Source organism: Pseudoalteromonas sp. CF6-2 (assembly GCF_021729425.1).
GTDB classification, from domain to species: Bacteria; Pseudomonadota; Gammaproteobacteria; order Enterobacterales; family Alteromonadaceae; genus Pseudoalteromonas; species Pseudoalteromonas arabiensis.
Genome location: NZ_CP091442.1, coordinates 1,673,015 through 1,730,685, shown reverse-complemented (window position 1 = coordinate 1,730,685; position 57,671 = coordinate 1,673,015). Strand labels below are relative to the sequence as shown.

General features: G+C 40.7%; 42 protein-coding genes (2 of these 42 running past the window's edge). 9 read left to right on the top strand and 33 right to left on the bottom strand.

Features of this window, described 5'->3' with window-relative positions; translation table 11 throughout:
* The 3 genes from nrdA to yfaE form a co-directional block, all read left to right on the top strand.
* Positions 1–1,349 carry the 3' portion of a class 1a ribonucleoside-diphosphate reductase subunit alpha gene (nrdA, locus tag L3Q70_RS07990; RefSeq protein WP_062569019.1) on the top strand. It extends 937 nt beyond the left edge of the window, so only the last 1,349 of its 2,286 coding nucleotides appear in the window; the start codon falls outside the window, past its left edge; the stop codon is at positions 1,347–1,349.
* A gap of 70 nt (positions 1,350–1,419) precedes the next feature.
* The gene (gene nrdB, locus L3Q70_RS07985; RefSeq protein ID WP_062569018.1) at positions 1,420–2,550 is read left to right on the top strand and encodes a class Ia ribonucleoside-diphosphate reductase subunit beta; all 1,131 of its coding nucleotides are present in this window, start codon (positions 1,420–1,422) and stop codon (positions 2,548–2,550) included.
* Positions 2,550–2,822: a class I ribonucleotide reductase maintenance protein YfaE gene (gene yfaE / locus L3Q70_RS07980; RefSeq protein ID WP_062569017.1), complete on the top strand. Its 273-nt coding sequence runs from the start codon at positions 2,550–2,552 to the stop codon at positions 2,820–2,822. The genes nrdB and yfaE overlap by 1 nt, the downstream gene beginning before the upstream one ends.
* Here yfaE and L3Q70_RS07975 read toward each other — a convergent pair.
* Positions 2,819–3,346: a YaeQ family protein gene (locus L3Q70_RS07975; RefSeq protein ID WP_237115199.1), complete on the bottom strand. Its 528-nt coding sequence runs from the start codon at positions 3,344–3,346 to the stop codon at positions 2,819–2,821. The genes yfaE and L3Q70_RS07975 overlap by 4 nt on opposite strands.
* A gap of 156 nt (positions 3,347–3,502) precedes the next feature.
* Here L3Q70_RS07975 and L3Q70_RS07970 point away from each other — a divergent pair, with 156 nt between their 5' ends.
* Complete coding sequence (locus L3Q70_RS07970; protein ID WP_237115198.1) at positions 3,503–5,908, top strand: TonB-dependent receptor; 2,406 nt, start codon at positions 3,503–3,505, stop codon at positions 5,906–5,908.
* Between the two features lie 98 nt (positions 5,909–6,006).
* Here L3Q70_RS07970 and glnS read toward each other — a convergent pair whose 3' ends face one another.
* Positions 6,007–7,674 carry a glutamine--tRNA ligase gene (gene glnS / locus L3Q70_RS07965; RefSeq protein ID WP_062569014.1) on the bottom strand — a complete coding sequence of 556 codons (1,668 nt, stop codon included), beginning with the start codon at positions 7,672–7,674 and terminating at the stop codon, positions 6,007–6,009.
* A 228-nt stretch (positions 7,675–7,902) separates the two neighbouring features.
* On the opposite strand from glnS, the gene L3Q70_RS07960 reads away from it, so the two are divergent.
* Positions 7,903–8,973 (top strand): DUF3083 family protein, encoded by a 1,071-nt coding sequence (locus tag L3Q70_RS07960; protein WP_062569013.1) that lies wholly within the window; start codon positions 7,903–7,905, stop codon positions 8,971–8,973.
* A 50-nt stretch (positions 8,974–9,023) separates the two neighbouring features.
* On the opposite strand, the gene argA is transcribed toward L3Q70_RS07960, so the two are convergent.
* The 9 genes from argA to sdhC form a co-directional block, all read right to left on the bottom strand.
* A complete protein-coding gene (gene argA / locus L3Q70_RS07955) occupies positions 9,024–10,364 on the bottom strand; it encodes an amino-acid N-acetyltransferase (protein ID WP_193988768.1) in 1,341 nt (446 codons plus the stop codon).
* 193 nt (positions 10,365–10,557) lie between these two features.
* Entirely contained in the window at positions 10,558–11,430 is an 873-nt protein-coding gene (gene sucD / locus L3Q70_RS07950) for a succinate--CoA ligase subunit alpha (protein WP_062569011.1), read from the bottom strand.
* The gene (gene sucC, locus L3Q70_RS07945) at positions 11,430–12,596 is read right to left on the bottom strand and encodes an ADP-forming succinate--CoA ligase subunit beta (RefSeq protein ID WP_062569010.1); all 1,167 of its coding nucleotides are present in this window, start codon (positions 12,594–12,596) and stop codon (positions 11,430–11,432) included. Before sucC ends, sucD begins: the two co-directional genes overlap by 1 nt.
* Positions 12,597–12,772: 176 nt before the next feature.
* A complete protein-coding gene (odhB, locus tag L3Q70_RS07940) occupies positions 12,773–14,293 on the bottom strand; it encodes a 2-oxoglutarate dehydrogenase complex dihydrolipoyllysine-residue succinyltransferase (RefSeq protein ID WP_237115197.1) in 1,521 nt (506 codons plus the stop codon).
* Positions 14,294–14,296: 3 nt separating this feature from the next.
* Positions 14,297–17,116, bottom strand: coding sequence for a 2-oxoglutarate dehydrogenase E1 component (locus L3Q70_RS07935; RefSeq protein WP_062569008.1), 2,820 nt, complete (start codon positions 17,114–17,116; stop codon positions 14,297–14,299).
* Positions 17,117–17,202: 86 nt separating this feature from the next.
* Positions 17,203–17,919: a succinate dehydrogenase iron-sulfur subunit gene (locus L3Q70_RS07930; protein ID WP_062569007.1), complete on the bottom strand. Its 717-nt coding sequence runs from the start codon at positions 17,917–17,919 to the stop codon at positions 17,203–17,205.
* Between the two features lie 10 nt (positions 17,920–17,929).
* Positions 17,930–19,702, bottom strand: a complete 1,773-nt coding sequence (sdhA, locus tag L3Q70_RS07925) for a succinate dehydrogenase flavoprotein subunit (RefSeq protein ID WP_062569006.1) — start codon at positions 19,700–19,702, stop codon at positions 17,930–17,932.
* Positions 19,703–20,050 (bottom strand): succinate dehydrogenase, hydrophobic membrane anchor protein, encoded by a 348-nt coding sequence (gene sdhD / locus L3Q70_RS07920; protein WP_062569005.1) that lies wholly within the window; start codon positions 20,048–20,050, stop codon positions 19,703–19,705.
* Positions 20,041–20,418 (bottom strand): succinate dehydrogenase, cytochrome b556 subunit, encoded by a 378-nt coding sequence (gene sdhC / locus L3Q70_RS07915; protein WP_082401567.1) that lies wholly within the window; start codon positions 20,416–20,418, stop codon positions 20,041–20,043. Before sdhC ends, sdhD begins: the two co-directional genes overlap by 10 nt.
* A gap of 408 nt (positions 20,419–20,826) precedes the next feature.
* On the opposite strand from sdhC, the gene L3Q70_RS07910 reads away from it, so the two are divergent.
* From L3Q70_RS07910 to L3Q70_RS07900, 3 genes are all read left to right on the top strand, one after another.
* The gene (locus L3Q70_RS07910; RefSeq protein WP_062569004.1) at positions 20,827–22,113 is read left to right on the top strand and encodes a citrate synthase; all 1,287 of its coding nucleotides are present in this window, start codon (positions 20,827–20,829) and stop codon (positions 22,111–22,113) included.
* A gap of 113 nt (positions 22,114–22,226) precedes the next feature.
* A complete protein-coding gene (locus L3Q70_RS07905) occupies positions 22,227–23,441 on the top strand; it encodes a SufS family cysteine desulfurase (RefSeq protein ID WP_237115196.1) in 1,215 nt (404 codons plus the stop codon).
* Positions 23,442–23,454: 13 nt separating this feature from the next.
* Complete coding sequence (locus tag L3Q70_RS07900) at positions 23,455–23,868, top strand: SufE family protein (RefSeq protein WP_237115195.1); 414 nt, start codon at positions 23,455–23,457, stop codon at positions 23,866–23,868.
* Between the two features lie 6 nt (positions 23,869–23,874).
* Here L3Q70_RS07900 and tcdA read toward each other — a convergent pair whose 3' ends face one another.
* Genes tcdA through L3Q70_RS07865 form a run of 7 tightly spaced genes read right to left on the bottom strand, consistent with a single transcriptional unit; the run spans position 23,875 to position 31,086 of the window.
* Positions 23,875–24,672 carry a tRNA cyclic N6-threonylcarbamoyladenosine(37) synthase TcdA gene (gene tcdA, locus L3Q70_RS07895; RefSeq protein WP_237115194.1) on the bottom strand — a complete coding sequence of 266 codons (798 nt, stop codon included), beginning with the start codon at positions 24,670–24,672 and terminating at the stop codon, positions 23,875–23,877.
* Entirely contained in the window at positions 24,673–25,347 is a 675-nt protein-coding gene (locus tag L3Q70_RS07890) for a TIGR01621 family pseudouridine synthase (RefSeq protein WP_237115193.1), read from the bottom strand.
* 5 nt (positions 25,348–25,352) lie between these two features.
* Positions 25,353–26,108: a 3-deoxy-manno-octulosonate cytidylyltransferase gene (gene kdsB, locus L3Q70_RS07885; protein WP_237115192.1), complete on the bottom strand. Its 756-nt coding sequence runs from the start codon at positions 26,106–26,108 to the stop codon at positions 25,353–25,355.
* On the bottom strand, positions 26,096–26,293 hold the full coding sequence (locus L3Q70_RS07880; protein WP_237115191.1) for a Trm112 family protein: 198 nt from the start codon (positions 26,291–26,293) through the stop codon (positions 26,096–26,098). Before L3Q70_RS07880 ends, kdsB begins: the two co-directional genes overlap by 13 nt.
* Positions 26,283–27,260 carry a tetraacyldisaccharide 4'-kinase gene (gene lpxK, locus L3Q70_RS07875; RefSeq protein WP_237115190.1) on the bottom strand — a complete coding sequence of 326 codons (978 nt, stop codon included), beginning with the start codon at positions 27,258–27,260 and terminating at the stop codon, positions 26,283–26,285. The genes L3Q70_RS07880 and lpxK overlap by 11 nt, the downstream gene beginning before the upstream one ends.
* Positions 27,260–29,002, bottom strand: coding sequence for a lipid A export permease/ATP-binding protein MsbA (msbA, locus tag L3Q70_RS07870; protein ID WP_062568997.1), 1,743 nt, complete (start codon positions 29,000–29,002; stop codon positions 27,260–27,262). The genes lpxK and msbA overlap by 1 nt, the downstream gene beginning before the upstream one ends.
* Before the next feature lie 59 nt (positions 29,003–29,061).
* Positions 29,062–31,086, bottom strand: coding sequence for a DNA internalization-related competence protein ComEC/Rec2 (locus L3Q70_RS07865; protein ID WP_237115189.1), 2,025 nt, complete (start codon positions 31,084–31,086; stop codon positions 29,062–29,064).
* Between the two features lie 225 nt (positions 31,087–31,311).
* Here L3Q70_RS07865 and L3Q70_RS07860 point away from each other — a divergent pair, with 225 nt between their 5' ends.
* Positions 31,312–31,818, top strand: a complete 507-nt coding sequence (locus tag L3Q70_RS07860) for a DUF2062 domain-containing protein (protein WP_062568995.1) — start codon at positions 31,312–31,314, stop codon at positions 31,816–31,818.
* 116 nt (positions 31,819–31,934) lie between these two features.
* Here the strand turns inward: L3Q70_RS07860 and L3Q70_RS07855 are convergent, their stop codons facing one another.
* From L3Q70_RS07855 to prc, 15 genes are all read right to left on the bottom strand, one after another.
* On the bottom strand, positions 31,935–33,674 hold the full coding sequence (locus L3Q70_RS07855; RefSeq protein ID WP_062568994.1) for a DUF3466 family protein: 1,740 nt from the start codon (positions 33,672–33,674) through the stop codon (positions 31,935–31,937).
* Positions 33,675–33,685: 11 nt separating this feature from the next.
* Entirely contained in the window at positions 33,686–35,605 is a 1,920-nt protein-coding gene (locus L3Q70_RS07850; RefSeq protein ID WP_237115188.1) for an ABC transporter ATP-binding protein, read from the bottom strand.
* A gap of 14 nt (positions 35,606–35,619) precedes the next feature.
* A complete protein-coding gene (locus tag L3Q70_RS07845; protein WP_062568992.1) occupies positions 35,620–35,853 on the bottom strand; it encodes a glutaredoxin family protein in 234 nt (77 codons plus the stop codon).
* Positions 35,846–37,963 (bottom strand): bifunctional 23S rRNA (guanine(2069)-N(7))-methyltransferase RlmK/23S rRNA (guanine(2445)-N(2))-methyltransferase RlmL, encoded by a 2,118-nt coding sequence (rlmKL, locus tag L3Q70_RS07840; RefSeq protein ID WP_237115187.1) that lies wholly within the window; start codon positions 37,961–37,963, stop codon positions 35,846–35,848. The genes L3Q70_RS07845 and rlmKL overlap by 8 nt, the downstream gene beginning before the upstream one ends.
* Before the next feature lie 78 nt (positions 37,964–38,041).
* Positions 38,042–38,572, bottom strand: a complete 531-nt coding sequence (locus L3Q70_RS07835; protein ID WP_062568990.1) for a cell division protein ZapC domain-containing protein — start codon at positions 38,570–38,572, stop codon at positions 38,042–38,044.
* Positions 38,573–38,693: 121 nt separating this feature from the next.
* Positions 38,694–39,704 carry a quinone-dependent dihydroorotate dehydrogenase gene (pyrD, locus tag L3Q70_RS07830; protein ID WP_237115186.1) on the bottom strand — a complete coding sequence of 337 codons (1,011 nt, stop codon included), beginning with the start codon at positions 39,702–39,704 and terminating at the stop codon, positions 38,694–38,696.
* A gap of 116 nt (positions 39,705–39,820) precedes the next feature.
* Positions 39,821–44,659, bottom strand: a complete 4,839-nt coding sequence (locus L3Q70_RS07825; protein ID WP_062568988.1) for an NAD-glutamate dehydrogenase — start codon at positions 44,657–44,659, stop codon at positions 39,821–39,823.
* Between the two features lie 212 nt (positions 44,660–44,871).
* Complete coding sequence (locus tag L3Q70_RS07820) at positions 44,872–47,196, bottom strand: MMPL family transporter (protein WP_237115185.1); 2,325 nt, start codon at positions 47,194–47,196, stop codon at positions 44,872–44,874.
* Positions 47,196–48,203, bottom strand: coding sequence for a YCF48-related protein (locus L3Q70_RS07815; protein WP_237115184.1), 1,008 nt, complete (start codon positions 48,201–48,203; stop codon positions 47,196–47,198). The genes L3Q70_RS07820 and L3Q70_RS07815 overlap by 1 nt, the downstream gene beginning before the upstream one ends.
* Positions 48,204–48,324: 121 nt before the next feature.
* Positions 48,325–49,689: a DUF1329 domain-containing protein gene (locus L3Q70_RS07810; protein ID WP_193988957.1), complete on the bottom strand. Its 1,365-nt coding sequence runs from the start codon at positions 49,687–49,689 to the stop codon at positions 48,325–48,327.
* A gap of 12 nt (positions 49,690–49,701) precedes the next feature.
* Positions 49,702–51,786: a DUF1302 domain-containing protein gene (locus L3Q70_RS07805; RefSeq protein WP_062568985.1), complete on the bottom strand. Its 2,085-nt coding sequence runs from the start codon at positions 51,784–51,786 to the stop codon at positions 49,702–49,704.
* 310 nt (positions 51,787–52,096) lie between these two features.
* Entirely contained in the window at positions 52,097–52,318 is a 222-nt protein-coding gene (locus L3Q70_RS07800; protein ID WP_062568984.1) for a DUF2835 domain-containing protein, read from the bottom strand.
* Positions 52,318–54,912 (bottom strand): aminopeptidase N, encoded by a 2,595-nt coding sequence (gene pepN / locus L3Q70_RS07795; protein ID WP_237115183.1) that lies wholly within the window; start codon positions 54,910–54,912, stop codon positions 52,318–52,320. The genes L3Q70_RS07800 and pepN overlap by 1 nt, the downstream gene beginning before the upstream one ends.
* 42 nt (positions 54,913–54,954) lie before the next feature.
* Positions 54,955–56,433: a Na+/H+ antiporter NhaC gene (gene nhaC / locus L3Q70_RS07790; protein ID WP_062568982.1), complete on the bottom strand. Its 1,479-nt coding sequence runs from the start codon at positions 56,431–56,433 to the stop codon at positions 54,955–54,957.
* A 169-nt stretch (positions 56,434–56,602) separates the two neighbouring features.
* Positions 56,603–57,671, bottom strand: partial view of a carboxy terminal-processing peptidase gene (prc, locus tag L3Q70_RS07785; RefSeq protein ID WP_062568981.1) — the 3' portion only. The gene runs 956 nt beyond the window's last position; only the last 1,069 of its 2,025 coding nucleotides appear in the window; its start codon lies beyond the right edge, outside the window — the gene reads right to left on this strand; the stop codon is at positions 56,603–56,605.

Sequence of the window (57,671 nt, the reverse complement as noted above, 5' to 3'; positions counted from 1 at the left end):
TTGAAAACTTATTAGTTCTTAAGAACAACCGTGGTGTTGACGATAACCGTGTTCGTCACCTTGACTACGGTGTACAGTTCAACAAATTAATGTACAGCCGTTTAATTAAAGATGATTACATCACTTTATTTAGCCCATCAGATGTACCTGGTCTATATGACGCCTTCTTCGAAGATCAAGCGAAGTTTGATGAGCTATATGTTAAGTACGAGCAAGACGAGTCAATTCGCAAAAAACGTATTAAAGCGATTGAGTTATTCTCAATGTTTGCACAAGAGCGTGCAAGCACAGGTCGTATCTACTTACAAAATGTTGACCACTGTAATACACACAGCCCGTTCATTTCGACTGTGGCACCAATTCGTCAATCTAACCTATGTTTAGAAATTGCATTACCAACTAAGCCACTTAGCAATGTAATGGATGAAGAAGGTGAAATTGCACTGTGTACTTTGTCTGCGTTTAACTTAGGTGCAATTGAATCACTTGATGAATTAGAAGAGCTTGCTGAACTTGCAGTTCGTGCGCTTGATAACTTACTTGATTTCCAAGACTACCCTGTTCCAGCAGCTAAAAACGCGACTATGGGTCGTCGTACGTTAGGTATTGGTGTAATTAACTTTGCTTACTACTTAGCGAAAAATGGCAAGCGTTACTCAGACGGCAGTGCAAATGCGCTGACTCACAAAACATTTGAAGCAATTCAATATTACCTAATGAAAGCGTCAAATGAGTTAGCGAAAGAACGTGGTGCATGTCCAAAATTTAACGAGACTACGTATTCTCAAGGCATTATGCCAACAGATACTTACAAGCGTGACCTTGATCAGTTCTGTGAAGAGCCACTTCACTTAGACTGGGATTCATTACGTGCCAGCATTAAAGAGCACGGTATGCGTAACTCGACGCTGTCTGCACTAATGCCTTCAGAGACATCATCGCAAATCTCTAATGCAACAAATGGTATTGAACCACCACGTGGTCATATCAGTGTTAAAGCAAGTAAAGATGGTATCTTAAAGCAAGTAGTACCAGAGTATGAAAATCTGAAAGATAACTACGAGCTACTGTGGGATATTCCTTCAAACGATGGTTACTTACAACTTGTTGGTATTATGCAAAAATTCGTTGACCAAACGATCTCTGCAAACACGAACTATGATCCATCTAAGTACGAAGGCGGTAAAGTACCTATGAAGGTGCTATTAAAAGATTTACTAACTGCGTATAAACTCGGTGTTAAAACCCTGTACTATCACAACACCCGTGACGGTGCATCTGACTCTCAAGATGAGTTAACACCTGAGGTTGAAGATGACAGTTGTGCAGGCGGCGCTTGTAAAATCTAATTAAATTAATAACATAACAAAGGCGGGCTCATTAGCCCGCTTTGTCCTGACTGTTTTTTGAGAAATCACTATGTCATATACAACTTTTAGTCGAAACCATAATAACCAATTACAAGAACCGATGTTTTTCGGCCAAACAGTAAACGTGTCACGTTACGATCAACAAAAGTACCCTATTTTCGAAAAGCTAATCGAAAAACAATTATCGTTTTTCTGGCGCCCTGAAGAGGTTGACGTAAGTAAAGATCGCTTAGATTTCCAAGCGCTTCCTGATCATGAAAAACACATTTTTTTGAGTAACCTAAAATATCAAACACTACTTGATAGTGTGCAAGGTCGCTCTCCAAATGTTGCCTTACTGCCGATTGTATCAATCCCTGAGCTTGAAACATGGATCGAAACATGGGCATTCAGCGAGACTATTCACAGCCGTTCTTATACGCATATTATTCGTAACGTAACGCAATCTCCTGAGCTTATCTTCGATGATATTGTAAGCAATGAAAAAATCAGTGAGCGCGCTGATGCGGTAACCAAATACTATGATGATTTAATCAACATGGTATCGCTATATAACTTATATGGTGAAGGTAAACATGTTATTAATGGTAAAGAAATCAAAGTAAGCTTATTTGATCTTAAAAAGCAGCTTTACCTTGCTATGATGTCGGTTAACATCCTAGAAGCCATTCGTTTTTACGTAAGTTTTGCGTGTTCATTTGCTTTCGCTGAGCGTGAATTAATGGAAGGTAATGCGAAAATCATCAAGTTAATTGCGCGTGATGAAGCACTGCACTTGTCTGGCACACAGCACATTCTAAACATTATGCAAGATGGTAAGGACGACCCAGAAATGGCGATCGTTGCTGCACAATGCCGCGAAGAAGCGATCCAAATGTTTGTCGAAGCTGCCGAGCAAGAAAAAGATTGGGCAGAATACTTATTCAAAGATGGTTCTATGATTGGTCTAAATAAAGATATCTTATGCCAATACGTTGAATACATCACTAATGCACGTATGACTGCGGTAGGCTTACCTGCTCAGTTTGAAAGTAAGAGCAATCCTATTCCTTGGATCAACTCTTGGTTGGTATCAGACAATGTACAAGTTGCCCCTCAAGAAGCTGAAATTAGCTCTTATCTAGTTGGTCAAATCGACTCTCAAGTTGATGCATCTGACTTTGGTGACTTCGACCTGTAATGAGCACTAACATCACTGCACAGGTTATCCTTGCAGGAACAGACAGCCAGAATGTAGAGTTTGATTCTGGCTGTTCATCTCTCCTTGAATGCCTAGAACAACAAAAAATAGATGTCCCCTACCAATGCCGAGAAGGTTACTGCGGTGCATGCCGTGCAAAATTAGTTGAAGGGAGCGTCAAGTATAATCAAGAGCCGCTTGCTTTTGTGCGAGAAGGCGAAGTTTTACTATGTTGCAGTAAGCCCAATGGTAAGATAACCATTGAGCTTTAATGCCAAACTAATTGCTTACTCTGATAAAAACCAAGCTTATCTGCAACACTGATTGAATGCTCATCAATAGTGACATTCCACTGTAGGTTTTTGGTTAGGTGTGACGCTAAATCATCGATAAATTGATGATCAAAGGCAATCAAATGTCCATTGCTGATCAGTTCAAGTGAATGCTGATATTCATTCAGCCAATCACCATCCAATGTTGTCACTACCCATAATTCATCCACCCTTTTCGCCATTTTACTGAGAGTGGGAAAATCGGGTTCATCAACGGCTAACCAAGTTATATAGTGCTCATCTAATGCTTTGATAGCAACATCAGGCTCTGAACGATCTGATTTTGCATTAAGCACAGCATCCTCATTATATGAAAATACACAATAACTTAATAATTTAAGAACAAAGTGCTGGTAGCTTTCTGAGCGCTCGCACGCAGTAGTAAATACCGTAGAATGATTACGGTGCTGGCGTAAATTAGCGATACTAAATTGTGCCTTGAATACCCTATTTTTATCAGACATAGCTGTTAACCTTTACACGAGTAAGGTGTCTTGAGTATAGCCGATGTATGGTAAATAGCGACAAAACAAAAGTTATACTATAACGTCATTGTTTTGCCATAAATGAGGTGTTATATTATATCAAGATTATTAATAATAAACTCAGAAGTAGGAACGATGAATAAACTTACAGTACTTTCAAGTGCCGTTGCAGCAGCTTTATTTTCACATTCAAGCTTTGCAGCTGTTATCTCAGGTCAAGTTCTAGACGATAAGCAACAACCCATTGCAAATGCCGAAATTCATGTTCACGGTAAATCACAAACAGTGGTGACGGACAAATCAGGTCAATTTAAAATTGATGTAGATAACAAAGGCCAACTCCACATAAGTAAAGACAACTACATTGATAAACGTATAGAAATTTCTGGTGACAGCCAATCTGTTGTCGTCAATCTAACACCGACGTCAGTTGAAACTGTTGTTGTTTATGCATCAGCCCTACATAAAAATAGTTTAGAAATGATCTCACCGGTTAATGTACTTGCTGGTGATAATTTAAAAAACAAAGCCAAGCCAACTTTAGGTGAAACACTAAAAGGCTTACCTGGTGTGAATGCCAGTTATTTTGGCCCAGTTTCATCAAGTCCAATTATTCGTGGCTTAGATGGTCCACGTGTAAAAATCACCCAAAATGGTCTTGATAGCAGCGATGCCTCACGTATAGGCCCAGATCACGCCACATCTAACGACAGCTTAGCTGCTGAACAAATCGAAGTACTTCGCGGCCCTGCTACCCTACTTTATGGCTCAGGTGCGATTGGTGGTGTAGTAAACGTCGTTGATAATCGCATCCCTACCGATAGCATCGATACGCTAACCGGCGCTGCACAATACACTCACGATACAGTGTCGGATACCAATACCTACGCCGCTAAGTTAGAAACGGGTAATAACGGATTTAATTTCCATTTTGACGGAACTAAGCGTAAAGGCCACGATTATGAAACCCCTACCTTCGAGCTTCCTGAAGAACACGAAGAACATGAAGGTGAAGAGCATGAAGAGCACGAAACAGCTAACAGCGTAGAAAACACATTTATCGACAGCGAAACGCTGAATTTTGGTACTAGCTATGTAGGTGAACATTTAACGGTAGGCATGTCCTATGGTCGTATTGAAACTGACTATGGTATTCCTGCTCATGAACACCATCATCATGAACATGACGAGCATGAAGAAGGTGAGCATCATGAAGGTGAACAAGAGCATGAAGAATCAGTATTTGCACGCTTAGAACAAGACCGTTGGCAAGGTTACATGAGCTATGCATTGCACGATAACTGGATCGAAAATATTACGCTTCGTGTCGGTTACACTGATTATCAACATGCCGAAATTGAAGGTGGAGAAATCGGCACTGTTTTTCATAACGAAACAACAGAAGCACGTGCCACTGTTGAGCATAAATTAGGACAGTGGCATGGCATAGCAGGCTATCACTTTTATGAGTCTGATTATGATGCAGACGGTGAAGAAGCCTTTACCCCTGCCAGCACCACAACTTCAAACGCATTATTTTTACTCGAAGAAAGACAATTTGGTGACGTTACGGTTGAGCTAGGTGCACGAATCGAAGATTACAAAATTGACTCAGATATCACCATGAGTGAACACCATCACGATCATGAAGATGACCACGAGGAAGAAGCACACGAAGAAGCTGAAATTATCAGCTACAGCGAAGATTTCACAAACCTTAGCTTATCTGCAGGTGCGATTTGGCAATATCAAGAAGGTCAAAGTGTTGCTCTAAGTGTGTCACGTTCAGAGCGTGCACCACTGAGTGCTGAGCTACTATCAAATGGTGTGCACATTGCTACTAGTACCTATGAATTGGGCCTTGGTTATCACATTGAGGATGGTGAAATTCATTTTGAACCGGAAAATATTGATCAAGAAACTGCCACCAATTTTGATTTAAGCTTCCGCCGTTTTATTGGCGATTTTGGTTACACAGTTAATTTCTTCTATAACGATATTGAAAACTACTACTACCAACAAAATACAGGCTTAGTATTTGATGAAGAGCACGGTTTAGAGTCAGCAGCGGATGCTGATGAAGATGCAATGGCGGTTTATCAATTCGCGAGTAAAGATGCAAAACTTTACGGTGTTGAGTTTGATGTTCATTACCAAGTTACACCGAGCGCATTAGTAAAAGTATTTGGTGATTCAACAACTGCGAAATTAAAGGATAGTGAAGGCTATTTACCACGTGTGCCAGCCAATAAACTTGGCTCTGAATTACAATACACATTTGCAGATTGGCAGTTTAGCTTAACAGGTACACATTATTTTGAGCAGTCAGATATCACAGCCTATGAAACAAAAACTGATGGCTATACTTTGTTTGATGCATCTGCTAACTACCAACTCGATTTAGGCCCTGTAGATACACAGCTTTATATTAATATTGATAACTTAACCGATGAGCTAGGTTTCGTACACAGCTCATTTATTAAAGAGAAAGCACCACTACCAGGTCGTAATTTCAGCTTAGGTATTCGCGGTTATTTCTAATTTGACTTAAGTTTTAATCGTTATAAAAAAACCCTTTTACTTTAAAAGTGAAAGGGTTTTTTATTAAGCTTAGAAACTTAAAAATTTAGTTAAAAGGTTTAGCCTTTTTGTTCAATCTTCGCCCATGAATCACGAAGACCTACAGTTTGATTGAATACTAATGTTTCAGCTTTGCTATCACGACAGAAGTAACCCATACGCTCAAACTGGAAGCCCTGCTCTGCTTGTGCGTTGGCAAGTGACGGTTCAACTTTAGCGTTAGCAAGCACCACGAGTGACTCTGGGTTCAAAGTTGCGTTAAAGTCTTCGGCAGCAGCTGGGTTTGGTACGTTAAATAAACGGTCGTATAAACGTACTTCAGCTGTGATAGATTCACTTGCTGATACCCAGTGAATTACACCTTTAACTTTGCGACCATCACTTGGGTTTTTACCCAGAGTTTCTGGATCGTAAGAACAGAAGATAGTAGTAATTTCACCATTTTCATCTTTTTCAACACGCTCAGCTTTAATTACATAAGCACCACGTAAACGTACTTCTTTATCAAGGACCAAACGCTTGAACTTGTTATTTGCTTCTTCACGGAAGTCTTCACGCTCGATATAAAGTTCACGCGTGAAAGGCACATCACGACGGCCCATCTCTTCTTTATTCGGGTGATTTGCAACAGATAACGTTTCTACTTTATCTGCGTCATAGTTTTCGATAACAATCTTCACCGGATCAAGAACTGCCATTGCACGTGGTGCATGTTCATTTAGGTCTTCACGGATACATGCTTCTAGCATACCCATTTCAACCATGTTCTCTTGTTTAGTGATACCGATACGAGAACAGAACTCACGTACTGATGCAGGTGTATAACCACGACGACGTAAACCAGCAATCGTTGGCATACGCGGGTCGTCCCACCCTTCAACATGACCATTAACCACTAAGTCGTTTAATTTACGCTTAGACATAATGGTGTACTCAAGATTTAATCGTGAAAACTCGATTTGTTGCGGATGACACTCAAGGCTAATGTTATCCAATACCCAATCGTATAAACGACGGTTATCTTGGAACTCAAGCGTACATAATGAGTGTGTAATGCCCTCTAACGCATCAGAAATACAATGCGTAAAGTCGTACATTGGGTAAATGCACCACTTGTCACCTGTTTGGTGGTGATGAGCAAAACGGACACGATATATAATCGGATCACGTAATACCATGAATGAGCTTGCCATATCGATTTTTGCACGAAGTACACACTCGCCTTCTTTGAATTCGCCATTACGCATTTTTTCAAATAACGCTAGGTTTTCTTCAACTGGTGTGTCACGGTATGGGCTGTTTTTACCTGGCTCTTTTAATGTACCACGGTATTCACGCGCTTGATCTGGCGATAAGAAACACACATACGCAAGGCCTTTTTCGATAAGCTCAACCGCATAGCCGTATAACGCATCGAAATAGTTAGATGAATACTTGATTTCACCATCCCACTTAAAACCTAACCACTGCACATCTTCTTTAATCGAATTTACGTAATTGATGTCTTCTTTTTCTGGATTCGTATCATCGAAACGTAAATTACAAAGACCTTGATAATCTTTGGCAATACCAAAGTTTAAGCAAATCGACTTTGCATGACCAATGTGTAAAAAACCGTTTGGTTCTGGTGGAAAACGCGTGTGCGTAGTCGCATGCTTACCGCTTGCGAGATCTTCATCAATACGCGTTCTAATAAAGTTACTTGGGCGATTCTCAATTTCCGCCATAGGAGCATAATCCTCTGAATATTGCATGGTGACAAAACTAATGCATTATTACAAAAACAAACCTTAACATACAGTAGTTGAATCATGTTTATTGAAGATATTAAGTCGATTGTTGAATACATAGTTCACAGACTCGACAAAATCGGTAAAAAAATTGTTCTAACGCAATAAAATGATCATCCAGTAGCGATATAGTCCCGACAGTTTTACTTTTAATAAGGAAAAAAGATGGCTTCGCTCAATCAACATCGAGTCTATATTCCAAGCTCAGCACGTGCAAACCAATATGTGCTAGTTGAATTTAAACCAAACGATGAGTTTTTCGCGCAGTTTAGCTCAGTTAACTGCAGTTATAAGCGTCTTGCAAGGGAATTATTTGCACTATGCGACGAATATGAACTTCACAATGTTCATCTAATCGCAAATGATAAACTACCCGTGGTTCGTTATCACGATGAAGCATATAGCTTAGAAACCGCCAAACAAATTCTATTTTTTTATAATCCTCAATACCATGAAGCCCACACTATATTTGCTTCGGATGATGAAAAATGTAAAAAGATTCGCTTCTTATTCTTGGCAACCGGTGAAGAAATTAGGGCTAATGCAGCCCAGTTTCATCATAAAGTACAGCGTGTCATTAGCAGCTTACAAGATAAGCTGTTAAGCAACCAATCTTCGCTAAAAATTCGCGATCACCAACACCTTACTTATGACATGTTTGCAAAAGCAAAAGGCCATAAAGAAAGCTACGGTTATAAATTAAGAAGCCTCTACCCTCGTTATCAGTCTCGTCAATGTCACTTACCAAGTGAGCACAGTGAAATGACCTATGCGGGATTCTCAATTCCAGTGACGCGTGCGATAAAAACGCAATTCCAGCATATGCTTAACGAAGCAAACTACACACAATTTTATCAGTATATTTTTGATGCGTTTAAACGCGCATGTGAAAAACGCCAATTAACACTGGGGGCTTTTATCGCTAATGGTACCCGACCTATAGTGCGCAATAGCCATATCGATAATGCGCAAAGCAACAGTGAACTACAAAAATTGACCTTTGATTGCAGCACGAAAGAACCCCAATTACAGCATTACTGGGATGCCAAGAGCTTAGTTGACGTGCTGCATTTCGTGATTGCAGCCGCAGATAAAGATAAGCATGATATTGGTTATGGTCGATTTATGAACCAAGTTCAAAGCGCAATTAATGAAGTGACCGATGAGCTGGCATTCAACCCAACTCGGCAAGATTTACGTGTACGTTTTTATCAGCACATTAACTATCAATATTAGATAAGTAAAGTATTGAAAATTGAAGGTGACGCCCATGCGTCACCTTTTGGTTACCTGTTTTTACTCAGCTTAGTGAGGTCCAAACGCAATACCTTAGAACGGCGTTCATGGTTATAAAGCGCTTTTTTCTTTGCCGGCAACTCATCAACTGTCACTATTTCAAAGCTTTGCTCTAAAAACCAGTGAATACTCCGTGTAGTCAGTGCAAATAAATGCGAGTAACCCGCACGCTTGGCTTTATTAATAATAAACCTCAGTAGATAACTGCCGCGATCGGCATCTCGGTACTGAGGGTGAACAGCCAAACTCGCAAACTCCCCTACCTGTTCATCAGCAAACGGATACAAAGCTGCACAGGCAATGATAAGTCCATCACGTTCAATAACTGTAAATTGTTCAATTTCGATTTCTAGCTGTTCACGTGAACGACGCACTAAATAGCCTTGCTGCTCAAGCGGTCTAATAAGGTTAATGATACCGGTTATATCAGAGATAGTTGCGCTACGAAGTTGCTCTGAGCTTTGTGGTGCGATTTGTGTACCAATACCATCTAAAGAGAACAATTCTTGTAATAACGCGCCATCTTCTTTGTAACTAACTAGGTGGCAGCGATGTACACCACCTCGGCAAGCATCAATTGCAGCTTGTAAGAAAACAGTCGCACTTACACACGAATCAGCTTGGTTGCGGTAATTAGCTAAAACACGTTCCGCTTCGTTTGGCATCAACTCAGCGATTGCTTCGCCATTTTCATCTAAAATACCGGCTTCTTGACAGAAACCGAGCATTTTATCGGCACGCAGTTTTAACGCTACTTGAGTAGCAATTTCTTCTGCGGTTAAATTAAAACTTTCACCGGTAACTGATGCCGCAATCGGCCCTAATAATACAATACCGTTATTATTTAACTGATGGCGAATACCCTCTACGTCAATGCGCCTTACTCTTCCTGAGTGATGATAATCAACCCCTTCATCCACACCTAGTGGCTGTGCGATGACAAAGTTACCGCTTACCACATTCAGAAAAGAGCCTGACATAGGTGTACTACTAAGAGACGTTGATAACCGTGCTGTAATATCAAATTGCATTGCACCCGCAACTTTTTTAATTACATCAAAGGTGGCGTTATCCGTTACGCGTATCTCATTGTGGAACTGACTAGTTATGCCAACTTGCTCAAGTGCTGCATTAAACTGTGGTCGTGCGCCAAACACTAAAACAATTTTAATACCTAGGCTGGTAAGTAATGCAACATCGTTGATAATGCTGCGACAACCAGGCTGATCTATTGCCTCTCCACCAAGCATTACGACAAAAGTTTTGCCTCTGTGGGCATTAACATAGGGAGTTGACTGACGAAATCCATCGACCAATTCAGTGGTACGCACGTAATATTTACCTTGTAAAATCGGATGTTTTTAATAAAAACGAATAAACAAGATATCAGTCTAAAGAATTTATATTCACAAATAAAGCATTATTATTCCCGTTTTGTGAGTAAATTTTGACATCGATTGGCCGCAATATATCAGATACAAAAAAGGCTCGCATAAGCGAGCCTTTTTAAGAGATTGAAACTGATTACCAGCCTGTTTTCTCTTTAAGTGCATTACCGATGTCAGCTAATGAACGTACAGTTTTTACGCCCGCAGCTTCTAATGCAGCAAACTTCTCATCAGCAGTACCTTTACCGCCTGCAATGATTGCACCAGCGTGACCCATACGCTTACCTGGAGGTGCAGTAACACCCGCAATGTAAGAAACAACAGGTTTAGTCACGTTGTGCTTGATGTACTCAGCAGCTTCTTCTTCTGCAGTACCACCGATTTCACCGATCATAACGATTGCTTCAGTTTGCTCGTCTTTTTCGAACATTTCTAAAACGTCGATGAAGTTAGTTCCTGGGATTGGGTCACCACCGATACCAACACATGTTGATTGGCCGAAACCAGCGTCAGTAGTTTGTTTAACCGCTTCGTAAGTAAGTGTACCAGAACGTGATACGATACCTACTTTACCAGGCTTGTGGATATGACCAGGCATGATACCGATCTTCGTTTCACCAGGAGTGATAACACCTGGGCAGTTAGGACCGATCATACGAACACCAGTTTGGTCAAGCTTAACTTTAACGTCAACCATGTCTAGTGTTGGGATACCTTCAGTGATACAAACGATAAGCTCGATGCCTGCATCGATAGCTTCTAAAATAGCATCTTTACAGAAAGGAGCTGGTACGTAAATAACAGATGCAGTTGCACCTGTTGCTTCTACAGCGTCACGTACTGTGTTGAATACTGGAAGACCTAGGTGCGTTTGACCGCCTTTACCAGGGCTTACACCACCAACCATTTGTGTACCATACTCAAGCGCTTGCTCTGAGTGGAAAGTACCTTGGCCACCTGTGAAACCTTGACAGATAACTTTTGTATCTTTATTGATTAATACAGACATTATTTGCCCTCCGCAGCAGCAACAACTTTTTCAGCTGCGTCTGTTAGTGACTCAGCAGCGATGATGTTAAGGTCAGAACTTGCAAGAACTTCACGACCTAGTTCAGCGTTAGTACCTTCTAAACGTACTACTACAGGAACATTTACACCTACTTCTTTAACTGCGCCAATGATACCTTCTGCGATCATGTCACAACGTACGATGCCACCAAAGATGTTAACTAAAACAGCTTTAACGTTATCGTCAGATAGGATGATCTTGAATGCTTCAGATACACGCTCTTTAGTCGCACCGCCACCAACATCTAGGAAGTTAGCTGGCTTACCACCGTGTAGGTTTACGATGTCCATAGTACCCATTGCTAGGCCTGCACCATTAACCATACAACCAACGTTACCATCTAGTGCAACGTAGTTAAGCTCGAAGCTTGCAGCGTGAGCTTCACGTGCATCTTCTTGTGAAGGATCGTGCATTTCGCGGATTTTAGGTTGACGGTAAAGCGCGTTACCATCTACACCGATTTTACCGTCTAGACAGTGAAGGTTACCTTCGTCTGTGATTACTAGCGGGTTGATTTCTAAAAGAGCGAAATCGAAATCGTTGAACATGTTAGCAAGACCCATGAAGATCTTAACGAACTGTTTCATTTGAGTTGGGTTTAAACCAAGTTTGAAACCTAATTCACGAGCTTGATAAGCTTGAGGACCAACTAGTGGATCGATCTCAGCTTTGTGAATTAATTCTGGCGTTTCTTCTGCAACTTGCTCGATTTCCACACCACCTTCAGTAGATGCCATGAAAACAACTTTACGAGAAGCACGATCTACTACAGCGCCAAGGTATAATTCGTTAGCGATGTCAGTGCAGCTTTCTACAAGGATTTTAGCTACTGGCTGACCATTTTCGTCTGTTTGGTAAGTAACTAAGTTTTTACCTAACCAGTTCGCAGCGAACTCTTTCACTTCGTCGATTGTTTTAACTAGCTTAACACCGCCAGCTTTACCACGGCCACCTGCGTGAACCTGTGTTTTAACAACCCACATATCACCGCCAATTTTCTCAGCAGCTGCTGCAGCTTCTTCAGGTGTATCGCAAGCGTAACCGTGAGAAACTGGTAAACCATATTCGGCAAAAAGTTGTTTTGCCTGATACTCATGCAAATTCATGATGCTTTATCCAATTTTTTATACTAAAAGAGCTGAATATTTATGCAAATAAACAGCTATCCCAAATTGCGCACCTAGTATAAATCCCAAGGCTCGACATGAAAACCCCAGTTAGACCAAAGGCGCAAAAAAAAAGCTGCGAACATGGTTCACAGCTTAGTTTTTATACAACTAGATTAAACATCTAGTAATAATCGAGTTGGATCTTCTAGTAACTCTTTAATTGTCACTAAGAAGCCTACAGATTCTTTACCATCAATTTGGCGGTGATCATAAGATAACGCTAAATACATCATTGGTAAGATTTCAACTTTACCGTTAACAGCCATAGGACGATCTTGGATTTTGTGCATACCTAAGATTGAAGACTGTGGTAAGTTGATGATTGGTGTAGATAGCAATGAACCGAATACACCACCGTTAGTGATAGTGAAGTTACCACCAGTCATATCATCTAAAGATAATTTACCATCACGACCTTTAAGTGCTAACTCGCGAATACCCTTCTCGATTTCAGCAACTGATAGCTTGTCACAGTCTTTAAGAACTGGCGTAACAAGACCACGTGGTGTAGAAACTGCGATGCTGATATCGAAGTAGTTGTGATAAACGATATCATCACCGTCGATAGATGCATTAACTTCAGGGAAACGCTTAAGTGCTTCAGTCACTGCTTTCACGTAGAAAGACATGAAACCTAAACGGATACCGTGGCGCTTTTCGAATACTTCTTGGTACTGCTTACGAAGGTCCATGATTGGCTTCATGTTCACTTCGTTAAATGTAGTTAACATCGCAGTTGAGTTTTTAGCTTCAAGTAGACGATTAGCAATTGTTTTGCGTAAACGTGTCATAGGCACACGTTTTTGTGTACGGTCACCCATAGGCGCAGCTGGTGCAGAAGCTTCAGCTTTTGGTGCAGCAGCAGGTGCTTTTAAGAATTTATCAACATCTTCTTTAGTTACACGGCCATTTTTGCCAGTGCCTTTGATTTTAGACGCATCAAGACCTTTCTCAGCGATTAAACGACGTACTGACGGTGTTAATACGTCAGAGCTGTCATTTGAGTCGCTAGAAGCGGCTGGCGCTTCTTCTTTAGCAGCAGATTTAGCTGGCGCAGCACCGGCTTTAACAGTACCGATTACTTGCTCACCTAGCACGGTTTCACCTTCTGCGTGAATGTGCTCACCCATGATACCGTCATCTTGGGCAACAACTTCAAGAACAACTTTATCAGTTTCGATGTCAACTAAGTTTTGGTCGCGAGTTACCGCTTCGCCTGGTTGTACATGCCATGTAGCAATTGTCGCGTCTGCGACTGATTCTGGAAGTACAGGTACTTTAATGTCCACTTCTTTACCTTCTGATGCTGGTGCTGATTGCGCCGCAGCCGGCGCGTCTTCTTCTGATTTAGCTGGTGCTGATTCTTTAGCAGTGTCATCACTTGCTGGTGCTTCATCAGCATCACCAAGTAAAGCAATTACTTGCTCGCCAAGAACAGTTGCACCTTCTTCTTGTGAAATTTCAGTAATTACACCATCATTTGGTGCAACAACTTCTAAAACAACTTTGTCTGTTTCAATATCTACCAAATTCTGGTCACGGCTTACTTTATCGCCAACACTTACGTGCCAAGTCGCTACGGTAGCATCAGCAACCGACTCAGGAAGTACAGGAACTTTAATTTCTGTGCTCATTGCTTATCCTTTCTTTTCAATAGTAAGCGCATCTGCAACGAGCGCTTGTTGTTCTTTTGTATGCACTGACATGTAACCACATGCAGGCGATGCCGAAGCTTTACGACCAGCGTAAGTCAATTTAGCGCCTTGTGGGATTGCATCAACAAAATGGTGTTGTGAACAATACCACGCACCTTGGTTTTGCGGCTCTTCTTGGCACCACACAAAGTCTTTAACATGCTGGTAACGCTGCATAATTGTATCCATCTCATCATGAGGGAATGGATATAGTTGCTCAACGCGAACAATAGCAATGTTATCTAGTTCTTGCTTACGACGCTCTTGTAGTAGCTCGTAATAAACTTTACCACTACAAAATACAACGCGTTCCACTTTATCAGCTGCAATATCATCGATCTCATCGATCATATTGTGGAACACACCTTCAGATAACTCTTCCAGTGTTGATGTTGCCAGCGGGTGACGAAGTAACGACTTAGGTGTCATAACAATCAATGGACGACGAAGTGGACGTACCGATTGACGACGCAGCATTGCATATACTTGCGCAGGTGTTGAAGGTACACACACTTGCATATTGTGATCAGCACACAATTGCAAGAAACGTTCAAGACGTGCTGAACTATGCTCAGGACCTTGCCCTTCATAACCATGAGGAAGTAAACATGTAAGGCCACATAAACGGCCCCATTTTTGCTCACCTGAGCTTAAGAATTGGTCAAATACAACTTGTGCGCCGTTAGCAAAGTCACCAAACTGTGCTTCCCACATAACAAGTGATGTAGGCTCAGCGGTTGCATAACCGTATTCAAATGCAAGAACTGCTTCTTCAGATAATACAGAATCGTATACTTCAAATGCACCTTGATTCTCACTGATGTTTTGCAGTGGTAAGTAGGTAGATGCATCTTGTTGATTATGAACAACAGCATGACGATGGAAGAACGTACCACGACCAGAGTCTTGGCCAGTTAAACGAATGTCAGTGCCCGCATCAACAAGGGTTGCGTAAGCAAGTGTTTCTGCCATACCCCAATCAAGTGGTTTTTCACCGGCTGCCATTTGCTTACGATCGTCGTAGATTTTCTTAACACGTGATTGCGCTTTGTGGCCTTCAGGGTAGCTAGCAACGATATTACCAAGCTCTTTAAGCTTTTCTACTGAGACTTTTGCGTCATACTCTACATTCCAATCGTGACCAACAAATTTAGCCCAATCAGAAGAGTGTGACGTTTCTGGTTGAATTTCTTCAACAACACAGTTACCACCGTCAAGGCCATTGCGGTATTCATCAGCAAGTGCTTTTATTTCTTCTTCTGAGAATGAACCTTCAGACACAAGTTGGTCTGCATAGATAAGACGCGGTACTGGGTGCTTTTTGATTTTTTGGTACATAAGAGGCTGAGTCGCATTTGGCTCATCCGCTTCGTTATGGCCATGGCGGCGATAACATACTAAATCAATCACTACATCACGTTTAAATTGATTTCTGAAATCAAGTGCGATTTGTGTAACAAATGCAACTGCTTCAGGATCGTCAGAGTTAACGTGGAAAATTGGTGCCTGAACCATTTTCGCAATATCAGTACAGTATGGCGTAGAACGTACATCCGACTGTTTTGATGTTGTAAAACCAACTTGGTTATTAACAACAATGCGGATACTACCACCACAACTAAATGCATTAGTTTGCGATAAGTTAAATGTTTCTTGTACAACACCTTGACCTGCAATCGCAGAGTCACCGTGAATAGTGATTGGTAATGCTTTAATCCCTGACTTGTCACCTAGGCGATCTAAACGCGCACGAACCGAGCCCATAACTACTGGGTTTACGATTTCAAGGTGAGATGGGTTAAACGCAAGTGCCATATGCACATTGCCACCCTTAGTTGCAAAGTCAGATGAGTAACCCATGTGATACTTAACATCACCTGAGCTTAATGTGTCTTTGTGTTTTCCAGCAAACTCATCAAATAAATCAGAAGGGTTTTTACCTAATACGTTTACTAGTACGTTCAAACGACCGCGGTGAGCCATACCAATAACGGCTTCTTTTTGCCCGCTTTCGCCTGCACGATGAATTAGCTCTTTAAGCATAGGTACTAATGCATCACCACCTTCAAGTGAGAAACGTTTAGCACCAGGGAATTTTGCACCTAAATACTTTTCAAGACCATCAGCAGCTGTTAAACCTTTAAGGATACGCAGCTTTTCATCTTTTGAAAAAGTAGGACGTGATTGCACTGATTCCAAACGCTGTTGTAACCAACGTTTTTCTTCAGTTGAAGTGATGTGCATGTACTCAGCACCAACTGACCCACAATAGGTCGTTTTTAGTGCTTGGTATAACTCACCAAGAGGCATGGTTTCGCGACCTACGGCAAACGAACCCACATTGAATTCACGGTCAAAATCAGCTTCTGATAAATCGTGATATTCCAATTCAAGATCACGAACACGTTCGCGTTGCCAAATACCTAATGGATCTAGGTTGGCATTTTGGTGACCACGGAAACGGAAAGCATTAATAAGTTGTAGCACTTTGACCTGTTTAGGATCGCCAGAGCCACCCTCTGCTACCACTACCTCTCTATGCTTGTTTTTAGCAAGCTGTGCAAATTGTGCACGAACTTCTGAATGTTTAACGTCAACATCCACACCATCAACTTTTGGTAATTGTTCGAACACTTCTCGCCATTCTTCTGGCACAGAAGTCGCATCATCTAAGTACGCTTCATAAAGCTCTTCTACGTAAGCAACGTTACCGCCGTTTAAGTGAGAAGATTCTAGCCATGCCTTCATCACACCTTCGTGCATTTATAAGCCCTTTTCTTTAGCGCAGAAATTAATTGTTATAAAAACAAGGTGGTTAATAAATTAACCACCTTACATATTCAATATCCTTAAACCGAGCGGTTTAAAAGCATTGATTTGATTTGTCCAATCGCTTTGGTCGGATTAAGACCTTTTGGACACACGCTAACACAGTTCATGATACTGTGACAACGGAACACGCTGAACGCATCGTCAAGGTCTGCTAAACGCTCTTCAGTTGCTGTATCGCGGCTATCTGCCAAGAAACGATACGCATGAAGAAGGCCAGCAGGACCAATGAACTTGTCTGGATTCCACCAGAACGAAGGACACGATGTTGAACAACATGCACATAAAATACACTCATACAAGCCATCTAACTTATCACGTTCTTCAATTGATTGAAGACGTTCACCCGCCGCAGGCGTGTCATTAATTAGATAAGGTTTTACCTTTTCGTATTGAGTGTAGAACTGACTCATGTCAATAACAAGGTCACGTACCACTGGTAAACCTGGTAAAGGACGAATTACGATTTTACCTTTGCCACCTTTTAGTAGCGTTGATAAAGGTGTAATACACGCTAAACCGTTTTTACCATTCATGTTGATACCGTCTGAACCACACACACCTTCACGGCATGAACGACGGAATGATAATGTTGGATCTTGCTCTTTTAATTGCATAAGCGCATCCAATACCATCATATCTTGGCCTTCTTGCGTTTCTAGCGAGAAGTCTTGCATACGTGGTGCATTATCAACATCTGGATTGTAACGATAAACCGAAAATTGTACTTGTGCCATCGTCTCGCTCCTAGTATGTACGTGCTTTAGGTGGGAAAGCTTCACGCAGTTTCGGCGCGTAGTTAACTTCACGTTTCGTCATTTCATCTGTAACTGGGTTAAAGATTGAGTGACATAACCAGTTTTCATCATCACGATCTGGGTAGTCAAAACGAGAGTGTGCACCACGGCTTTCTGTACGGAAGTTTGCAGCTACTGCAGTTGAGTAAGCTGTTTCCATCAAGTTATCTAGCTCTAAACATTCGATACGTGCAGTATTGAACTCTGTTGACTTGTCGTCAAGACGCGCATACTGAAGACGTTCACGAATTTCTTTAAGCTCTTTAAGACCTGTTGCCATTGCCTCACCTTCACGGAATACCGAGAAGTTAAGTTGCATACACATTTGTAGATCTTTCTTGATTTGTACTGGGTCTTCACCTTGGCCAGCTTTAGAGTTTTCCCAACGGTTAAAGCGTGCAAGTGATGCTTCAAGGTCTGATTCAGACGCATCTTTACCTGCTTCAACACCGTTAAGGTATGTGCCTAAGAAGTTACCAGCTGCGCGGCCGAATACAACTAAATCAAGTAGCGAGTTACCACCTAGGCGGTTAGCACCGTGTACAGATACACATGCAATCTCACCTACAGCGAATAAACCTTCAACTACTTTCTCTTGGCCGTTTGCATCAATTTGTAATGCTTGACCATTTACGTTAGTTGGAACACCACCCATCATGTAGTGACATGTTGGGATAACTGGAATTGGTTCTTTAGCTGGATCAACGTGTGCGAACGTTTTCGCAAGGTCACATACGCCCGGAAGACGTAAGTTAAGTGTTTCTTCACCTAAGTGGTCAAGCTTAAGCTTGATGTGTGGACCGTATGGACCATCACAACCACGACCTTCACGGATCTCAGTCATCATTGAACGAGCAACAACGTCACGAGACGCTAAGTCTTTCGCATTTGGCGCGTAACGTTCCATGAAGCGTTCGCCGTCTTTATTTAGAAGGTAACCACCTTCACCACGACAACCTTCAGTTACAAGTACACCAGCGCCGGCGATACCTGTTGGGTGGAACTGCCACATTTCCATATCTTGCATTGCAACACCAGCGCGTGTAGCCATACCAACACCGTCACCAGTGTTGATGTGAGCATTCGTTGTCGATGCGTAGATACGGCCTGCACCACCTGTTGCTAATACAACAGCTTTAGATTTGAAGTAAACAACTTCGCCAGACTCGATGTCGATTGCAGTACAACCAACAACGTGACCGTCACTGTTCTTAACTAAATCTAGTGCATACCACTCAGAAAATACGTTAGTTTTGTTTTTAACGTTTTGTTGGTAAAGACAGTGTAATAGCGCGTGACCAGTACGGTCAGCTGCTGCTGCAGTACGTGCAGCCTGTTCACCACCAAAGTTTTTCGACTGACCGCCGAAAGGACGTTGGTAAACACGGCCATTTTCAAAACGAGAAAATGGTAAACCCATGTTTTCTAATTCAGTAATAGCTTCTGGGCCTGTTTTACACATATATTCGATAGCGTCTTGGTCACCGATAAAATCGGAACCTTTAACCGTATCGTACATGTGCCATTCCCAGTTATCTTCATGCGAGTTACCCAAAGCTACCGTAATACCACCCTGTGCAGACACAGTGTGAGAACGTGTAGGGAAAACTTTTGAGATAAGTGCACAGGTTTTGCCTGATTCAGTGATAGCTAGTGCTGCGCGCATACCCGCACCACCTGCACCAATCACTACAGCGTCAAATTCACGAACAGAATAATTCACTTAAACACCCCATAAAACGATTAGACCTATTGCTACGTAAGCAACAGCCATAAGGTTTAATACAAAGCCTAAAACAGCACGTAATTTAGCGCATTTAACATAGTCAGTAAGAACTTGCCAAAGGCCGATACGGGTGTGAACCATAATGCAAACTAGGGTAATTAAGGTGAACCCTTTCATTGCTAGGTTTGAAAAAAGGCCTTGCCAGGCTTCGAAAGTGACTTCAGGCGTGCATAAGAAGTAACCAATAATAAAAATAGCGTAAGCGCTAATTATTAAGGCTGTCGCACGAAGCGATACGTAATCTTGTACACCATCACGTTTAAGAGTTGCTTGATTTAAAACCATATCCACACTCCTGCTAGAATTGCAGCTACAACGCCTAAAGCTAATGCAACTTTAGCGCTGAAGTTTCCTGACTCAAGTTCTTCCCAGTGACCCATATCCATAATGATATGACGGATACCACCGATTAAGTGATACGCCAATACAGAAATAGTGCCCCATGCTATGAATTTGGCAATGAATCCGCTGAACAGACCCTTGACGAATTCAAAACCTTCTGCAGAAGAAAGAGACTCAGACCACGCCCAAATGACAAACGTTAAAGCAAAAAATAATGCAACACCGGTGACGCGGTGAAAAATTGATGCTTTAGCCGTTGCCGGCATAGATATAGTTGTTAGATCTAGATTTACAGGTCTTTGCTTTTTCACAGTTACTTGCCCATCTTGCCCACTAGGAGCTCATCTACTTGTTTTTCTAAAACCCATCAAAATGAATTTCGATGGAACTATCTAAGTAAACCGTGTTGATACACAAAAAGTTCACACTTATGCAAAACTCAAATGTAAAAATAAAGTTTACCTACAGACAATACGGTATAAAACCTTGGATAGTATATATAGCCAGAGGCCTTTTTACAATTCTTGTTTAGTAAGAGTCGTTTGCGAATTAGCCAATGGTATAATATTTAATCCTGACAGAATATTTATTATCCATTTGTGCATAATGTTTATAAAAATTGACTTTAACCCCCTCTTTCACGTTAAAATGAAAAGAATGTGCTTAAACAGATTCAGAACATAACAATCAGAGTTGTTATCTTAATAGGAGATAAATAGATGGCGGATAAGAAAGCCACGGTCCATATTGATGGTCTTGATCCAATCGAACTTCCAATTTACCAAGGCACTGCTGGCCAAGACGTAATTGACGTACGTACGTTAGGTTCTCACGGTCACTTTACTTACGATCCAGGTTTCATGTCGACCGGTTCTTGTGAATCTTCAATCACTTACATCGATGGCGGTAAAGGTGTTTTACTACATCGCGGCTACCCAATCGAACAACTTGCTGACGAGTCTAACTACGTTGAGCTATGCTACTTACTATTAAATGGTGAGTTACCAACGAAAGAACAGTACGAAGCATTTGCGCAAGAAATCACGCACAACACAATGCTAGATACTAAGATTGCTAACTTCTTCCAAGGCTTCCGCTTTGATGCTCACCCAATGGCGATGCTATGTGGTGTTGTAGGTGCGCTTTCATCGTTCTACCATGAAGACTTAGACATCACTGATGCAACACAACGTAAAACAAGTGCTATCAAGCTAGTTGCTAAGCTGCCAACAATCGCAGCAATGGCTTACAAATACAATGTAGGTCAGCCATTTGTTTACCCACGTAACGATTTAAGCTTTGCTGAAAACTTCTTACACATGATGTTTTCAGTACCTGCTGAAGAGTACAAAGTTAATCCAGTGCTTGCTAAAGCAATGGATAAAATCTTCATGCTTCACGCTGACCACGAGCAAAACGCGTCGACATCAACGGTACGTTTAGCGGGTTCTTCAGGTGCTAACCCTTACGCGTGTATCGCTGCCGGTATCGCATCTTTATGGGGCCCTGCGCACGGTGGTGCTAACGAAGCATGTCTTAACATGTTAGAAGAAATTGGCTCTGTTGACCGTATCGACGAATATGTTGCTAAAGCAAAAGATAAGTCAGATCCTTTCCGTCTTATGGGCTTTGGTCACCGCGTATACAAAAACTTCGACCCACGTGCCACAGTAATGCGTCAAACATGTCACGAAGTACTTGCTGAGCTTAACATTCAAGATCCACTTCTTGATATCGCAATGAAGCTTGAGCAAATTGCGCTAGAAGACCCATACTTTGTTGAGAAGAAACTTTACCCTAACGTAGATTTCTACTCAGGTATCATCTTAAAAGCAATCGGTATTCCAACAAGCATGTTCACTGTAATCTTTGCAATGTCACGTACTGTTGGTTGGATCTCTCACTGGGATGAGATGCTTTCTCAACCTGGTCACAAGATCAGCCGCCCTCGCCAGCTTTATACTGGTGAAACAAAGCGCGACTACGTATCAACGGACAAGCGTTAATTTTTGCTTAAATGCTTAAAAAAGGCCGCACAGCGGCCTTTTTTATTGCCCTAGACTTGTCTATTTATACAAAATAATTAAAATCGTCGCATTCTCGCTGTAAAAGGGCTTCCATGTTTGATATTGCAAAAATACGTGCTGATTTTCCTCTGCTTAAACAACAAATTAATGGGCAGCCATTAGTCTACTTAGATTCAGCAGCCACATCACACAAGCCGCAAGCTGTCATTGACGCTCTCACGCACTTTTACAGTGCTGAAAACGCCAACGTACATCGTGGTCGTCATACTCTTAGTGACAACGCAACTCGTAAGTATGAACAAGCCCGTAAAAGCCTTGCCAACTATTTTCAGGTAGAAAGTAATGAGCTAGTCTGGACGAAAGGGGCGACTGAGTCGATTAATTTAATTGCGAACGGCTTAACATCTAAACTTAAAGCGGGTGATAAAGTCGCTATTTCAGCTATTGAACATCATGCGAATATTGTGCCTTGGCAACAACTTGTGAAGCGCATTGGCGCTGAATTAATTGTTTTACCAATTACGAGTGATTTGGTCATTGACGCTCAACAGTGCGCAGAGTTTATCGAACAACATAAGCCCAAAGTCGTTGCTATCACACATGCATCAAACACGCTGGGGAATATCACAGACTTAGCCCCTATCATACAAGCGTGTAAAGATATTAATGCTATTTCAGTCATCGATGGTGCACAGGCTGCAATGCACTTACGCCCCAACTTACGAGAAATTGATTGTGATTTTTATGTGTTTTCCGCACATAAAATGCTTGGCCCAACAGGCTTAGGTGGCTTATACGGCCGCTTTGAATTGTTAAATTCACTTGATGCTTACCAAACAGGTGGCGAAATGATTGAAACAGTGAGCTTAACACAAAGCACTTTTCGAGAGGCACCAGGAAAATTTGAAGCAGGAACTCCAAATATTGCGGGTGTCATAGCCTTTAATGAGGCGATTGAATATTTAACTTCGTTAAATTTTCAGCAGATGCGTCAACATGAGCATACAGTTTTCAGTTATGCGATAAAACAATTATCAGCAATTGATGGTATTACCATTTACTCTCAACATCACAATAACATTGGTAACATCAGCTTTAATTACAAAAATGAGCACCCTTTCGATTTAGCGACTTTGTTAGATGGTTTTGGTGTTGCTGTACGAAGTGGTCATCACTGTACCCAACCGATTATGAGCCAATTATCAATTTCGGGGACTGTTAGAGCCAGCTTCGCTTTATACAATACTAAAGAGGATGTTGATGCACTTATCACCGCCCTTAAAAATAGTATTGAATTATTAGATTAAACTTGGATTAAACATGAATTCACCTTTTCAAGCCGTAACAAAAGACATTGAAAATGCAGCAGGCTGGCAACAAAAGTACCGCCAAATAATGCTATTAGGTAAACAGCTACCCGTTATGCCTGAAGCGCTTAAGGTAGATGATGCATTAGTTAAAGGCTGTGAAAGTAAAGTTTGGTTATATATTGAGTTTGATCACACGGAAAATAGCCTCGTATTGGCTGGAGATTCCGATACTCGAATTGTTAAAGGGTTACTGGCATTAATTTTGGCCTTATACAATGGTCTAACGCCGCAGCAAGCAACTCAAATAAATGCATATGATGAATTTGAACGACTTGGTCTAATTAGCCATTTAAGTCCTTCTCGTGGTAATGGCATCAAAGCCATGGTCGATAAAATTCAAGCCATGGCTGAGCAAAAGCGCTAAAAAACGTTATTTTAAACTACGCTGTTTCTTATCTAGGTATTTTCTAATCGCTTTGGCTGCAACAAAAAAGCCAAAGCTGCCTGTAACCATGGTCGCAGAGCCAAAACCATTATTACAGTCCATATTCATTGAACCATCTGCACCTTGTTTTGCTTGGCAAACGTCACCCTCTGAGGTTGGATAGACAAGCTGCTCGGTCGAATAAACGCAATCGACGTTAAACTTACGCTTAGGATTGCTACTAAAGTTGTACTGCTTTCGCAAGATATAACGAACTTTTGCAAGAAGTGGATCATGCGTTGTCTTAGCAACATCACCAAAATTGATTTGACTAGGGTCAGTTTGCCCGCCCGCTCCACCGGTTGTGATAACGGGTAATTTTATACGTTTACAATGGGCAATTAGCGCCGCTTTTTCTTTCACTGCATCAATACAATCAATCACATAATCAAAACCTTGAATATGCTCACGAATATTATCTAGCGTTATAAAGTCATCAATCACATTAATTTTAATATCTGGGTTAATCAGCTCACAACGTGTTTTCATTGCTTCGACTTTTGCTTCACCTACGGTGCCAGTCAAAGCATGAATTTGACGATTAACATTGGTTGCGCATATATCATCTAGGTCTATCAATGTCAGTTGACCAACCCCTGTACGTGCTAACGCCTCAGCAGCCCAACTACCTACGCCACCAATACCGATGACACAAAAATGTGCTTGTTGCAGCCAATCAAATTGTTGATGACCATATAAACGCTTAATACCACCAAAGCGAATGTCTTGTGTTGTTTCTTTCATTTACCAATCCAACGTCCAAGGAGTCTGCCACTCTTTGAATTCGTCTGCGTTAAAAACTTCATTGAGATATGCGCCTGTTGTATGCGCATATCGATATTCTTTAAGCTGCCCTTTATAACTAAATTGCAATGCATAGGCATGCAAATTAGTTCGCTCGTCCAAGCTTCCAGCGTAAGTTGCATCACCGAGTATAGGGGCACCAATACTTTTCATTGCCACTCTTAATTGATGTGTCTTACCAGAAAATGGTTTTAATAAATATGCACGCAAACCTGGACGAATACTTTTAGAGTAAAAGCGAGTAACCGCTGGGTTTTCTTGGCTTTTTAGTAACTTAAATGCACCTCGACGACTTTTTTGCATATCGCCTTTAATCCAGCCTTGCTTTTTTTTAGGCTTAGTATCGCTAACGGCTATATAAAACTTATTAACCAGATGCGCTGTGAAAAGCGTTGTAAACTCCGCTGCGGTCTGCTTGTTTCTAGCTAAAATAATTAACCCTGAAGTCACTTTATCTAGGCGATGAACAGGAAATAACTTTTCGTTCACTAGTTGCTCTGCAAGCACGACAAAGCCGGCACATTCTTCACTGTGAAAGCTAACACCTGCGGGTTTGTAAAAAACAAAAAAGTCATCTTCACGTGCATGAAGATGAACCCTATTCATTTCAGTCATTGTTACTAGTTGCTCAAAGTGGCTATGACACGCGTAAGATCTTCAGGTGTATCCACACCGGCTTGAGGCTCACACACAGCTCCTGCAATTTTAATTTTATAGCCATGATATAAAACGCGTAATTGCTCAAGTGACTCAAGTTGTTCTAAACGCGATTCAGGTAGCGCAATATATTGTTGAATAAAGCCTGCGCGATAAGCGTAAATACCAATATGACGCGCATAGTCAGCAAGATTTAGTTTGCTATTATCATCGTTCATCATTGCGTCACGATGGTAAGGAATGGGCGAACGCGAAAAATACAGGGCATTTTGTTCTGTATCACTGACAACTTTGACACAATTGGGATTGAAAATGTCATCTGTATCAGTCATATTTGCACTTAACGTTGCCATGGGTGCATCTGACTCTGCCAGTAATTTTGCCACTTGAGTTACGTTTTCACTGGCAAGTAATGGCTCATCACCTTGTACATTAACAACAATAGTGTCGCTTGTAAGATTGAGCTTTTCAACTACTTCGGCAAGACGTTCTGTACCCGACTGATGATCTTCTCGTGTCATCAACACATTATCAGTGAAGTCTTTTACAACATCAAACACGGCTTGATGATCGGTAGCAATATACACTGCACTGGCACCCGATGCAGCCGCTTTTTCATAAACATGCTGAATCATCGGTTTACCACATATATCCGCTAAAGGTTTACCGGGTAAACGGCTAGACGCGTAACGTGCAGGGATGACTACTACGAATTCCACTTATCAACCTCTTCTTGGCTTAGTTCACGCGCTTCGTTTTCAAGAAGTACTGGAATATCATCTTTAATCGGATAAGCTAATTTCGCAGCTGTACTAATAAGCTCTTGATTTTCTTTATCAAGGTGCAACTTACCCTTACACACTGGGCAAGCAATAATTTCAAGTAATTTTGTATCAAAGGCCATGGAGGATCCCTTTTTGTTTTAATAATGAATTTAATTTTTCAATAACAGCGGCTGTTGGCCTAGCGTCTACGGGTAAATAATACCAATTTGACTTAGCAAAACTAAAGCATTTTACGGCGTCTTTTTCAGTCATAAACACGGGCTCATTCTCAAATGCTAAAAAGTCAGTTGCTTGATAATTATAATGATCCCGAAAATGATGTGTCGATAATAAATTTATACCTTGTTTTTCAAGGCTCAACTCAAAGCGTACCGGGTTGCCAATGGCGCTGATCGCGTGTCCGTTTGTTGGCGTTTCTGCGACTTGTTCAGACGACGATACTAATCTAAATTGACTTGCATTCAAATCATAACTGTAGGCTGTTTCGCCACCATTCTCGACAACTAAATCAACTGACTTTAAGCGTGCTTTCGTTTCTCGAAGTGGGCCTGCCGGCATTAAAAGTCCATTACCAAATTGACGTTCACTATCTACAATACAGCACTCTATATCACGCGCCATTTTATAATGTTGCATACCGTCATCTGAAATAATGATATCGATGTCGTGGTTTTGTAACTGCTCGATACTTGCTTGGCGATCGGGGCCAACCATCACAACACAGCCTAAACGACGTTTAATAAGAACCGGCTCATCACCCGCTTCACTTGTGGCTGTATCGTCAGTGACTAAAAGCGGATAACTTGCTGACTTACCACCATAACCGCGACTGATCACTGCGACCTTCAGTCCCTGTTGTTGCAAATACTGCGCTAACCAAATAACAAACGGCGTTTTACCATTACCACCCACACTAATGTTACCAACAACAATTACTGGCACATGGGCTTTAAACGCTTTGAGTATATTAATTTTATAAAAGTTTTTTCGCAGCGTTGAAATCAACCAAAAAATAACACTTAGCGGCAAGAGTAAAACAGTTAATAGGCTTGGTCTTTTATACCAGCTTTTTTCAATGACACTCACTACTGCTCACCAAATTGCATTTTACATAAGGCCGAATAAGTACCGTCTTTACTTAAAAGCTCAGAATGCGTGCCTTTTTCGATAACCTGACCATGATCAATTACATAAATACAATCACTGTTTTCTATAGTCGATAAGCGGTGTGCAATCACTATCGATGTTTTCTGTTTCATCAAAGTATCAAGTGCTTGTTGAATTAGTTTTTCGGATTCAGTATCCAGTGCAGATGTAGCCTCATCTAGAATGAGAATAGGCGCATCTTTTAAGATAGCACGGGCGATGGCAATACGTTGACGCTGCCCCCCTGATAACATCACACCGTTTTCACCAACCATGGTGTTCAAACCTTCTGGTAAATCCTTAACGAACTCCCAAACATGTGCTTGTTTAGCAACGGCCATTAGTTCATCATCTGATAAAACACGATCTAAACCATAACAAATATTATTAGCAATTGTGTCATTGAACAGAACAACCTGTTGCGATACTAAAGCAAACTGTTTACGCAAATCAGTTAGCTTATAATCAGATAAGGGCACCCCATCTAATAATATTTTACTCTCTCCTTCGAGCTCATAATAACGGGGTAAGAGGTTCGAAATTGTTGACTTTCCTGAGCCTGAGCGCCCTACTAATGCAATACTTTCCCCTGCTTTAATTTCGAGTGATAAGTTTTTTAAAACAGGTTCATCTTTTGTAGGATAACGAAAAGTTACGTTTTGAACATCAATGTGCCCAGTTACTTTATCGGCTTTATGCGTTCCTGTGTCTTTTTCTACTTCTTCATCAAGTACTAGAAAAATACTTTGCGCCGCAGAGATACCACGTTGCAGGTCACTGTTGACATTAGACAACTGTTTTAATGGACGCAGTAGCATCATCATGGATGAAATTAATAATACGAAATCACCTGAACTAATAGTGTCAATCATCGAAGGCATAGACACGACCCATAAAATCACTGCCATCGCGCTCGCAGCGAGGATCTGAATAACAGAAACACTGAGTGCTTTAGTGGCATCCATTTTAATTCGTTGCTGACGGTTATGGTTATTGATTGCCGAGAATTGTGAAATCTCTTGCTTTTGACCACCAAAACCATGGATCACTTTGTGACCTGAAAGCATTTGTTCTGAGCTTCGTGTAACTTGCCCCATGGCTGATTGAATTTTTTTTGAAATTTTACGAAAACGTTTTGATACGAACGCAACAATCACTGCAACCAAGGGGATAATAACTAAGAATATTAGCGATAATTTCCAGCTGGTATAAAACATGTTGAATAGTAAAAAGACCACAAATGCCCCTTCTCTAACAACAATAAGTAATGCTTTCGTAATTGCTTGTTGAACTTGCTCAGTATCAAAGGTGATTTTTGAAATTAGATCACCGTTTGAATTTTTATCATGAAAAGAAACAGGCAAATGTAAGATATGCTCAAACAATTGCTGACGTAAGCTTCTAACAACTTGTGAGCCTACATAGCTTAAGCAATACGATGACATATAATTAAACATGCCACGACCTAGCACCAATGCAATAACCACAAAGGGGGCATAAGTTAAAACTTGTGTGTTACGGGCATTCAAACCTTCATCAATAAATGGTTTCATTAAATTGATAAACAATGCATCCATTGCTGAGTAACCAATCATGCCGACAATAGCAAAAAATGCAATAAGCTTATAATCACTCACATAACTAATTAAGCGCTTATAAATTTGGGATGTAGTTTGATCCATAACACTCTCTTATTCATAGACTTCGACTATTGTAGCCTTATGGGGGTAAAAACAAAACGTCAATCTTCTTCGAACCAATAACTTTGTGACTTACGCGCAAATTCTAGCTGGTAATCATTTTGATAAAAGGTGATTCGTATATGACCTAGGTTGGCCGTTGTAAATTGAGGTATATGGTGCTGCTGATAACGCTTTACAACCTCAGGATGAGGAAAATTCCACTGCCCTTGATAAGCAGCAGAGTGAATCACAATATCAGGTGCGACTCGCTCTATAAACTCAGAACTTGAAGACGTATTACTACCATGATGTGGACTTACCAACACAGTGCTTTGTATACGCGTGTCACTTTCAACTAATGCTTGCTCTACCAATTTAGAAATATCGCCAGTTAATAATACTTGATGGTTTTTATTCTCCACCATGACTACACAGGACTGATCATTCTTGTTGGTCGACAATGTGGAATGATTGATAGTTCTAACGCTTAGATTTTCAATCTGAAAAAACACCTTTTCACAGGCCTGATCAAGGCCATTTGGATGGAATGTACTAAGCGTTTTACCAAAACCAGCTGCCTGCCAACTATCTAACCCTCCTGCATGATCATTATCTCGGTGGCTAACAACCGTTGCTATAACCTCAATATTATGACGTAAAATATAAGGGAGCAGTACTGAGTTTATATAATCAAACCGTCCAAAGTAGCGCGGCCCTAGATCGTAGATTAGTGCTTTTTGATTTGCACTAACCATAACCATGAGTCCATGACCAACATCAAACACATCTAACTTAAATTCACCTTTTGCTGTTAAATGCCAATCAATCAGTGCTAACGCTAATGGAACGAAAACCAGTCGCTTATAAGGTGAGAAAAGTAGGATTACTAAAATGATATAGCACAATAAGAGTAAATTAAAGCTGGGTAAATAAAAGTTTAGCCATCGCCAATCTGAAGGTATTGACGTTAGATATTGGTAGCCTTGATATAAAAATGCATCAAAGAATTGCCATAACAAGCTCAAATCGAACAACATTGATAAAAAGCTGTACGCGACTAATAATGGCATTAATATGATGCCGAGTAACGGCACAGCAATAAGGTTTATGACCAATCCAATGACGCTAATCCCTGCAAAATAATAAAGCGTGATCGGTAACAACCCTAAGAATAAAGCACATTGAATTATGACTAACTGAACCATTCCCCTTGCTAGCTTGAATTTTGGGTAAGAACGGTAGTTCAGTGTTAAAAAAATAATTATGACCGCAATAAAACTAAAGTAGAGTCCAGGATTTAATAAAGAAAAAGGATCAAAAAATAATAAAATGGTTAACGCATATAGAATGGCTCGCCAACGTAGAGGCTGCTTTGCAAAGCTATAAACTATTAAATAACAGGCCAGCATCAACAGTGCTCGTGTTGCAGAGACAATGAAACCACTGAGGTAGACATAAAAAAATGCAAGCAATAGCCCAATAACTACAAATAGCTTATTAAGGTTATTCTGTTGACTATACTTTACAGAAAAAGTACCGAACAAAAACTTACTGGTATAAAAACCAATCGCGAATATTAGACCAATATGTAAACCTGAAATAGCCAGTAAGTGACTTAAACCAAGTTCTTTTAAATGCACTTTATCAGTGTCTTTGATTTTACTTCTGTCGCCGGTTAATAATGCATAATACAGCCACTGCATCCTCATCTTGTCTGTGATAGAAAATATAAAACCACGGTATGACTCACGCGTAGTGGATTTTTGCTGTGATGAGACTAACACGCTTTGACCTACAGAGCGGCCCTCATATAATACACGCTCAGACAATGCGAAGCGCTCTGCATCAAATACATCAAAGTTCTTTACACTCCTAAATGGCTTTAGCTTTAATTTGCTGGTTAATACATCCCCTACGTTAACTTCATTATCACTAATGATACTTAGCATAGCAAAAGGGGTCGCTTTGAAGTTTTTATCCAGGTTTGATAAATCAATAATCTTGGCTTTTACGTAAAACGGAGATTGGCTTGAGTGAATGGATACGATTTCAATTTTAGCATCAACGGTCTCATTTCTTTTCAAGTCCTTGTAAGGAAGACTATAAAAATAGTGGTCGTTAAGAAGTACAACCAAAATAGCGCAAATAAATCCTAACAAAACTGACGAAAAAGGCTTAAAATAAGCACCAGCTAAAACAATAGCAAAACTGAGTATATAAAACGCCGCAGTGTGCAAAGTATAAACGGTTATAAAACAACCGAATATAAATCCACTGCATAACCAAATAGATGTAAATGGTTGCTTTAAATGGCTAAAAAAACGATCCAACGGTTTTTACCCGATCATAACAAGGTAAGAGATCATAAATATTTAAGAATTTTTGGTCGTTTGTTGCATGATGCAAATTTATGGCATCTTAATCGACGCTCAGCCCGTGGGGCATTTGCAGTCGGTTTGTTTTTTGCCTTCATCCCCGTTCCTTTTCAAATGGTTTTAGCTGCCGCACTTGCTATCCCTTTACGCGTTAATTTACCCATCTCGGTTGCGACGGTTTGGATAACCAACCCGCTGACTATGCCACCTATTTTTTATTGCTCCTATATCGTTGGCACGATTGCACTTGCCCAACCACCACAACATTTTCAGTTTGAACCTAGCTGGCAATGGTTTTTAGACAGCCTGACAACAATTGGACCAGCATTCCTTGTTGGCTCACTCATCTGCGCCACAGCTGCAGCTATTATTGGTTATTTTGGAATCGATATGCTGTGGAAACGCTCTGTGCGTAAAGCTTGGCTACATCGACATAAATAAAGTACCCAAATAAACAACAGATGTATAGACAAAAAACCCAGCAAAAGCTGGGTTTTTAATGGTCATTCATTTTATACCAACATGCTTAAGTATTATCGCATGTTGGTATCGGATTATTATTTTCTGAACACGCGGCGCATTGCAGCAAGTGGCAGTAATAGTAAAGTGTACCAAGGGAAGCTTGATGATTGACGCTCATATTCTTCAATCTCTTGCGCAGGGCATTCTTCAACACTACCGCTGGTAGGTGTTAATTTAACGGCTACAGCAACACTTTCATATTCAATATTACCGTCCACGTCTAGCACAACATTACCAAATGTGTCTGTCTTCTCAACCGTTTTGGTTGCAACACCAAAAATCTCATTGTTGTTGTTAATTGCTTTCGCCTCAGCAACAGTATACTTAAAACGGGTCTCGCCATCAGCTTCGTAACAAGGTAGTAAGCTATTTATGTTAACAATTTTGTCTTCACCAATTGTATACATAAAGCCTTCTCGACGGCGACTTGATGAATTGAAAATATCAGTTTCACCTTCACCAACAATCACACCGTTGTCGTTAATGTCGTTTGCTAAAGAACTAGAGCTTGTGAAAAAGTCTGTCGGAAAAACAACGCTATTACTGTTTTTATCGAAATAGAAGAACTTAGTACGGGTAGTGCCTTCAATACGCTTATTGGCATAGCCAACAATGATATTATCATCATTAATTGCGAGCGCCTTACCGCCAACCCAGTCATCATCTTGATTAATAAATTGTTTTACTTCGCCATTTTCAAAGTAAACAGGCATCGAATAACGTCTATCGTCATAACGTACATCAGATGTACCGGCAATCAGGCCATTTTCGTTTACAGCAAATGCATTACTTCTAAAGGCAAAGTCTTCGTCATCTTCTGGTGTGATTGCTAAACCAAAAACCTCAGTGTTGGTAATATTTAGGCTATTATCAAGTGTCCATTTAACTGCGCGTTTATCAAATAAGCCAGTTGAAATGTTTCTATCTAAACTTTCAATACAGTCCGATACTGGTTCGTCTTCACCGTCACAGTTATCGTCAATGTCTTCTTGGCGATCAACAGGAATGCCTGTTGATACACTGCCAACTACAACGTAACCATCACTGGTTTGCACGATATCAGTCGCAATACTTGTACCACCATACTCATTAAACTCGGGTACTAATGGCACTTTTACACCGTCAGGACTGATTACAATACCACGGCTGATAAACTCACGTAAAAAGTGCGTTTCTTCTTCGTCTTCATCCGTTTGCGTAAAGGCTGTTTTTTCGTAAGGCGCACTGCCCCAACCTACCATTACACCATCATCGGTGACTGCGTTTAATAAATTAGTCGTTGAGCGAGTCAAACCGTCATAATCAAGTGACTGTTCATCAAAAAGAACTTGCTCAGAAGCGCCTTCAGGTGTGTATACCGTAGTAAGCGCACTTGATATCTTTTGATACTCGGAATTAGTTAAACGACCAGATCGAGCATCTGTTACAAAAGAGATCATAAACGCATGTGCATCTGCATTGGTATTTACAGCATCGTTATTTTCAATATCATCGAGTGTAAATGTGATCTCTTTGTCGATAAGTTCATAGCTAGCTTTAGTTGCATCGTATGCATTTCTAATCGCGCTATCTTCAAAATCGATATAAGAGATATCAATAGGCAGTCGATAAACACCATTTGCTAAACCAATAATATGACCGTTTTCACTGACATCGGTAACATAGCTGTGTTTTGCACCATCTAATCGACCTAGCTCAGTCAATTGATATGTTGCGCTCATTGCTGAGGTGCTAAGAGTCGCTAATATACTGGCAGCGAGTAATTTATATTTCATTTTAATCCTTACTACTGATTCTTTAAATCTTCGAGTTCTTCCCAGCGCTCAAATGCGGCTTCAAGCTCAGACTCTAACTGGGCTAATTGGTTCAATGCGTCTGTTGTAATTGCAGCGTCTTGCTTAAAAAAGTCAGGGTCATTAACGACAATTTGCTGAGCATCGAGTGCTTTTTCTAGTTGCTCCACTTTACTGGGTAATTCTTCTAATTCAAGTTTTAATTTGTAAGAGAGTTTATTACTTTTCTTTTGTGCTTTTTCTTGCTGACTACTCGCCTCAGGCTTTTCCTGCTTTATCTGCTTTATCTGCTGTAGCTGCTTTTCTTGTTCTGCTAAATAAGCAGCGTAGGCCTCGTAATCACTATAGCCGCCTACGATATCTGTAATTTTGCCTTGACCTTCAAATGCCCACACAGAACTACAAGTATTATCGATAAACTCACGGTCATGGCTAACAATTAATACCGTACCCTGATATTGATTAATAATATCTTCAAGTAATTCTAGGGTTTCAATATCTAAATCATTGGTCGGTTCATCAAGGACTAAAATATTAGACGGTTTTAGAAATAACTTCGCTAACAACAAACGATTTTTCTCACCACCTGAAAGGGCTTTAACAGGCGTACGCGCTCTTGCCGGTGGAAATAGAAAGTCTTGAAGGTAACCTAATACATGACGAGAGCGACCGCCCATCATCACCTCTTGTTTTCCTTCTGCAACATTATCTTGCACGGTTGCTTCTTCATCTAGTTTTTGACGGTATTGATCAAAATACGCAAACTCGAGATTTACGCCTTGCTTCACACTTCCGCTATCAGCTGCTAAATCACCAAATAAGATTTTTAATAAAGTGGTTTTTCCAATACCATTTGGACCGACAAGGCCAATACGGTCTCCACGCATAACAAGTGTTGAGAAATCCTTCGCAATCACCTTATCCTTAAACGCATGAGCAATGTTTTTCGCTTCGAATACCAGTTTGCCTGAACGATCGGCCGTTTCTATGTTGAAATCGGTTTTACCTACTTGATCAACACGTTGTTTGCGCTCTTTACGTAGGGCTTTAAGTGCACGAACACGGCCCTCGTTGCGGGTTCTACGTGCTTTAATACCTTGGCGGATCCAAGCCTCTTCTTCCGCTAAGCGTTTATCAAATAATGCGTTTTGCGTTTCTTCAACTTTTAAATCATGCGCTTTTTGTTCAAGATAAGCGGCATAGTCACCAGGGTATGAAACCAGCTTGCCGCGGTCTAAATCAAGAATACGGGTCGCCACGGCACGAATAAATGCACGGTCGTGTGATATAAAAACGATGCCGCCTTTAAACTCTTTTAAAAACTGCTCAAGCCAAATAACACTGCTCATATCCAAGTGGTTAGTTGGCTCATCAAGAAGCAGTAAATCAGGTTCACTGACCAAGGCTCTGGCTAGAGCAACTTTACGTAGCCAACCACCCGATAATGATTCAAGCTTGGCTTCTGGGTCTAGCTCTAAACGTGTTAAAATAAGCTGAATACGGGTATCGAAACGCCAACCATCAACCGTTTCTAGCTGATTTGATAAACGCTCTAATTTATTCAGCAGTTTATCGTTATAATCTGTCTGCATTTGATTGCTAACTTGGTGATATTCAATCAGTAAGTTCGCTATATCAGGCATACCTTGAGCAACATAATCAAAAACCGTCCCTTCGGCTCCTTTAGGTGGATCTTGCTCTAGACGCGAAATACGGATACCACCTAATTGGTTTATTTCACCATCATCCAGTGTTACTTGGCCATCGAGCACTTTCAGTAAGGTTGACTTGCCCGCGCCATTTCTACCAACAATACAAACACGTTCACCCGACTCAATGACTGCATCAGCATCATCAAGCAGTGGGTGTGTACCATAAGCAAGTTGTGCCTTGGCTATTCTGATTAAATCCATCGTGATTACTACTCTTATTCTTTGTTATCAGCAATAAACTGCGCCAATGCGACAGTATCAAAAGGCCAAAATAATTTATTGCCTTGGCTGCTTTCAACAACCGGAATACTTGTTTGATAAAGCTCAATTAACTGCTCATTATCCATAATATCTTTTGCTGCAAACGGTATATTTGCAGCACTTAATAGCTCATCTGCCATTTCACACAAATGACAACCATCGGTGTGATACAAGGTAAAATTAGCCATGGGTAATAAGCCAACTATTATGAATTTGCTTATTACGCTTAAAGTCTGGCGACAGTGTTTTCGCTGAAATATTTTCAGCTTTTAAACCTAAGCCCATCAGCCCGACCTCGTCTAAGTTAAAGCCTCGTTTATTGTTAGAAAAAATCAACGTGCCATTCGGACTTAAAATTTTCTTAACCCATGTGAGTAACTTGATATGATCGCGCTGTACATCAAAGGCATCTTTCATACGTTTTGAATTCGAAAACGTCGGAGGGTCTAAAAAGATAAGATCGTATTGGCCCTGTGCATGCTCTAACCATTTTAAACAATCGGCTTGTTCAAAACGGTAACGCGTATTGCTAATACCATTGAGGTCAAAGTTTTCTTGCGCCCACTTTAAGTAGGTTTTAGACATATCTACCGTAGTAATCGCTTTTGCACCGCCAAGAGCTGCGTGAACCGATGCACTGCCAGTATACGCAAACAAGTTTAAAAAACGTTTACCGTGTGCATTTTGTTGAATGTAACGTCGTGCCAAACGGTGATCTAAAAACAATCCTGTATCTAGATAATCAAATAGGTTAACTTTGAACTTAGCACCAAACTCTTCAACCACTTGCGTACGGTTTTGTTTTGATACCTTGGTATATTGCTCTTCGCCTTTTTGTTTTTTACGCACTTTAACAGCGATATTTTCAGGTGCAATGTCTAGCTGCTCAGCCGTTAGGCTAATCACATCTTGCAGACGTTTTTGTGCTGTATTGTCATCAATCTCTTTTGGAGCAGCATATTCAAAAATAACTGCTGAATCATCGTAAACATCAACAGCTACGTTATATTCTGGAATGTCTGCATCGTAAACACGATAACAACTCACTTCATTTTGCTTTAGCCAGTTTTTTAGATTTTGTTTATTTTTCTTTAAGCGGTTTGCAAATGCTGTTGAGCCTTCATAATTGAGCGCTGGCTTGTCTTCTTTACTTAACTCGACTTGTTTGTCGTCAAGTTGATAGAGATTTAGAACAACATCTAACGGACCATTTTTAAATTTATAACGTTTAAGTTTTACCAACTTTAACAATTTAAATAGGCTTTCGTCAGTACCTAGCAAGGCTAGCTTCCAATGATTAAAGTGCTTTTTGAAACCAACACCTAAACCTCGGTGTAAGTTAACTAGCTCTGCCATTGAGCCTAAACGTTCACCATAAGGTAAGTTAGAAATCACCACGCCTGGTAGTTTAGCCACGGATGTTAGCTTACTCGCATCACTTTGCTTAAACTTAATAGTAGTGCCAAGGTCTGCACGCTCAGCATTTTCTTGCGCCTTTGCGATTACACTGCCATCAATGTCATGACCAATAAGCCATAATTTAGGATCAGTAATTTGAGCCGTTAACTCCGCTTTTAATTCTTTGTATTTTTGTAAGCGGAAACTCGGTAAGCGCTCAAATGCAAACCCCTCACGGAATAGCCCTGGCGCTTCATTGCGTGCCATGCTGGCCGCTTCAATCAAAATAGTGCCTGAACCACAACATGGGTCAAATAATGGTTGTTGTACGTTCTCAAGCCAACCACTTCGTTTTACTAGAGCAGCAGCCAAATGTTCTTTGATTGGTGCTTTACCTTGATCTTGACGATAGCCACGCTCCGATAAACGTGGGCCTGAATAATCAATATAAAGGGCAACACCGTGACGATTTAGCCGTGCGACTACTCTAACGTTTGCATTAAATTTATCGACGTTTGGACGTTGCTCGTAAAGATCTGCAAAATAATCAACGATAGCATCTTTAACAACCAGCCCAGAAAACTGCGTGTTTTTCAGATCATGATTCGTACCTGTAAAATCCACTGCGAATGTTTGCTTTGGACCAAACCATTCTTGCCAAGGTTGTAAGCGCGCAAAATTGTAAAGGCTTTCTTTGTCCTTAACACCTTCTTTCTCTTCTATCAGCATCATGATACGCGTCGCAAAACGACTCGATAAACAGATCTTTTGTGCTAATAAACTATCTGCTTCGAAACGTACAGAGCCCACGGTTTGTTTAGAGACTTCGGCACCGAGTTCGGTAAGTTCATCAACAAGTAAATTTTCAATTCCGATAGAAGTAAGTGCGATAAATTGCAAAGTAAAAACCCTTAAATGCTAATTGCGCAGGATTATAGCATAGCTTAGCGAACAAAAACGCCATCAATTAAAGGGATATTATGCTGTTTTGAAGTGTTTTTGCTGGATATAAACAGGATGGATACGATTGTTAAGAACTTTAATAGCTTCAAACTGTTGCAATGACAAGTTTTCATCTAACTGAAAGTGCTCACTTAAGTTGATACATACAGACGCATCTGCTGAATGATCAACAATAAGAAACTCGCCTTCTTGTGCTTGCGAGCACAATTTTACTACAGCCTCAACACTTGGCTCGCTCCCGATATATTCATGGAAAAACCAACTTTTAGCTAGCACAGGCTTTAAATGAAACTTAACAGCTGTCGCATTGAGTGAAATTTGACAAAGCTCTGCTGGATTCCATAACGAGAAGGTTTCAAGATACTGATAGACTTGCTGATAAAATGCAGCATCTTCAAGGCTGAAATTAGGCTCTTCAAGAACAGCATCAGTAAGCTGACGAAGTTTATAGGGCGTGCAGAGTTGCATATTTTGGTCAAGGTCGACCAAAAGGCGATTATTTTTAGAACAAGCAAGCCACTTCCATTGCTTTGATGCTTGTAACATGACTCCTCCTTAAACTAAAAATTCCTCTCTACTTAGCACACTATTATAACGAAAGTAGACCATTAATAAAATGATTTTTTAGAACATTTTATTAATGATCAATTGCTTAGATAACCGATCCTTATAAGCCGTTAAGGATCGTTTTTACCAATTCTGGGCCTTTATAAATAAAGCCAGTATAAACTTGAACAAGGTCTGCTCCTGCTGCAAACTTTTCTTTTGCAGAGTCAGCATCATCGATACCACCCACACCGATAATAGGTAGCTTGCCTTCGGTCAAGCGCTTAAGCTCACTAACCACGAGGGTTGAGCGATCTCGTACTGGCTGACCAGAGAGGCCGCCCGCTTCATTTGCGTATTGTTGACCTTGTACCAGAGCGCGCTCAAGTGTTGTGTTTGTCGCAATAACACCATCGATCTTATTATTGATCAAAGACTCACTTACTTGCGCAATTTGAACTTCATCCAGATCTGGAGCGATCTTAACAAGCATTGGCACTTGCTTGTTATGCTTAGCAACTAAATCAAGCTGCTCATTTTTTAAACTTTGCAATAAATCATCAAGTGCTTCACCATATTGTAAGTCACGAAGACCTGGGGTATTCGGTGATGAAATATTTACTGTGATGTACGATGCATGCTCAAATACTTTACGCATACAGTGAATATAATCATCTTTACCCTGCTCGTTTGGTGTGTCTTTATTTTTACCAATATTGATACCTAGAATGCCGTCATATTTCGCCGCTTTAACGTTGTTAACGAGATTATCAACGCCCTTATTGTTAAAACCCATACGATTAATAATCGCATTTGAGTCAGGTAAACGGAAAATACGTGGCTTGTCATTACCTGCTTGCGGGCGTGGTGTAACAGTACCAACTTCGACAAAACCAAAGCCCATTTGCGCAAAGGCATCAATACACTCTGCATTTTTATCTAAGCCCGCGGCTAAACCTACTGGATTTTTAAACTCCAGCCCTAAGAAGTTAACGGGTTTATTAGGGACAGTTTGTGACCACATGGCACTCAATGGCGTATCAGCAAATCGGCGTAAGTTATTAAGTGCAAATTCATGAGCCCACTCCGCATCACGGGTAAACATAAAACGGCGAGCTAAATCATAAAACATGGCTTGTTGTTCCTTAGGTAAAAATAAACAAGGTAGCCGCTTAACACGGACCATTGCAAATTAAGGGCAAAAAAATACCCCAGCGAGCTGGGGTATGTATTTTAACGACTTTTCATTTATTTGGAAGTGTCACAGTTGTGGCTTAACAACATTAGTTCACGAAGTGCTACTGAGAACTTCGCAAAATCGTGACTTTGTGATGTTTTAAACTCAGATAACATTTGTTTCCAACGTTGTAATAGTAGATCTTGGTTGTCCATCCACTCATCGATTTGTGCATCAATATCTTTGCTGTCTGCTGCAAAGCTATTAAGTACTACAGCTGATAATGTACGTTGTTGCCAATCAAGCTCTTCACGGTATGACGCACGGGCAAGTGCTTGCCAATGGTTCGCAACCGGTTGATTAGTAATTTGATCCAAGAACCAATGTAAGCCCATACGCGCACCAAGCTTGAAGTAGGTATTAGATACCATATCAATATCGCGATTTGAGTTATTGGCAATTTCTGCTAAATCCATTACGGAGAATAAGCTAGAAAGTGACACTACACGAGTTGCAAGCGCTTTTGGAACACCGCTTTCAATTAATTTATCAGCAGCTTTAACTAGACGCTCACTCTCTTTGTCAACCATGTAGTTGTTTAAGTTATCACTTAAATCAGCAAATGTTGGTGCAAAGAATTCAATTGCTTGCTCAATTGTTTGTGCTTTATTGCGATGACGTAAGAACCAACGTGTTGCACGACGAACCGTACGGCGAAGCTGATAAAGCATTTCTGTTTGTACAGCTGCTGGAATCTTATTATCTAACGCGACAATTGATGACCACGTTTCTGGCATTTGGAACACTTCTTTCGCAATTGAGTAACAAAGTGCGATTTCAGCTTCGTTTGCCCCTGTCTCTTCGTGCATACGAACCATGAAGTTAAGGCCCATATCATTAACGATATTATTAGCAAGTTTCGTTGCGATAATTTCTTTACGAAGTGGGTGGTTATCCATCGCATCGTTGAACTTCTCACGAAGTGGTACTGGGAACGAGTTAACCAACAGCTGACGGTAATATGAGTTCTCAGTAATTTCATCAACAACAAGCGACTCTTTAAGAACCATCTTCGCATAAGAAACAAGTACCGATAGCTCTGGACGAGTTAAATCTTTACCCGCCGCTGCGCGCTCTGCAAGCTCTTCATCTGTTGGGATAAACTCGATTGCACGGTTTAGTTTACCTTCTTTTTCAAGAGCGTGAATAAAGCGTACTTTCTCTTTAAGCGTTGATGCACCTTTAGATTGTGTAATCGACAAAGTATGTGTTTGACGGTAACAATCTTTCAATACCAATTGCGATACTTCATCTGTCATTGAATAAAGCAGTTCATCACGTTGTTTACGTGTTAAGTCACCTTCAGCCACTAAGCCGTTTAGTAAGATCTTAATATTTACTTCGTTATCTGAACACGCAACACCGCCTACGTTATCGATGAAGTCAGTGTTAACACGACCGCCTTTAGCCGCAAATTCGATACGACCTAATTGAGTTGCACCTAAGTTACCGCCCTCACCTAAGATCTTCGCACCAAGCTCTGCGCCATTGATACGAAGTGCATCATTTGCGCGGTCACCCACGTCTGCATCCGTTTCTTTAGAGTTCTTGATGTAAGTACCGATACCACCGTTCCACAGTAAATCGAACTCCATCATTAGCGCAGCTTTGATTAACTCGTTAGGTGTCATGCTCGCTTTCTTAGTGCCAAGCATTTTCTTCATTTCTGGGCTTAAGCTAATTGATTTAGCCGCACGAGAGAATACGCCACCACCTTGCGAAATTAGGTCTTTATTGTAATCTTCCCATGAAGAACGCGGTAAGTTAAATAAACGCTCACGCTCTGGGTAAGATGTTGCCGCATCTGGATTCGGATCAACGAAGATGTGCATGTGGTTGAATGCCACTTGTAAGCGAATATGCTTAGAAAGCAACATACCATTACCAAATACGTCACCCGCCATGTCACCGATAGCAACAACAGTGAAATCAGTTGTTTGACAGTCAATATCCATCTCACGGAAGTGACGTTTAACAGATTCCCAGGCACCTTTAGCCGTGATACCCATTTTCTTATGGTCATAACCTACTGAACCACCTGATGCGAATGCATCACCTAGCCAGAAGTTATATTCATTTGCGATACCATTTGCGATATCAGAGAAGGTTGCAGTCCCTTTATCGGCAGCAACAACTAAATATGGGTCATCTTCATCGTGACGAACAACATCAACTGGTGGAACAATCTCACCGCGTTCAATGTTATCTGTGATATCTAATAAACCACGGATGAAAATTTTGTAACACTCTTGGCCTTCTTTGAAGAACGCTTCACGCTCAGTCGGTAGTTGTTTACATACGAAACCACCTTTTGAACCCACTGGTACAATCACGGTATTTTTAACTTGTTGTGCTTTAACAAGACCCAGTACCTCAGTACGGAAGTCTTCACGACGGTCAGACCAACGTAAGCCACCACGTGCTACTTTACCACCACGTAAATGCACACCTTCAACGCGCGGCGAGTATACGAAAATCTCGAACGCTGGCAGTGGTAATGGCATTTCTGGGATCATTGAAGGCTGAACTTTAAACGATACATATGACTTAAATTGGCCATCAGCTTCTTTTTGGAAGAAGTTCGTTCTTAAGGTTGCATTGATCATATCAACGTATAAACGGATGATACGGTCATCATCAAGGTTCGCTACGTTTTCAAGCTCTAGGTAAACTTGGCTTACAAGCTTCTCAAGCGCCTTTTCACTACCTGGGCTCTTAACTGAGAACTTTTTAGTGAATAAGTTAACGATTTGCGATGCGATATGTGGATAATTTGCAAATGTGCTTTCAATATAAGTTTGCGAGAAAGTCACACCAATTTGACGCATGTATTTAGCATAAGCACGCAGTATAGACGCTTCACGACCTGTTAAACCACCCATTAATACTAATCGGTTAAAACCATCGTTCTCTAAGCGGTTATTCCACACATTTGTTAGTGCAGCACGGAAACGCGCAGACACTTTATCAAAGTCAGCAATACCTTTGTTGTCAATTAGCATGGTGAAATCCATGATCCAATTAACCTTGCCATCTGTCGTTTTAACTGAGTAAGGTGTTTCACCCACTACACGTAAACCAAAATTTTCAAGCATTGGCATAACGTCAGATAAGTGGATTGGCTCATCTTTGTGGAATAAGCTTAAACGAACAACATTTGTATTCGCTTCTTCTTGTGGACGGTAGAACAACATTTCTAATTTGTTTTCGTCGTTAAGAAGTTCAAGCTTTTCAATATCAACAACCGCAGCGCTTGGCAGAACTTGATCTTTATACGAGCTGGCAAAAGCTTGTGCATATTTACGGTTAAGCTCTTTACCGCGTGCTTCACCTGCACTTTCAAGTAACGCAGATTGTAGTCTATCTTCCCAAGTACGGGCAGCTTCAATTAGGTTGTTTTCGATGTCTTTCACGTTATATTCAATATTATTGTCAGTCACACGCACCGTGTAATGTGTACGGGCTAATGTTGACTCAGAGAAGAAAGTGGTAAATTCGACTTTATCGTCAGAATTAAATGCGTTTGCTAAAATACGTTGTGTTTCACGACGTAGTGCGGTGTTATAACGCTCACGTGGCACATACACCATACATGAGAAGAAACGACCATAGGCGTCCTTACGCACAAAAATACGACACATATCGCGCTCTTGTACTTGTAAAACACCCATAGCTACTTCGAGTAGCTCTGTTTCACGTGCTTGAACAAGTTCATCACGTGGGTAGGTCTCTAAAATATTTAATACCGCTTTGTAGGCATGGGTGCCTTTTGCAAAGTCACACATTTCCATAATGCGATTGATTTTGCTTTTAAGAACAGGCACATCAGTCGCGCTGTTGTTATAAAAGCTAGATGAGAATAAACCAAGGAAACGGTCTTCACCAATCACATTACCTTCATCATCAAAACGTTTTATACCTACATAATCAATGTATGCTGGACGATGAACACGAGAAACAGAGTTTGTTTTAGTCAAAATAAGTAAATTACTGCTGCGTGCTTCTTGGCGAGCAACTTCAGGTAATTCAGATAAAAGGCGACTGTGCTCTTCATCGGTGTTTTTCATTAGGCCAAGGCTTGTGCCTTTTTTACCTTTTAACTGATAGTCACCTTGAACAGGAGAAAGCTCATATTCACGGTAGCCCATTAATGTAAAGTTATCTTTTGCTAACCAGTCTAGAAACTCAACCGTTTCAGCAACTTCGTCTTTGTTATTATTATGGTGACGGTTTGGTAAGTCCTTAGTTACAGCAACTAGCTTTTCGCGAATTGGCTGCCAGTCTTCAACAGCAATAGATACATCAACAAGGACAGACTCAAGCTCTTTTTTGAAAGACTCGATTACTTTAGCATCAGTTTGGCGGTCTATTTCAATGAAGAAAACCGTTTTCGTCGAGGTTGATTCCTGCTCAGCTTTTAAACTAGAAATACCCGTGATTTTTTCATTCTTATCACGTTGAATTTTAAGCGGAGAGTGAAGTAGCAGGTGAGAAGCGATATTTTCGCGAGTCATCGCCATACGCACAGAATCAACTAAGAAAGGCATATCTTTAGCGATAATTTCGACAATTGTGTGCGATGACTGCCAGCCATCTTTTGCAACTTCAGGATTGAAGACACGGACAACCGCGTCATCAGAATTATTTTTTTCTAGCGAGTTCCATAGGCTTAGTGCAGCGCCATATAAGTCACTATCGTTGCGATGTGCCAAATCCTCTTTAGACATATTGCTGTACAAGGCTTTGGCGAATTTCTCAACGAGTAACACATTATCAGCGTGAACTTTTTTCTGGATCAGCTTACAGACATTATCTAAGATAACCGAGGCTTGCCCTTCATTTCGTGTCATTGTATGTTCCTTAATCTATACTACTTATTGATTAGTAGAATATTTGTACAGCCATTTATTAGCGTGGAGTCAGGTAAATTCTAACTCTTTTACAGCTAATAAACAGCCTTTTCGATGAAATCATTTTAAGCTTTTCAGCTATTTGGTCATCTATTCACAAAATATAGATATAAATGGCCATTACTGGCCATATTGGAGCACAATTATTCACATTATTTTTTCTGGTCAGTCCAGAGGAAACTACCTATCGCGGGTAAAAGTAATACGGCACCCAACATATTCACTAAGAACATAAAGGTAAGTAGGATCCCCATATCAACTTGGAACTTCAGATCAGAAAAAATCCATGTACTCACACCAATGGCTAAGGTGATACCTGTGAATAACACCGCACTGCCTCGCTCTACCAACGCATTACGATAAGCAACCTCAAGTGCAACGCCTTGTTTAAGCTGCCCCATCATTGATGAAAGAATATAAATGCCGTAGTCAACACCAATACCTACACCTAAAGCAATAACTGGCAATGTTGACACTGTTAAACCAATTTCAAGCTGCACCATCAACGCTTGGGCTAGGGTCGATACGATATACAAAGGTAGTACCACAGCAACAGTGGCTTTCACACTCCTAAAGCTAATTAAGCATAGCAAGATGACGGCACCGTAAACGTAAAGCATCATGGGAAGTTGTGCCGCTGAAACTGATTCATTAGTTGCTGCCATCACACCCACTGGACCTGAGGCGAGCTTAAACTTCAATTTATCGGTTTCCTCTTTAGCCGCAAACTCTTTTACTTTAGCAACCACATGGTCAATCGTTTCGGCTTTGTGATCTTCTAAGAAGAAAATCACAGGCATAACAGAGCAGTTACCATCAAGTAAGCCTGAGCTTGTTTCAACTCTTGCAGTTGATTGTACTAAGCTTGCTGTATTACGCGGTAAGCTTTGCCACTTTAAATTACCTTCATTAAAACCTGCGTTCACTGACTGCGCGACAGAACTTAAACTCACTGCCGATTGCACACCAGGCACATTTTCCATTTGCCATTGGAAACGGCTGATACGTTCCATCACATCATGTTCTGTACACGCAGCAGGATATGCTTCAACAATGACTTTTAAAATATCGGATGAAATGGTGTATTTATCTGAAATCAAGAAAGTATCTTGGTTGTATCGCGCATCTTGATGAAGCGATGGCGCACCAGCGTGTAAATCACCAATACGCATTTTATCTGCTTGCCAGTAACCAAAAGCAAAAAGTATCACTGTAAGTACGATAATTAACCGTGCCGTTTTAGGGTCTGTTGCTTTAACCAGTATCTCACGTAAATTATCTAAAATATTTGGCTTATCTGAGTGTGTACCAGATTGGATACGCACTGAACCCTCAAACTTCATGTATGATGCCCAGACAGGAAGCAAAATTAAGTTCGTGAAAATAATTACCGCCACACCTAAGCTCGCTGTGATCGCAAGTTCACGAATAATACCGATATCAATAGTGAGTAACGTTAAGAAACCAATTGTATCTGATAATAGTGCAATACCACCAGGAATTAATAGAGCCCTAAAACTTGCTTGGCAACAAACTCGCGTGCTGCTGCCACCGCATACTTTCTTGCCAATATCGTTAATCATTTGCACACCATGGCTCACACCAATTGCAAACACTAAAAACGGCACCAGAATAGACATAGGATCTAAACCAAAACCAAGCGATGACAATAAGCCAAGCTGCCAAATCACCGCAATAATAGAGCAAGCAATCGGTAAAATAGTGAGTTTTAGGCTATGGCAGAATAGCCAAACCATTACGAACGTAAAGACTATTGCAATAGCGAAAAATAACAGTACGCCTTTGGCACCCTCTGCGACATCTCCCGCCATTTTCGCAAAACCAATAATATGAATACTGACTTTATCCGTGCTCAGTGGTTCACGTACTTGCGTTTCTAACTTTTTAGCAAACGCTAAGGTGTCGAGCTTTTCTTGTGTTTGTGGATCAGTTTCCAACAATTGAGCTGTTACCATCGCGCATGAATAGTCGCTGGCAATCATACGACCAACGACTTTGGCTTTTTCAATGTTCTCTTTTACAACGGCAAGTCCACGTTTATCCGCAGTAAAATTAGCCGGAATAATTGGCCCCCCGGCAAAACCATCTTCAACGACTTCAACAAAACGGGCACTGGGGGCAAAAATTGAATTGACTAATGGGCGGTTTACGCCAGGAATAAAATAAAGTTGATCATGAACAGCTTTTAACTGAGTAAAAAATTCCTCATTAAAAATATCACCATCCGCATCACAAACAGAAATTAAAATACTGTTTGCCCCACCAAATTGTTTTTCATGCTTGGTGTAGACTTTCATGTAGTCATGATTAAGAGGAATATTTTTATTAAATGACGCATCTAATTGAATCTGCGTTGCTTTAAAAAGTAAAAAACAAGTGATTAATGCAAAAGAGATAATCGCAAATAAACGATGACGGAATACCGCCTTTTCTAAAAAATCTAAAAAACCACGCATTACGGATTCAACTCCTTCACTTTAATACCATCTTCTGAAGCCATAATGAGTTTATTTTGAAATACAACACCATCAAGTAAAGACTTGCCATCATCCATTTGTTCTTCAGTTAGTTCATCATTTTTAACATGAAAAATGACACCGCTATTGGCAAACAGCAGCCATTCGTTATTGTAGTTAATTGCGCTGTTTACTGTTGCGAAGTTGTCTGTGTGGATTTGTTGCCACTGCTCAGAGCCTGTTTGACGCGTAAAAATATTCCCTCTCAAACCTGCAACTAAGTCTTCTCCTTGAGATTGATCTGCAGTTGACGCAAACGTAAAGAAAGACCCCATATATATTTCTTCTAGGCGTTGCCAGGTGCCACCGTTATCAAAACTTTCAGCCATTAACCCCATTTCACCAACCAATATTAAACGGTTATTGGTTTTCACAATACGGTTAAAATGTGGAAGAATCGAAGCTGCCTCATACTCGTAGCCTTCTGGGTCACTCTTTTTTAGTTCATTGAGATATGCACGGTCTTCTTCAAAAAGTAAGCTATCTAAAAATCGTTTTTGCCATTTCTGGCCACCATCATGAGTCTCAAAAAACATGCCGTATGCACCCACCGCATAGCCATGCTTTTCAGAGGTAAAAAGTATATCTAAGCAAGGTTTATCCATATCCGGAAGTGCTTGCTGGAGTTGCCATGTTTTGCCCGCATCCGTGGTGTTAATAATAGTAGCATCATGACCACATGCCCATCCTAGGTTGTTATTATAGAAGTCGACAGCGGTGAGTAAAACTTGCGTTGGAACACTGGCTTGCTGCCATGATTGTGCATCGGTACTGGTGATTACCACACCGTGCTTTCCAACAGCCACTAATTGATCATCAATTAGTTCAATATCTGTGAGGAGTGTTTTGTCTGCATTAACAGCACTAATAGCATGTTCTAGTTGGGGCATGTCCTGAGAAAAACATGAAGCACTATAAGCAAGACAAGCATAAAGCAAATACTTCATAAAGGTAAATCGCCTTCGAAAAGATAAATGAGTAAGCCATAAGTCACGTGATAAACCAATTGTGCCTAGTTGACTAATATGAATTGCAAAAGGCACCTGACAAAACAGGTGCCTATTTGGATTAACGGCCTTCGCGGCGAAGTGCGCTTGACGTAAATTCGTTATCGTTAAATGATTGTGAGAAGTCATACATCTTCTCTTGGTTATCTAAACCAATTGCCAAATAACGACGTGAATTAAGATCATGGTAAACTTCTAAGGTACTCCAGTGAGTTGGTACTTCATAGTAGTTTAGGCCATGGGCCATTGCCACACGATACATTTGGTCACGATTATCATATATATCTGCTACGTGAACTTGCCAGCTGTCTTCATCAATATAGAACACACGTTTTTTATAAATGTGGCGTGTACCCTCTTTTAAGTTAGCTTCGACAACCCAAACACGGTGCTTCTCATAGCGAACATATTCAGGGTTAATATGACCTGCTTGCAAGATATCATCGTATTCAAGCTTATCGCTGTGCAGTTTGTAGCTGTTATATGGAATATAAAGCTCCTGCTTACCTTTTAACGTCCAGTTATAACGGTTTGGTGAACCATTAAACATATCAAAATCATCGGTAGTACGTAAACTATCTGCTGCAGTACCTGGTGCATCATATGCCACGTTTGGCGCACGACGAACACGACGCTGACCAGAGTTATAAGTCCACGCTTGACGAGGTGTTAAAATTTGGTCCATGGTTTCATGAACAAGTAATGCAGTACCAGCAAGACGCGCAGGTTCTGTTACTTTTTGCTTAAACTTGAATAGGATGTTTGATTCTTGAAGTTTTTCAGGTGTCGCTTTTGGATCTGAATACTCAACTAATAGTTGCTCATCAAAGCCAACATAATTATATGAACCTGATGCTGTTGGTGCAGCTTGTCCACCAAAACGTTCAATTGATAAACCTCTAAAACGTAATAGATGATTCCAGATAGCCTCTAAGCCGTCCTTAGGAATAGGAAACGGAACACCAACCGCCGTGTTTTTAATACCATTACCACCTTCAACCAACTCAGCTGTCGTTGCATATTTTTTAGTTGCATCATAAACAAACTGAGGATAAGAAGCGCTACGGCGAGTTTGATAAATATTCATTTTGAACGTATCAGGGTATGTTTTGAATAGTTCAATTTGACCAGGGCTTAGGTATTCTTTGTATTTATCTACATTTGACTTATCAATGGTAAATAAAACTTTATCTTCAGCGTATGGGTCTGGGTGGTGCATTCCCGCTTTATAACTAGCAGGAGGAGTTGTAATTCCGCCAGTCCAAGCTGGAATAGAACCATCTTTATTTGCCGCTTTCTCTGCACCGATTGGTGTTAAATCATTACCTAAACGTGCTGCTTCATCAGCGGTAATTTTTGCAAGTACACTTGAGCTTGCGAAAACACTGCAAAAAGCTGCAGCAATGAGGGTAGGTTTTCTAATAATCATAATTTACCCTTAAATTGAATATTTGATATTGAAAGAAACATAATCGCGGTCAGAGAATGTATTCGTCGCGCCACCACCCCAGAATGAGTTGTAGCTAAAGTCGAACGACCACGCATTTTGATAGTTGAAGTTCATAGTTACACCGAGTGATTTACGGTCTTCAACAAATAAGAACATTGGGTCTGGTGTAATACCATTCACGTCATGTGAAAATACAAAACGAGGGGAAAAGTTCACACCGTTAAAGATATTGAAATAATCACCCTTTGCGATTAAACGGTAGCCCCATGCTGATGCAGTTGGGAAAGGGTTTGTCTCTGGGCCATTAGAAAGACCTAAGTGCAATGTAGAATAATCGTCAGCCAATGGACCTTGGATAACGCCACTTCGCCCTGTACCTGCCACGTTTAAACGAAGCTCATCATATTCCGGCATATTATTAATTCGTACACCACCAATTTCACCGACCACAGCCCAGCTATCAGCACCTAAAGATGGACCAAATAAATGAGTCGCCGTGAATTGCAATTGCGCAGTATTACGTAAAATAAAGCCTTGTGCTAATTCGCCAGGGCCTACAACGCTTGTCGCATCACCTGGGCTCATTTGTGAAATACCAGCAAAATCAGGGCGGATACCTGCAACAGCTAATTGCTCAGGCATACCGGCATAAAGTAATTCTACGTCATCAATTTGCAAAGGCTCATCTTGACGGAAGGCAAACTCACCCGCAAATGCGGTTTCGCCTAACGAAGTATTAAAGCTTAAACCGTAAAGCTTAATATCTTCAGGGTATTCTAATTGACCCTTAGTAAATGCTTGTAAGCCTGTTACATTATCTTCAGTAATTTCAGTGCTAAGTAACATACCAATATCAGACGCGATTGCTGCGCTTGTAAAATTAGAAACTTGACCTGATATTACCGGACGACGGCTATGATAGTTGATGTGATATAACGCAACTTCAGTATCATTTAGCTCAGGTAAAAACATACCTAAACGTAAACCATATTGACCACCATCATCAGGCTCACTCTTACCTGCGTTGCCCTTACCTTTTAACGCCACTTTAGTTGGGTAAGCTAAGTACAGCTGTGCCATCATCGCTTGGCCTTGCGCTGATGTAGGATCGATTCCTTGCGAGCGCACAATGTCATCCAAACTATTTAAGCTTTCTGTTAAGAATGCTAAATCAATGTCAGGGTTTGAGGTGAAACCAAGTTGGATATTTTGTTGGTAACCATTCTCTGATGCAAAATCATTGGTTGAGAAGTAAGTACCCGCAGCAGGAAGACGTGTCTCGTGCCACTCGTACTGATAAAACCCTTCTAGAGTAAGGTTATCGGTAATACCGAGTGATGCCCAAAGCATACCCACAGGGATGAAGGCTTCTTTAAGCTCAGCACCTGGTGCTTTAAGGCGGTCAATATCAACCGGGTTGACATTAATACCATGAGAGATCAGTGTACTTTCACCCCAGTTTACGACTTGTTGACCTAAACGGATAGATAGCGGGTTACGCCCTTCATTTAAATCGAAGTTAGCCCAAACGTAGGCATCTAAAAGTCGTAGGTCAGCACACACTTGTTCTTTAGTATCGTCATCATCACATGGATCAACTTTTTGCCCAGAAGTTGGATTGTTGTAGGCGAAATCACCATCCATCAAAGCAAAATCATAGAAATACATGAAGCGCGTGAAGAAGCCATAGTTATCTTTGCTAATTGATAACTCATGGTTGCCTTTTAATAGCTTTGAAAACGAATCGCCACTATCGAAGTTTAAGTTACCAGCATCACCATTATTTGAATATGCACCTGGTTGGTTCCAAACATCTGCAGACGAGTAGATAGGATTTAAAGCTGAGTGATAACCGGTCCAATCAAATGACGGGTTATTACTTTTACCTATATGTTGAAAGTCGCGATCTTCAACACGAATGCTCTGTCCATAAGAAAAACTAGAGTCAAAACGGACGTCAAAATCCCCTAACTCAAAAGTTGCCGCGTGCAAAGCAGTGCTTGAAAGCCCAAGGGTTGCTGCCGCAAGCCCCAAAGCTATTTTGTTTTTAACAAAAAGCGAGCGTTTTATCATTGTGTTCATCCCCCTGTAACGGGTTGTTTTGTGATCAAATTGTTGTTTTTAGTATCTTTCTAACGATAGAAGCGAAATAGTAAAAATACAATATAGAACGCGTTCAATCGGTTAATATTTATTTAATTATGTGACGTTTACGTATTGGTAAGACGTCATACCAGATAATTTATACACGTAAATTAACAATAGAACAAACCGAATTAACAAAAATATAATAAATTTAGTTAATTGGGGACAGCAAAGTACGGTTAATTTTAGAACAAAACACCGTACTTTAAAGAAGAGTTATAAATTAGATTTCATGCTTTCAGCTGACTTTCTCAAGTTTAAGGAATCTGTTTTGCTCAGTGAGTATCAGCCTAAAGCGCCCTCTTATTCCTATCGAAGAAATAAAAGGACGCAAATGTTCAGCATCAAAACGAACTGTTTTACCACCATCTTCCGTCACTTGGACTGATTTATATTTACCATGATAATAATCTAAACATTTAGAGTAACTCAGGTAGAGCGAAAAATAGTATTCGTTCATTAACTAGCAAGTGCCTTCTCTACTTTTTCATATAAGTCGTCACTTAAACCATCCAATGACGCTAGCCGAGTAAGTTGTGCCTTCATCGCCGTTGAACGATTGTCGTCATAGCGACGCCATGACATGAAAGGAGTCAACATTCTTGACGCATTCTGCGGATTAATTTCATTAAGCTTAACCAATAGATCACCCAATAACTGATAGCCCTTGCCATCTGCACGATGAAATTGCGTAATATTAAAATGACTAAAACTACCCACTAATGCTCGAACACGGTTAGGGTTGCCAAAATCAAAACTTGGGTGCTCATATAAGCCTTTAATTTTATCGATACAGGCATCAGTATCATTCATCGCCTGTAAGGCAAACCACTTATCCATTACCAGTACATCATGACGCCACTTGGCATCAAATTCACTCAATAAACGCTCGCCAAGAGAATGATTTGCTTTCACCACAGCACCGAGTGACGCAAGCACATTTGTCATATTCGCGCTATTTGCAGCTTCAATGATTAGCTCATTGATAGCTGGATCAGGTGTTTTAGCTAAGTAATGCAAACAAACTTGTTTCAATGCTCGCACCGCAACAGCGTCTGCAGAGGTTGACCCATCATCTTCAAGTGATTGATAACAAATCTTAAAAGACTCTGAAAGACTCGATGCAATTTGTTTTTCAAAGGCATTTAATACATTAATAATGTTATCAACCGGAATAACTTTGTATTCAGCAGCCAAGGTATCGTAGCTTGGTAATTTAAGTAATTCAGCAATCAAGGCTAAATCACCTTCACGCTTACTAATAAGCGTATCGAATGTATTAATAACCGACGGCGATAACTCGTTATTACCCGACGAGATCGCTGTTTTAATTTCATTGGTCAAAAGACGTTGTTGCGCATCCCAGCGAGAGAAGTCACTGCGAGCAAACCGCATTATATGCAGTAAATCCTCAGCCGTATTTGATTGATTGACAATACAAGGGGCCGAGAAGTCTTCCAATAGAACAGCTACAGGTTGTTCAGCTACTCCTTCAAAAACAAATTGTTGCTTCTGTTTAGTGACATTCAATACTGAATCATGGGCTTGATCATTAACTACCAGCGGTAATGACTCCCCCGCAGGATTCAATAATTCAATAGCAAATGGAATATGCAACAGCTCATTCTCAGGTTGATTGTCTGGTGCGAATTGCTCAATGGTTAGAGTAAACGTTTGTTTTTCGCTATTGTACTGTTGCTCAACATTCAGTTTTGGAGTGCCAGCTTGGCTATACCAACGTTTAAATTGGCTTAAATCAATGTCTGACGCATCACTCATCGCAGCGACAAAGTCATCACAGGTCACAGCTTGTCCGTCATGACGCTCGAAATAAAGTGACATGCCTTGCTGGAACTTTTCTTCACCCAATAGGGTGTGCATCATGCGAATAACTTCAGCGCCTTTGTCATAAACGGTGACAGTGTAGAAATTATTCATTTCAATCACTTTTTCAGGACGAATTGGGTGCGCCATAGGCCCTGCATCTTCGCTGAACTGGTGAGTACGCATAACCTTAACCGCGTCAATTCGGTTAAGTGCTCGTGAGCCTAAATCACTACTAAATTCTTGGTCACGAAAGACCGTTAAGCCTTCTTTTAATGATAGCTGGAACCAATCTCGACACGTTACACGATTACCGGTCCAGTTATGAAAATACTCATGGCCAACGATAGACTCAATGGTATGGTAATCTTTATCTGTTGCCGTCTCTTGGTTGGCTAGTACGCATTTGCTATTAAAGATATTTAAACCTTTATTTTCCATCGCACCCATATTAAAAAAGTCGACAGCAACAATCATGTAAATATCTAGGTCATACTCAAGATTAAAACGCTCTTCATCCCACTGCATTGACTTTTTAAGTGAAGACATTGCATGCGGGGTTTTAGCTAAATTTCCTTTATCAACAAATAATGCCAGCTCTACGTTACGACCAGACTTAGTTGTGTAGTGGTCACGTAATACATCAAAGTCCCCTGCTACTAACGCGAACAAGTAACTTGGTTTTTTGAATGGGTCTTGCCATTTTACAAAATGACGGCCGTCATCCAATGTGCCAGCGTCAATCTGATTGCCATTTGATAATAAATGAGTGTATTTCTGGTCAGCGATAATTGTGACATCGAAGCTTGCTAAAATATCAGGGCGATCCATGTAATACGTGATTTTTCTGAATCCTTGTGCTTCACATTGCGTGCAATACGCGCCGCCGGATAAATACAAGCCTTCAAGTGATGTATTTGTTTGTGGATCAATATGATTTTCTATTTCAAGCGTAAAGTTGTCAGGTAAATGATGGATAATCAGCTTTTCATCTTCAAGTGTATAATCATCGTATTTTTCGTTATTTACAGATAATGAAATAAGCACCAAATCCACACCATCTAATATTAGATCGGCCTCGGTATTATCCGTACGACTCATCGTCATTGTCGATTGCACTGTGGTTTTTAATGGTGCTAATTCGAAGCGTAAATCGATATGGTGAATTGAAAATTGTGGGGCTTGGTAATCTTTTAGATATTGAGCTTGAGGTTTATTCGTTACAGACATAAAAGGCTCCAAATGGCCCTACTAATGTAGGGCCTTACGTTATTATTCAACAGTGCTAGGTTTCGCATGTTTTGGGGTAATGCGTAAAATCTTAATTCCCAAATAAGCATAAATGACCGCTAGTAACGGATTAATTAAATTAAAGAAAGCATACAGAGCATAATCAAATGGATTGATTAATAAAACACTTTGCATATACGCACCACAAGTATTCCAAGGGATCAATGGACTAGTTATCGTTCCGCCATCTTCTAATGTGCGTGATAAGTTAACCGGCTTTAAGCCACGTTTTTCATACTCTTCTTTAAACATACGGCCAGGCACAACAATGGCAATGTATTGATCAGCCGCTACCGCATTTGTACCAATACACGTAGCAATCGTTGCGGTAATAAGCGAACCAGTACTCTTCGCAATTTTTAAAATGCTCTTTACGAACATATCTAGTAAGCCCGTTTTTTCCATAATGGCACCAAACATAAGCGCAGTCATAATTAACCACGTAGTCGTTAACATGCCAGCCATACCACCACCACTGAGCAATGAATCCATTTTTTCATCACCAGTATCGATACTAAAGCCATCGAAAAAAGTGGTCCATACTAATTTAAAGTAGCCAATAATTTGCCCTTGTGATGCATCAATTTGGCTGCTAATTAAATCTGACTGAAATAGCATGGCCCAAACAGCACCAAGCACAGCACCGATTGATATAGCAGGGAAAGCTGGCATTTTTCGAATAGCTAAAAATAATAGCACCACCAAGGGCACTAACATTTCAAAACCTATGTTGAAGTTTTGTTCCAGCAAGTTGACTATTTCTTCAATACGCCCCGCCTCAGCTGAGCCACCGGCATTGAAGCCCATAAAGATAAAAATAATTAAAGCGATAATAAAGCTTGGCACCGTTGTCCAAAGCATATGGTGAATATGGTCGAATAAATCGGCACCGGCTACTGCAGGTGCTAAGTTTGTGGTTTCTGAAAGCGGGCTTAACTTATCACCAAAATAGGCACCTGAGATAACCGCACCCGCCGTGACAACTTGTTCAAGACCAAGACCAGTTGCAACACCTAATAACGCCACACCAATGGTCGCAGCAGTGGTCCATGAACTACCAATACTCATCGCGACAATGCCACAAATTAAACAACTGGCAGCATAAAACCAACTTGGATTAATGATCTGAAGACCATAATAAATAAGGGTGGGTACAGTACCAGATAATAACCAAGTACCAATTAAGGCACCAACCATAAGCAAGATAATGATTGCACCAAGGGACAAAGTGATCCCTTCGATCATGGCTTGTTCAAGTTTTTTCCATGTATAGCCATTTTTTAAACCAATTAACGCCGCTGTAAAAGTAGCAAACAATAACGCAATTTGGTTAGGACCTGATGACGAATTATCACCAAACAAATAAACAGCAGCACCTAAAAGGCACACAAGCACAGTAATTGGGATCAAAGCATCTAAAAAACTAGCCTGCTTGATCGGCTTTTCTTCAATAGAATTCAAAAGATAGTCTCCTACACGTCTTATGTGGCGTGTTTAATTATTATTGTAAGCTTGACGCAAAACTTCAGTGGCTTTTTTGACAGCCAGATTGGCCAATTATAACAAGCTGACCTGTTTTAGGTAGCAAAAAAGGCGCCTAAGCGCCTTTTTATTAATCATAAGTAAGTATTTATTTTTTCGCGATACGGCCGTACTTGATGTAATCTTGCGTGATTAATGCCGCTTCTTCCAAAAATGGGTCAAGATCATCTAAGATGTCAGGTAAATCGTCTAAGTTTTCTACCGGCTTTTCACCTAGACGAACTAAACGTTCATTAGCACGCTCAAGTGCTCGCTCTTCACCTTCATCTTTCTCTTTAATACGCGCGGCTTCAACAAGTGAAATTGTTTTACGATCTTTCTCTTGTTGGTAACGCTTAATGTCATCAAATACGTAACCAAACTCTGGCTCGCTTGCAATACGTGTATCATGTAACTTATTCACATACGCAATTGCAGGCTCTAGGTTATCAACAGAGTTGTATTTAGCACGAATGATACTATCCCACGGTAACGCGTTGTCTTGCTGGCTTTCGCCCCAATCAGCTGGGTCGATTGCCGATGGGAATGATACATCGGGTATCACACCTTTATGCTGAGTACTACCACCATTAATACGATAGAATTTAGCAATTGTGTACTGTACGCTACCTAATGGGTGATCATATAAGTCATAAGCACGACCAAGTGGTTTGTGCTGTTGTACTGTACCTTTACCAAAGGTTTGCTCACCAATGACAATTGCACGACCGTAGTCTTGCATTGCAGCTGCGAATATTTCAGATGCTGAAGCGCTGTAACGGTCAACTAAAACGGTTAATGGACCATCATAGAAAGTGACACCATCGCGGTCTTTTTGCTCTTCAATTCGATTATTTAAAGTGTGGATTTGTACCACAGGTCCTTGATCAATAAATAAACCTGACAACTGAGTTGCTTCGTATAAAGAACCACCACCGTTTTGACGCAAATCGATGATAATACCATCAACCTTAGCTTCTTTTAACTTAGCTATTTCAACTTTTACGTCTTGCGATAAGTTATTGTAGAAACCTGGTATTTCAATCACACCAATTTTACTGGTTAAGTCTGAATATTTAGCTTCAAATACTTCTGATTTAGCTGCGCGGTCTTCAAGGCGAATTTTATCACGCGTAATCTCAACAACTTTAGGTGTACCGTGGGCGTCTGCACCTTTT

What these genes read in the sequence shown, in the direction of transcription:
- nrdB (WP_062569018.1), top strand. Translation starts at nt 1,420, where the DNA reads ATGTCATATACAACTTTTAGTCGAAACCATAATAACCAATTACAAGAA.
- yfaE (WP_062569017.1), top strand. Translation starts at nt 2,550, where the DNA reads ATGAGCACTAACATCACTGCACAGGTTATCCTTGCAGGAACAGACAGC.
- L3Q70_RS07975 (WP_237115199.1), bottom strand. Translation starts at nt 3,346, where the DNA reads ATGTCTGATAAAAATAGGGTATTCAAGGCACAATTTAGTATCGCTAAT.
- L3Q70_RS07970 (WP_237115198.1), top strand. Translation starts at nt 3,503, where the DNA reads ATGAATAAACTTACAGTACTTTCAAGTGCCGTTGCAGCAGCTTTATTT.
- glnS (WP_062569014.1), bottom strand. Translation starts at nt 7,674, where the DNA reads ATGGCGGAAATTGAGAATCGCCCAAGTAACTTTATTAGAACGCGTATT.
- L3Q70_RS07960 (WP_062569013.1), top strand. Translation starts at nt 7,903, where the DNA reads ATGGCTTCGCTCAATCAACATCGAGTCTATATTCCAAGCTCAGCACGT.
- sucD (WP_062569011.1), bottom strand. Translation starts at nt 11,430, where the DNA reads ATGTCTGTATTAATCAATAAAGATACAAAAGTTATCTGTCAAGGTTTC.
- sucC (WP_062569010.1), bottom strand. Translation starts at nt 12,596, where the DNA reads ATGAATTTGCATGAGTATCAGGCAAAACAACTTTTTGCCGAATATGGT.
- odhB (WP_237115197.1), bottom strand. Translation starts at nt 14,293, where the DNA reads ATGAGCACAGAAATTAAAGTTCCTGTACTTCCTGAGTCGGTTGCTGAT.
- L3Q70_RS07935 (WP_062569008.1), bottom strand. Translation starts at nt 17,116, where the DNA reads ATGCACGAAGGTGTGATGAAGGCATGGCTAGAATCTTCTCACTTAAAC.
- L3Q70_RS07930 (WP_062569007.1), bottom strand. Translation starts at nt 17,919, where the DNA reads ATGGCACAAGTACAATTTTCGGTTTATCGTTACAATCCAGATGTTGAT.
- sdhD (WP_062569005.1), bottom strand. Translation starts at nt 20,050, where the DNA reads ATGGTTTTAAATCAAGCAACTCTTAAACGTGATGGTGTACAAGATTAC.
- L3Q70_RS07910 (WP_062569004.1), top strand. Translation starts at nt 20,827, where the DNA reads ATGGCGGATAAGAAAGCCACGGTCCATATTGATGGTCTTGATCCAATC.
- L3Q70_RS07905 (WP_237115196.1), top strand. Translation starts at nt 22,227, where the DNA reads ATGTTTGATATTGCAAAAATACGTGCTGATTTTCCTCTGCTTAAACAA.
- L3Q70_RS07900 (WP_237115195.1), top strand. Translation starts at nt 23,455, where the DNA reads ATGAATTCACCTTTTCAAGCCGTAACAAAAGACATTGAAAATGCAGCA.
- tcdA (WP_237115194.1), bottom strand. Translation starts at nt 24,672, where the DNA reads ATGAAAGAAACAACACAAGACATTCGCTTTGGTGGTATTAAGCGTTTA.
- L3Q70_RS07890 (WP_237115193.1), bottom strand. Translation starts at nt 25,347, where the DNA reads ATGACTGAAATGAATAGGGTTCATCTTCATGCACGTGAAGATGACTTT.
- L3Q70_RS07880 (WP_237115191.1), bottom strand. Translation starts at nt 26,293, where the DNA reads ATGGCCTTTGATACAAAATTACTTGAAATTATTGCTTGCCCAGTGTGT.
- msbA (WP_062568997.1), bottom strand. Translation starts at nt 29,002, where the DNA reads ATGGATCAAACTACATCCCAAATTTATAAGCGCTTAATTAGTTATGTG.
- L3Q70_RS07860 (WP_062568995.1), top strand. Translation starts at nt 31,312, where the DNA reads ATGGCTAAAAAAACGATCCAACGGTTTTTACCCGATCATAACAAGGTA.
- L3Q70_RS07855 (WP_062568994.1), bottom strand. Translation starts at nt 33,674, where the DNA reads ATGAAATATAAATTACTCGCTGCCAGTATATTAGCGACTCTTAGCACC.
- L3Q70_RS07850 (WP_237115188.1), bottom strand. Translation starts at nt 35,605, where the DNA reads ATGGATTTAATCAGAATAGCCAAGGCACAACTTGCTTATGGTACACAC.
- L3Q70_RS07845 (WP_062568992.1), bottom strand. Translation starts at nt 35,853, where the DNA reads ATGGCTAATTTTACCTTGTATCACACCGATGGTTGTCATTTGTGTGAA.
- L3Q70_RS07835 (WP_062568990.1), bottom strand. Translation starts at nt 38,572, where the DNA reads ATGTTACAAGCATCAAAGCAATGGAAGTGGCTTGCTTGTTCTAAAAAT.
- pyrD (WP_237115186.1), bottom strand. Translation starts at nt 39,704, where the DNA reads ATGTTTTATGATTTAGCTCGCCGTTTTATGTTTACCCGTGATGCGGAG.
- L3Q70_RS07825 (WP_062568988.1), bottom strand. Translation starts at nt 44,659, where the DNA reads ATGACACGAAATGAAGGGCAAGCCTCGGTTATCTTAGATAATGTCTGT.
- L3Q70_RS07820 (WP_237115185.1), bottom strand. Translation starts at nt 47,196, where the DNA reads ATGCGTGGTTTTTTAGATTTTTTAGAAAAGGCGGTATTCCGTCATCGT.
- L3Q70_RS07815 (WP_237115184.1), bottom strand. Translation starts at nt 48,203, where the DNA reads ATGAAGTATTTGCTTTATGCTTGTCTTGCTTATAGTGCTTCATGTTTT.
- L3Q70_RS07805 (WP_062568985.1), bottom strand. Translation starts at nt 51,786, where the DNA reads ATGATAAAACGCTCGCTTTTTGTTAAAAACAAAATAGCTTTGGGGCTT.
- L3Q70_RS07800 (WP_062568984.1), bottom strand. Translation starts at nt 52,318, where the DNA reads ATGAACGAATACTATTTTTCGCTCTACCTGAGTTACTCTAAATGTTTA.
- pepN (WP_237115183.1), bottom strand. Translation starts at nt 54,912, where the DNA reads ATGTCTGTAACGAATAAACCTCAAGCTCAATATCTAAAAGATTACCAA.